At 72.1% G+C, this 45545-nt stretch carries 47 protein-coding genes and 1 pseudogene (1 of these 48 only partly in view); 21 read left to right on the top strand and 27 right to left on the bottom strand.

Going from position 1 to position 45545, the window contains the following annotated elements; all coding sequences use genetic code 11:
- Window positions 1–233: 233 nt before the first annotated feature.
- The 3 genes from AACH11_RS07440 (at window position 234) to AACH11_RS07430 (ending at window position 3571) form a co-directional block, all read left to right on the top strand.
- Window positions 234–1259: an SMP-30/gluconolactonase/LRE family protein gene (locus AACH11_RS07440; protein WP_341373560.1), complete on the top strand. Its 1026-nt coding sequence runs from the start codon at window positions 234–236 to the stop codon at window positions 1257–1259.
- A 56-nt stretch (window positions 1260–1315) separates the two neighbouring features.
- The gene (locus tag AACH11_RS07435) at window positions 1316–2080 is read left to right on the top strand and encodes a sulfurtransferase (RefSeq protein ID WP_423228704.1); all 765 of its coding nucleotides are present in this window, start codon (window positions 1316–1318) and stop codon (window positions 2078–2080) included.
- 72 nt (window positions 2081–2152) lie between these two features.
- The gene (locus tag AACH11_RS07430; RefSeq protein ID WP_341373559.1) at window positions 2153–3571 is read left to right on the top strand and encodes an alpha/beta fold hydrolase; all 1419 of its coding nucleotides are present in this window, start codon (window positions 2153–2155) and stop codon (window positions 3569–3571) included.
- Window positions 3572–3598: 27 nt separating this feature from the next.
- Here the strand turns inward: AACH11_RS07430 and AACH11_RS07425 are convergent, their stop codons facing one another.
- From AACH11_RS07425 to AACH11_RS07415, 3 genes are all read right to left on the bottom strand, one after another.
- Window positions 3599–4324, bottom strand: a complete 726-nt coding sequence (locus AACH11_RS07425; RefSeq protein ID WP_341373558.1) for a DUF599 domain-containing protein — start codon at window positions 4322–4324, stop codon at window positions 3599–3601.
- Window positions 4325–4477: 153 nt separating this feature from the next.
- Window positions 4478–5866, bottom strand: coding sequence for an MFS transporter (locus AACH11_RS07420; protein WP_341373557.1), 1389 nt, complete (start codon window positions 5864–5866; stop codon window positions 4478–4480).
- A gap of 306 nt (window positions 5867–6172) precedes the next feature.
- The gene (locus AACH11_RS07415) at window positions 6173–6874 is read right to left on the bottom strand and encodes a pirin family protein (protein WP_341373556.1); all 702 of its coding nucleotides are present in this window, start codon (window positions 6872–6874) and stop codon (window positions 6173–6175) included.
- A 75-nt stretch (window positions 6875–6949) separates the two neighbouring features.
- Between AACH11_RS07415 and AACH11_RS07410 the strand changes: the two genes are divergently transcribed.
- The 4 genes and pseudogenes from AACH11_RS07410 (at window position 6950) to AACH11_RS07395 (ending at window position 10174) form a co-directional block, all read left to right on the top strand.
- On the top strand, window positions 6950–7945 hold the full coding sequence (locus tag AACH11_RS07410) for a LysR substrate-binding domain-containing protein (protein ID WP_341373555.1): 996 nt from the start codon (window positions 6950–6952) through the stop codon (window positions 7943–7945).
- Window positions 7946–8079: 134 nt separating this feature from the next.
- Window positions 8080–9027, top strand: coding sequence for a tRNA glutamyl-Q(34) synthetase GluQRS (gene gluQRS, locus AACH11_RS07405; RefSeq protein ID WP_341373554.1), 948 nt, complete (start codon window positions 8080–8082; stop codon window positions 9025–9027).
- A 442-nt stretch (window positions 9028–9469) separates the two neighbouring features.
- Window positions 9470–9820 (top strand): annotated as a pseudogene (locus tag AACH11_RS07400) (FKBP-type peptidyl-prolyl cis-trans isomerase); the annotation flags it as partial.
- Window positions 9821–9844: 24 nt separating this feature from the next.
- A complete protein-coding gene (locus tag AACH11_RS07395) occupies window positions 9845–10174 on the top strand; it encodes an FKBP-type peptidyl-prolyl cis-trans isomerase (protein WP_341373575.1) in 330 nt (109 codons plus the stop codon).
- A gap of 95 nt (window positions 10175–10269) precedes the next feature.
- Here AACH11_RS07395 and orn read toward each other — a convergent pair whose 3' ends face one another.
- Window positions 10270–10860 (bottom strand): oligoribonuclease, encoded by a 591-nt coding sequence (orn, locus tag AACH11_RS07390; RefSeq protein WP_341373553.1) that lies wholly within the window; start codon window positions 10858–10860, stop codon window positions 10270–10272.
- A 37-nt stretch (window positions 10861–10897) separates the two neighbouring features.
- Here orn and AACH11_RS07385 point away from each other — a divergent pair, with 37 nt between their 5' ends.
- Together AACH11_RS07385 and rsgA are read left to right on the top strand one after the other, a co-directional pair.
- Window positions 10898–12175 (top strand): M48 family metallopeptidase, encoded by a 1278-nt coding sequence (locus AACH11_RS07385; protein WP_341373552.1) that lies wholly within the window; start codon window positions 10898–10900, stop codon window positions 12173–12175.
- A 17-nt stretch (window positions 12176–12192) separates the two neighbouring features.
- On the top strand, window positions 12193–13140 hold the full coding sequence (gene rsgA / locus AACH11_RS07380; RefSeq protein ID WP_341373551.1) for a ribosome small subunit-dependent GTPase A: 948 nt from the start codon (window positions 12193–12195) through the stop codon (window positions 13138–13140).
- A gap of 49 nt (window positions 13141–13189) precedes the next feature.
- On the opposite strand, the gene AACH11_RS07375 is transcribed toward rsgA, so the two are convergent.
- The 6 genes from AACH11_RS07375 to rpsP all read right to left on the bottom strand — a co-directional run bounded on the left by AACH11_RS07375 (window position 13190) and on the right by rpsP (window position 17546).
- Window positions 13190–14182, bottom strand: coding sequence for a CobD/CbiB family protein (locus tag AACH11_RS07375; protein ID WP_341373550.1), 993 nt, complete (start codon window positions 14180–14182; stop codon window positions 13190–13192).
- Window positions 14179–15084, bottom strand: coding sequence for a CoA pyrophosphatase (locus AACH11_RS07370; protein WP_341373549.1), 906 nt, complete (start codon window positions 15082–15084; stop codon window positions 14179–14181). Before AACH11_RS07370 ends, AACH11_RS07375 begins: the two co-directional genes overlap by 4 nt.
- A 143-nt stretch (window positions 15085–15227) precedes the next feature.
- On the bottom strand, window positions 15228–15581 hold the full coding sequence (rplS, locus tag AACH11_RS07365; protein WP_341373548.1) for a 50S ribosomal protein L19: 354 nt from the start codon (window positions 15579–15581) through the stop codon (window positions 15228–15230).
- Between the two features lie 205 nt (window positions 15582–15786).
- On the bottom strand, window positions 15787–16572 hold the full coding sequence (gene trmD, locus AACH11_RS07360; protein WP_341373547.1) for a tRNA (guanosine(37)-N1)-methyltransferase TrmD: 786 nt from the start codon (window positions 16570–16572) through the stop codon (window positions 15787–15789).
- A 73-nt stretch (window positions 16573–16645) separates the two neighbouring features.
- Window positions 16646–17260: a ribosome maturation factor RimM gene (gene rimM / locus AACH11_RS07355; RefSeq protein WP_423228703.1), complete on the bottom strand. Its 615-nt coding sequence runs from the start codon at window positions 17258–17260 to the stop codon at window positions 16646–16648.
- Window positions 17261–17276: 16 nt separating this feature from the next.
- Window positions 17277–17546, bottom strand: coding sequence for a 30S ribosomal protein S16 (gene rpsP / locus AACH11_RS07350; RefSeq protein WP_341373545.1), 270 nt, complete (start codon window positions 17544–17546; stop codon window positions 17277–17279).
- Window positions 17547–17970: 424 nt separating this feature from the next.
- Between rpsP and AACH11_RS07345 the strand changes: the two genes are divergently transcribed.
- A complete protein-coding gene (locus tag AACH11_RS07345) occupies window positions 17971–18513 on the top strand; it encodes a hypothetical protein (protein WP_341373544.1) in 543 nt (180 codons plus the stop codon).
- On the opposite strand, the gene AACH11_RS07340 is transcribed toward AACH11_RS07345, so the two are convergent.
- The 10 genes from AACH11_RS07340 to murJ form a co-directional block, all read right to left on the bottom strand.
- The gene (locus tag AACH11_RS07340) at window positions 18486–19496 is read right to left on the bottom strand and encodes an inorganic phosphate transporter (RefSeq protein ID WP_341373543.1); all 1011 of its coding nucleotides are present in this window, start codon (window positions 19494–19496) and stop codon (window positions 18486–18488) included. The genes AACH11_RS07345 and AACH11_RS07340 overlap by 28 nt on opposite strands.
- 1 nt (window position 19497) lies before the next feature.
- A complete protein-coding gene (locus tag AACH11_RS07335) occupies window positions 19498–20145 on the bottom strand; it encodes a DUF47 domain-containing protein (protein WP_341373542.1) in 648 nt (215 codons plus the stop codon).
- 140 nt (window positions 20146–20285) lie between these two features.
- Window positions 20286–20672, bottom strand: a complete 387-nt coding sequence (locus AACH11_RS07330) for a DMT family protein (RefSeq protein ID WP_341373541.1) — start codon at window positions 20670–20672, stop codon at window positions 20286–20288.
- A gap of 1 nt (window position 20673) precedes the next feature.
- Entirely contained in the window at window positions 20674–21180 is a 507-nt protein-coding gene (gene folK / locus AACH11_RS07325) for a 2-amino-4-hydroxy-6-hydroxymethyldihydropteridine diphosphokinase (RefSeq protein ID WP_341373574.1), read from the bottom strand.
- Window positions 21181–21227: 47 nt separating this feature from the next.
- A complete protein-coding gene (gene pcnB / locus AACH11_RS07320; protein WP_341373540.1) occupies window positions 21228–22961 on the bottom strand; it encodes a polynucleotide adenylyltransferase PcnB in 1734 nt (577 codons plus the stop codon).
- On the bottom strand, window positions 22958–23674 hold the full coding sequence (locus tag AACH11_RS07315) for an HAD family hydrolase (RefSeq protein ID WP_341373539.1): 717 nt from the start codon (window positions 23672–23674) through the stop codon (window positions 22958–22960). The genes pcnB and AACH11_RS07315 overlap by 4 nt, the downstream gene beginning before the upstream one ends.
- Window positions 23671–24381, bottom strand: a complete 711-nt coding sequence (locus tag AACH11_RS07310; protein ID WP_341373538.1) for an HdaA/DnaA family protein — start codon at window positions 24379–24381, stop codon at window positions 23671–23673. The genes AACH11_RS07315 and AACH11_RS07310 overlap by 4 nt, the downstream gene beginning before the upstream one ends.
- The gene (locus tag AACH11_RS07305; protein ID WP_341373537.1) at window positions 24378–25511 is read right to left on the bottom strand and encodes an AI-2E family transporter; all 1134 of its coding nucleotides are present in this window, start codon (window positions 25509–25511) and stop codon (window positions 24378–24380) included. Before AACH11_RS07305 ends, AACH11_RS07310 begins: the two co-directional genes overlap by 4 nt.
- A 186-nt stretch (window positions 25512–25697) precedes the next feature.
- Complete coding sequence (locus AACH11_RS07300; RefSeq protein ID WP_341373536.1) at window positions 25698–26564, bottom strand: SirB1 family protein; 867 nt, start codon at window positions 26562–26564, stop codon at window positions 25698–25700.
- A gap of 29 nt (window positions 26565–26593) precedes the next feature.
- Entirely contained in the window at window positions 26594–28159 is a 1566-nt protein-coding gene (murJ, locus tag AACH11_RS07295; protein ID WP_341373535.1) for a murein biosynthesis integral membrane protein MurJ, read from the bottom strand.
- Window positions 28160–28376: 217 nt separating this feature from the next.
- On the opposite strand from murJ, the gene rpsT reads away from it, so the two are divergent.
- On the top strand, window positions 28377–28691 hold the full coding sequence (rpsT, locus tag AACH11_RS07290) for a 30S ribosomal protein S20 (protein ID WP_341373534.1): 315 nt from the start codon (window positions 28377–28379) through the stop codon (window positions 28689–28691).
- A 171-nt stretch (window positions 28692–28862) separates the two neighbouring features.
- Here the strand turns inward: rpsT and AACH11_RS07285 are convergent, their stop codons facing one another.
- Window positions 28863–29201: a DUF3579 domain-containing protein gene (locus tag AACH11_RS07285; protein WP_341373533.1), complete on the bottom strand. Its 339-nt coding sequence runs from the start codon at window positions 29199–29201 to the stop codon at window positions 28863–28865.
- A 366-nt stretch (window positions 29202–29567) separates the two neighbouring features.
- Between AACH11_RS07285 and AACH11_RS07280 the strand changes: the two genes are divergently transcribed.
- The 5 genes from AACH11_RS07280 to AACH11_RS07260 all read left to right on the top strand — a co-directional run bounded on the left by AACH11_RS07280 (window position 29568) and on the right by AACH11_RS07260 (window position 34720).
- Window positions 29568–30752, top strand: coding sequence for an aspartate aminotransferase family protein (locus tag AACH11_RS07280; protein WP_341373532.1), 1185 nt, complete (start codon window positions 29568–29570; stop codon window positions 30750–30752).
- Between the two features lie 20 nt (window positions 30753–30772).
- Window positions 30773–31747 (top strand): ornithine carbamoyltransferase, encoded by a 975-nt coding sequence (gene argF, locus AACH11_RS07275; RefSeq protein WP_341373531.1) that lies wholly within the window; start codon window positions 30773–30775, stop codon window positions 31745–31747.
- Between the two features lie 139 nt (window positions 31748–31886).
- Window positions 31887–32630 (top strand): metallophosphoesterase family protein, encoded by a 744-nt coding sequence (locus AACH11_RS07270; protein WP_341373530.1) that lies wholly within the window; start codon window positions 31887–31889, stop codon window positions 32628–32630.
- 41 nt (window positions 32631–32671) lie between these two features.
- The gene (locus tag AACH11_RS07265) at window positions 32672–34318 is read left to right on the top strand and encodes a protein kinase domain-containing protein (RefSeq protein WP_341373529.1); all 1647 of its coding nucleotides are present in this window, start codon (window positions 32672–32674) and stop codon (window positions 34316–34318) included.
- Window positions 34319–34375: 57 nt separating this feature from the next.
- Window positions 34376–34720 carry a YkgJ family cysteine cluster protein gene (locus tag AACH11_RS07260; protein ID WP_341373528.1) on the top strand — a complete coding sequence of 115 codons (345 nt, stop codon included), beginning with the start codon at window positions 34376–34378 and terminating at the stop codon, window positions 34718–34720.
- Between the two features lie 12 nt (window positions 34721–34732).
- Here the strand turns inward: AACH11_RS07260 and AACH11_RS07255 are convergent, their stop codons facing one another.
- Together AACH11_RS07255 and AACH11_RS07250 are read right to left on the bottom strand one after the other, a co-directional pair.
- A complete protein-coding gene (locus AACH11_RS07255; protein ID WP_341373527.1) occupies window positions 34733–35557 on the bottom strand; it encodes a response regulator in 825 nt (274 codons plus the stop codon).
- A 66-nt stretch (window positions 35558–35623) separates the two neighbouring features.
- Window positions 35624–36379, bottom strand: a complete 756-nt coding sequence (locus tag AACH11_RS07250; RefSeq protein ID WP_341373526.1) for a sulfite exporter TauE/SafE family protein — start codon at window positions 36377–36379, stop codon at window positions 35624–35626.
- Between the two features lie 189 nt (window positions 36380–36568).
- On the opposite strand from AACH11_RS07250, the gene AACH11_RS07245 reads away from it, so the two are divergent.
- A complete protein-coding gene (locus AACH11_RS07245) occupies window positions 36569–37000 on the top strand; it encodes a DUF1841 family protein (RefSeq protein ID WP_341373525.1) in 432 nt (143 codons plus the stop codon).
- 34 nt (window positions 37001–37034) lie between these two features.
- Here the strand turns inward: AACH11_RS07245 and AACH11_RS07240 are convergent, their stop codons facing one another.
- From AACH11_RS07240 to AACH11_RS07230, 3 genes are all read right to left on the bottom strand, one after another.
- Window positions 37035–37244: a heavy-metal-associated domain-containing protein gene (locus tag AACH11_RS07240; RefSeq protein ID WP_341373524.1), complete on the bottom strand. Its 210-nt coding sequence runs from the start codon at window positions 37242–37244 to the stop codon at window positions 37035–37037.
- Window positions 37245–37383: 139 nt separating this feature from the next.
- A complete protein-coding gene (locus AACH11_RS07235) occupies window positions 37384–38772 on the bottom strand; it encodes a cyclic di-GMP phosphodiesterase (RefSeq protein ID WP_341373523.1) in 1389 nt (462 codons plus the stop codon).
- A 114-nt stretch (window positions 38773–38886) separates the two neighbouring features.
- On the bottom strand, window positions 38887–39573 hold the full coding sequence (locus tag AACH11_RS07230) for a c-type cytochrome (RefSeq protein ID WP_341373522.1): 687 nt from the start codon (window positions 39571–39573) through the stop codon (window positions 38887–38889).
- A 231-nt stretch (window positions 39574–39804) separates the two neighbouring features.
- Here AACH11_RS07230 and AACH11_RS07225 point away from each other — a divergent pair, with 231 nt between their 5' ends.
- Both AACH11_RS07225 and AACH11_RS07220 read left to right on the top strand, forming a co-directional pair.
- Window positions 39805–40647, top strand: a complete 843-nt coding sequence (locus AACH11_RS07225) for an AAA family ATPase (RefSeq protein WP_341373521.1) — start codon at window positions 39805–39807, stop codon at window positions 40645–40647.
- A gap of 69 nt (window positions 40648–40716) precedes the next feature.
- The gene (locus AACH11_RS07220) at window positions 40717–41319 is read left to right on the top strand and encodes a GNAT family N-acetyltransferase (RefSeq protein ID WP_341373520.1); all 603 of its coding nucleotides are present in this window, start codon (window positions 40717–40719) and stop codon (window positions 41317–41319) included.
- Window positions 41320–41356: 37 nt separating this feature from the next.
- Here the strand turns inward: AACH11_RS07220 and AACH11_RS07215 are convergent, their stop codons facing one another.
- Window positions 41357–42595 carry a GGDEF domain-containing protein gene (locus AACH11_RS07215; protein ID WP_341373519.1) on the bottom strand — a complete coding sequence of 413 codons (1239 nt, stop codon included), beginning with the start codon at window positions 42593–42595 and terminating at the stop codon, window positions 41357–41359.
- A gap of 176 nt (window positions 42596–42771) precedes the next feature.
- Here AACH11_RS07215 and AACH11_RS07210 point away from each other — a divergent pair, with 176 nt between their 5' ends.
- Both AACH11_RS07210 and AACH11_RS07205 read left to right on the top strand, forming a co-directional pair.
- Window positions 42772–43947 carry a vWA domain-containing protein gene (locus tag AACH11_RS07210; RefSeq protein WP_341373518.1) on the top strand — a complete coding sequence of 392 codons (1176 nt, stop codon included), beginning with the start codon at window positions 42772–42774 and terminating at the stop codon, window positions 43945–43947.
- A gap of 8 nt (window positions 43948–43955) precedes the next feature.
- Window positions 43956–45545 carry the 5' portion of an autotransporter assembly complex protein TamA gene (locus tag AACH11_RS07205; protein ID WP_341373517.1) on the top strand. Its footprint extends 309 nt past the window's final position, so only the first 1590 of its 1899 coding nucleotides appear in the window; it begins with the start codon at window positions 43956–43958; the stop codon falls past the right edge of the window.

The raw sequence follows: 45545 nt of genomic DNA, 5'->3' as shown, positions 1-45545 counted from the left end.
GGCATCTCCGTCGGCCAGGTCATGCGATCGATCTGGCCCTTCTACACCGCCCTCGGCGTCTGCCTGCTGCTCGTCACCTACGTGCCCGCCTTCTCCACCTGGCTGCCCAGGCTGGTGATGGGCCACTGAGGGGCCACTGAAGGGCCGTTGAGAAGCCACCCAACCCGCCCGCCGCGGCCGCTGCGGGCGGGGCCCGATCGCCGCGGCGGCCGCATCACCTCACAATCGACCTCATGAGCCTGCTGCTGGGCACGACGCCCGACCCCACCGCCTGCACCCTGCCCGGTGACGGGCCCCGCGTGCCGTTCACGGTCCACCCCCGCTACCCGGAGCCGGCGGTCGAGATCCTGCATCCGTCGTTCGCACCGCTGCGGGTCTACAGCGCCTCGGTCGAGCAGCTGCACACCGGCTGCCGCTGGGCCGAGGGGCCGGTATGGTTCGGCGACCACCGCTGCCTGCTGTGGAGCGACATCCCGGCCGACCGCATCCTGCGCTGGGACGCGGCCAGCGGCCGCACCAGCGTGTTCCGCGCCCCGGCCGGCCATGCCAACGGCCATGTGCGCGACGCCCAGGGCCGGCTGGTCAGCTGCGAGCACCTGGGCCGGCGCGTGACCCGCACCGAACAGGACGGCCGCATCACCGTGCTGGCCGATGCCTTCGAGGGCCGGCGCCTGAACTCGCCCAACGACATCGTCTGCCAGCGCGAGACCGGCGACCTCTGGTTCACCGACCCGACCTTCGGCATCCACGGCTGGTGGGAAGGCGAGCCGGCACCGGCCGAGCGCCCGGCCGCCGTCTACCGCATCCGCGCGGCCGACGGCGCGCTGGAGTGCCCGATCGACGACCTGGCCGGCCCCAACGGCCTGGCCTTCAGCCCCGACGGCCGCACGCTCTACGTCGTCGACAGCCGCGCCCGGCCGTCGCGCCAGGTGCTGGCCTGGGACATCGACGCCCAGGGCCGGCTGACGAACCGCCGCGTCCACATCGATGCCGACGGGCCCGGCGCGCTCGACGGCATCACCGTCGATGTCGACGGCCGGCTGTGGTGCGGCTGGGGCAGTGACGGCCGCGACGGCGCCGATGCGGCCGCCCTCGACGGCGTGCGCTGCTTCGACCGCGACGGGCGGCCGATCGGCCACATCCACCTGCCCGAGCGCTGCGCGAACCTGACGTTCGGCGGCGACCGGCGCAACCGCCTGTTCATGGCCGCCAGCCATTCGCTCTACGCGATCCATGTCAACACACAGGGACTGCCGTGAGCGCACGGCGCTGATCGGCGGCTGAAGGCACCGGGCGGCTGCCTAGAATCCGCCCCGTGTCCGCCGAACTGCCCATCCTGAACATCGCCGCCTACCGCTTCGTCGCCCTCGACGAGGCCGGTCTGCCCGCCTTCCGTGACCGCCTGCTGCAACGGGCCGAGGGCCTCGGCCTGAAAGGCACGGTGCTGCTGGCACCCGAAGGCATCAACCTCTTCCTCGCCGGTGACGCGGACGGCGTGCGCGGCTGGCTGCAGGCGCTGCGCGACGACGATCCGGCGCGCTTCGGCCCGCTGCACGCCAAGGAAAGCTGGAGCGAGGCCCAGCCCTTCCAGAAGCTGAAGGTGCGGCTCAAGCGCGAGATCGTGCGCATGGACCTGCCGACGCTGCGCCCGGCCACCGCCCGCCCGCCGGCCGTCGCGCCGGCCACGCTGGCGCGCTGGATCGCCGCCGGCCACTGCGACGCGGGCCGGCCGCTGAAGCTGCTGGACACGCGCAACGACTGGGAGGTCGACGCCGGCACCTTCGCCGGCGCCATCGACTGGCGGCTGCGCAAGTTCACCGAGTTCCCGGCCGCGCTCGCCGCCCACCGCGCCGAGCTGGCGGGCGCCACCGTGGTCAGCTTCTGCACCGGCGGCATCCGCTGCGAGAAGGCCTCGCTGGCGATGGAGGACCTGGGGCTGGACCACGCCTACCAGCTCGACGGCGGCATCCTGCAGTACTTCGAGGACACCGCCGGCCAGGCGCCGGGCTGGGTCGGCCGCTGCGTGGTGTTCGACGAGCGCGGCTCGCTGGACGCCGCGCTGCAGGCGCCGCAGGCCTGAAGGCCACCGCGACACACGCGGACCGCAGGCCGTCCCGCTCGCCGCTGCACCGCCGTCGCCCCACCGCCCCGCATGCGCGCACCCCGCCCCCCGGATGCCCCGGCCGATGCCGACGCCGGTGCCGACGACACGGCACCGCCCCGACCGCATCCGCTGCCGGTGATCGGCACCTCACCGTCCGACGCGGACGGCACGGACGGCACGGACGGCAGCGGCCATGGTGGCGATGACGAGCGCCCGGCCTGGCTGCGGGACGCCCGCCTGATCGACCCCGGCGCAGCGGGCATGGCCGGCGCCGCCAGCGGCAGTTCGGCGGCCGACGGCTGGGCCCATGGCCCGGACGGCCGCCGGCTGCCGCCCGGCCTGGCGCGCCGCCGTCAGGCCGAGGCCGCCCGCAGCCGGCCCTGGCACGCCCCGGCGCTGAAGCTGGCCGGCATGGCCCTGATCGGCGCCTCGCTGGCCCTGCCGCTGACCCTGCGCCAGCCCGACGTGCCGGTCGAGGCCCTGGTCGACCGTTGGGCCCTGCCACCGTCGAGCTTCATCGACCTGGACGGCCAGTTGATCCACTGGCGCGAGGAAGGGCCGGTGCAGGCCGCGGGCGCCCCGCTGCTGCTGCTGCACGACCTGGGCGCCCACCTGCAGGTCTGGGACGACTGGAGCCGTGCGCTGCGCCCGCAGCGCCGGGTGCTGCGCATGGATCTGCCCGGCCACGGCCTGACCGGCCCCTGGAGCGTGCCGCCACCGGGCCTGCCGGCCGCCCTGCCGCCGGCCGATCCACAGGCCCGGCGCGCGCTGCCCGGCGAGCAGGCCGACGGCAGCGCCGATGCGCGCGCCTACCGGGCCGATGTGCTGGCCCGTGCCGTGCTGGCCGTCATCGAGCGGCAGCAGCTGCCGCCGGTGGTGCTGGTGGGCCACGGCCTGGGCGGCGAGGTGGCCTGGCATCTGGCCGCGCTGGCGCCGCAGCGCGTGCGGGCGCTGGTGCTGCTGGCACCCAGTGGCGGCGCCCTGCCCGGTGGCGGGCCGCGCCTGAGCGCGACACCGCCGCACAGCCCGCTGGCCTGGCAGCTGCTGGGCCTGCCCGCGGTGGGCCTGCATGGCGAGGACACCGTGCCGCGCTGGCTGGTCGCGCAGACGCTGCACCAGCTGGCCGGTGACCCGACCCGCGTGACGGACGCGCAGATCGACCGTTACCGGGACCTGCTGCGCCGGCGTGGCGACCGCGCCGTGCTGCACGCGCTGGCACGGGCCGAGGCCGGCGGCACGCAGCCCCCCGCGCTGCCGGCGCTCGGCGCGGCGGCAGACCGGCCGACCCTGCTGCTGTGGGGCGGCCGCGATCGCTGGCAGCCGCCCTCGCAGGCCACGCCGCTGCGGGCGGCGCTGCCGCAGGCCCGGCTGGCGGTGTTGCCGGACCTCGGCCACCTGCTGCCCGAGGAGAGCGGCGCCGCCGGGGCCGCCGTGCTGCAGGACTTCCTGCGCACGCACGGGCTCTGAGCCACCGCGGGCCGCGGCCCGCGGCGCTCAGGGCGCCGGATCCAGCCCCTCGCGCAGCACCTCCAGCACCTCGCTGTGGAACTCGCGGCGGAACAGGATCCACACCACCGTCACGGTGCCGGCGATCATCGCCCACGGCGAGACGAACCAGGCCACCGCCGCGAAGGCCATGTAGCAGGCCCGCAGCCCGTCGTTGAAGCTCTCGGCGGCCAGGCCCATCACGCGGCCGGCGCGGTCGGCGAAGGCGGCGCGCTGCGCCTCGTCCACATAACGCTTCGAATCAGGCGCCGCACCCACCATCACGACGCCGAAGCTGTACTGCCGCAGGCTCCAGGTGAAGCGGAAGAAGGCGAAGATGAAGATCGCCAGCAGCAGCACCAGCTTGAGGTCGAACACCAGCACGCTGGTGCGCGCGGCGAAGGGCAGGTCATGCACCAGCTCGCTGGCGCGGTCCGAGCCGAGGGCGGCCAGCAGACCGCCGATGATGAAGATGCTGGTGCTGGCGAAGAACGACGGGCTGGCCGACAGGCTCTGCGCGACGGCCGAATCGACGATGCGGTTGTCGCGCCAGGTGGTCTGCAGCATCCACTGGCGGCGCCAGCGGTTGGTCGTCGCCAGGATCGAGGGCTTGCGGCTGGCGCGGTGGCGGGCGAAGCGGACATAGCCGCTCCAGCCGGCGACGAAGAGGCCCAGCGCGGCCCAGTCGAGGAGCGGCAGCAGGGCCGGCAGGCGCATCCAGGTGGCGTCGTTCATGGCGGGCCGCACTCTAACGCGTCGTCTGCCGATGCCGATGAGGGATCGCCACAGCCGGCGAGGAGTCCAGCGTGGATGCCGGGTACAGCGCCCGGCGGCCGTTGGAGGGTGCGCCGCGTGTCGATGCGCTGCGCCCGCGCGGCGCCCCGTCGCTCAATCACCGGCCACGCGCACCCGCGGCAGCGTGCGCCGCGCCAGCGCCCAGGCCAGCAGCAGCGCGGCGGCCACGCCGCCGAAGGCCACCGCGTCCGACCAGCGCTCGGCCACCGCGCCGAGGGCCAGCGGCGTGGGCATGCGCACCAGACCGGCCACCAGGGCGGTGGCCGACAACGCGGCCGCGCCGCCGGCACTCGCCGTGCCACCGTGGCGCGCCGCCAGCGCGAAGCCGCAGGGCACGACACAGGCCGTGCCGACGCCCACCAGCGCGAACCCCGCCAGCGCACCGCCGAAGCCCGGCGCCAGCGCGACCACCCCGTAGCCGAAGGCCGCCAGACCGAGCGAGCCCAGCATCAGCCGCCGGTCGCCCAGCCGCGTGCGCAGGCGGTCACCGAACACCCGCAGCACCGCCTGGCTGCCGGCGAACAGCGCACCGCCGGCCCCGGCCAGCCAGGCCAGATCGGCCGCCTGCGCGGCCAGGAAACGGGCCGACCACTGCACGGCCGTGCTCTCGGCCGCGATGCTCACGCCCAGCACCAGGCCCAGCGGCGCGATGCGCCGCAGCAGCTCGCCATGGCCGGGGATGCGGCCGGAGACGACGGGCGGCGCGGCGCCGGCGTCCGCCCGCGCCCCCACGCCCGCACGCGCCGCGATGTCCGTGTCCTGGCGGCCCGGATCCGCGACCGGCGCCGTGGCCACCGCGGCCCGGCGTGGCGCCGGCCCCAGACGGCGCAGCGCCAGCACCGCGCCCAGGCTCAGCACCAGCGCCGGCAGCGCACACCACGCCGCCCCGGCCAGCACCGAGACCAATCCCCCGATCAGCGCCCCGCAGGCCCCGCCGGCCGAGGCCGCCGCATGCATGCCGGTGAGCACCGGCCGGCCCAGGCCACGCTCGACGGCCACGCCCTCGGCATTCATCGTCAGGTCCAGCAGGCCGCTGGCCGCGCCCAGCAGCAACATGGCCAGGCCCAGCGCCCAGGCCGGCGCCAGCAGGTAGACGGCGATCGCCGCGGCCAGTTGCAGCAGCAGCAGCCGGCCCATCAACGGCCGTGGATCGAAGCGCCGCGCCAGACCGCCGCCCAGCGTGGCCGCCGCGATGTAGGCCCCGGTGTGCAGCGTCAGCAGCAGACCGAGCCCGGCCGCGCCCAGCCCGGCCCGCGCGAGCAGCACCGGCATCGCCCCGCCCATCATGCCCAGCGGCAGCGCGAAGGCGAGGAAGACGGCGATGACCACCGGCCGCGCACGCCGCGCATCGGCCTGGCGCAGCGCCTCCAGCGTGGGCGCAGGGATCGGCGCCCGCACGCCGGCCGTCGCGCCCGCGGTGGTCAGCGCATCCGGGACGGGCGTGGCGGCGGATCCGCGCGGGAGATCGGCGGTGCCAGGCACCGGGCAGGCTTCAGACACGGCGGACGGTTCCCGGGGGCTGGGGCGGCGGACGCGCGATCGGTCCGGACCCGGGCAGCGTAGCCGTTACCGTGGGGTTACGGCCACGCCCCGGGCATCGGCGAGCCGGCAGCCGCGCCGCGCACCGCGGCGGCGCTGCAGCGGAACATGCGCGGCACGGCGGTATCGGGGGGCGGGTGCCGGCGCACCGCTCGGCGCATCCACCCGGCCCCTCTCGACGCGGCCCGTCCGCCCGTCCGGCCGGCCGGACGCACGCCGCCGCGCCCCGCCGGTCGATCCCCGCCGTCTTCAACCGGCCAGATCGAACACCAGCACCTCGGCGCCCTGCCCCGCGCCCAGTCGCACCGCTGGCTCGTCGACCAGGCCCAGCCCGTCACCGGCGGCCAGCTCCTGGCCGTTGACCTGCACGCGGCCGCGCACCACCTGCACCCAGGCCCGGCGGCCGGGCGCCAGCGCCAGCTCGGCGGCTTCGTCACCGTCGAAGCGGCCGGCGTGGATGGCGGCGTCCGCATGCACGGTCACCGAGCCGTCGCGGCCGTCCTCGCTGGCGACCAGGCGCAGCCGGCCGCGCTGGTCGGCCGGCGCGAAGGCCTGCTGCTCGTAGCCCGGCGCGATGCCGGCGACGCGCGGCAGCAGCCAGATCTGCAGGAAATGCGTCGGCGCATCGGCCTGGTGGTTGAACTCGCTGTGGCGCACGCCGGTGCCCGCGCTCATGCGCTGCAGCTCGCCTGGCACGATGGTCGCGCCATGGCCCAGGCTGTCGCGGTGGGCCAGCGCGCCCTCGATCACATAACTGACGATCTCCATGTCACGGTGACCGTGGGTGCCGAAGCCGGTGCCGGCGGCGATGCGGTCCTCGTTGATCACCCGCAGATTACCGAAGCCCGGCCAGGCCGGATCGACATAGTCGGCGAAGGAGAAGGTGTGGGCACTGCGCAACCAGCCGTGGTCGGCATGGCCGCGTTCGATGGAGCGACGCAGGATCAGCATGGCGTCATGGTCGCACCGGGGCCGCGCCGGCGGCCGCCCCCGCGCTTGAAGCGCCCGTTCAAATAAGATGAAGCCATGCCCCAGACCCCCCGACGCCAGGCGCTGACCCCCGAGGCGCTGCAGATGATGGACACCATCGCGCGCAGCGGCAGCTTCGCGGCGGCCGCGCGCGAACTCGGCCGCGTGCCCTCGGCCCTGACCTACAGCGTGCGCCAGCTGGAGGACGCCCTCGACGTGCTGCTGTTCGACCGCCGCAGCGGCCAGGCGAAGCTGACGGCCGCCGGCGAGGAACTGCTCAACGAGGGCCGCCGCCTGCTGGCCGAGATGGACGCGGTGGCCAACCGCGTGCGCCGCGTGGCCACCGGCTGGGAGAGCGAGCTGACGCTGGCGCTCGACACCGCCCTGTCGCGCGTGACCACCTTCGAGCTGATCGAGGCCTTCTACGCCCAGCGCGGCCCCGACGGCGAGCCGCCCGGCACCCGGCTGCGCGTGCGCGGCGAGGTGATGACCGGGCTGTGGGAGACGCTGCTCGACGGCCGCGCCGATCTGGCCATCGGCGTGTCGATGCAGCACGCCGGCAGCCATCCCGACATCCAGGTGCGGCCGATCGGCGACATCGAGTTCATCTTCGCCTGCGCGCCGCATCACCCGCTGGCGCAGGCCGAGCTGCCGCTGGCCGACCAGGACATCCAGCGCCACCGCGCGGTGGCGGTGGCCGATTCGGCCCAGCGCCTGACGCCGTCGACGGTCAACCTGCTGTCGGGCCAGGACGTGCTGACCGTGCCCAGCATGGCGGCCAAGATCGAGGCCCTGCTGCGCTGCCTGGGCTGCGGCTTCGTGCCCGAGCCGATGGCGCGCGAGCACGTGGCCGCCGGCCGCCTGCTGGCGCTGCCGGTGCAGCGCGCGCGCGTGCCGGCCAGCTTCGGCTACGCCTGGCGCCAGATCGGCGGCGACAAGCAGGCCGCCCGCCAGGGCCTGGCCCTGCAGTGGTGGCTGGGCCAGCTGGAGCGCGAGGCCACCCGCCACGCATTGATCGAGCGCCACGGCGCGCAGTGGCTGACGATGGAATGAGCGGCGGGGCGACACCGCAGCAGCCTGCGACCGGCCGACCCGAGGCCGCGGCCACGGCGGGTGCAGGCGGGTGGGCCGATGCACAGGCCGATGCCCGGGCCGACACGCGGACCGCCGGGCCGCTCGATGTGCAGGTGGACGAGGCTGCCGCCAGCGACCACCGCCCCGTCACGGCCGGCCCAGGCTACATCGGCCGCTTCGCCCCCTCGCCGACCGGGCCGCTGCATGCCGGCAGCCTGGTCGCCGCGCTGGCCAGCTGGCTGGATGCGCGGGCGCACGGCGGCCGCTGGCTGCTGCGCATCGAGGACGTGGACGGCCCGCGCTGCATCCCTGGCACCGACCGTCTGATCCTGCAGCAGCTGGCCGACTGCGGCCTGCATGCCGACGCGCCAGTGGTCTGGCAGTCGACGCGCGAGGCGGCCTACGCGCAGGCGCTGGCGCAACTGGGTGCGGCCGGCCACACCTACCCCTGCGGCTGCACGCGCAAGGACATCGCCCAGGCCCTGGCGGCGCAGGGCCACGGCCGCGAGCGCTTCGGCGAGACGGTCTATCCCGGCACCTGCCGCGCCGGCCTGCACGGCAAGCCGGCACGCGCCTGGCGCCTGCGCAGCGATGACAGCGACGGCTCCGATCTGCACATCGCCTGGCACGACCGCTGGCGGGGCCCGCAGCGGCAGAACCTGACGCAGGAGGTGGGCGACTTCGTGCTCCGGCGTGCCGACGGGCTGTGGGCCTACCAGCTGGCGGTGGTGGTCGACGATGCCTGGCAGGGCGTGACCGACGTGGTGCGGGGCGCCGATCTGGCCGACAACACGCCGCGCCAGCGGCATCTGCAGACACTGCTGGGCCTGCCGCAGCCCCGCCATCTGCACACGCCGCTGGTGCTGGCGGCCGACGGCCACAAGCTGAGCAAGCAGAACGGCGCGGCCGCGCTCGACCTGGCCGATCCCCAGGCCGCGCTGCGCGCCGCCGGCCGGGCGCTGGGCCTGGACGCGGCCGACCAGCGCCGGGACTGGCCGACCGTCGACGACTGGCTGCGGGCGGCGGTGCCGGGCTGGGCCGCGCGCTTCGGCTCGGGCTGAGCGCGGGGCTTGTTGCGGGTTGCGACACCGCGCTCCGGTTGCCGGTTGCCGGTTGCCGGTTGCCGGTTGCCGGTTGCGGGTTGCGGGTTGCGGGTTGCGGGTTGCAGTCTGGCGGCGGATGGCGCGCGCGAAGGACCGGGGATGGGCCGCGGGCCTCATGCGTCCCGAAATCGGCCCGCGGCCCATCCCCGATCCTTCGCCGGAGACACCGCGCACCGCGCAGCGCCCGCCGATCCACGTCCGCGCACGCGCCACCGCCCCCCTGCCGCCGGGGTCGGGCAGGGGGACCGGCCGATTTCGGAACGCATGAGGCCGGGCCCCCTGCCCGACCCCGGCGGCGCGCACCACCCGCCCCACGTCCTCGCCCCCGGAGCTGCCGAGCTGCCGAGCTGCCGATGGCATCATCTCGCCCCTGATTCCACAGCAGCAGGACTACGACACCATGACCACCCTTCCCTCCGGCCTGCAGGTCGACGACATCATTGCCGGTACCGGCGCTCAGGCCCAGGTCGGCCAGGCGGTCCTGGTCCACTACACCGGCTGGTTGCACGACCCGGCCGCCCCGCAGGGCCGCGGCGCCAAGTTCGACTCCAGCAAGGACCGCGGCGAACCCTTCGAATTCCAGCTCGGTGCCGGCATGGTCATCCGCGGCTGGGACGAAGGCGTGGCCGGCATGCTCGAAGGCGGCACCCGCATCCTGACCATCCCGCCCGAGCTCGGCTACGGCGCCCGCGGCGCCGGCGGCGTGATCCCGCCCAACGCCACCCTCGTCTTCGAGGTCGAACTGCTCCAGCAGCCCGAGCGCCAGCCGCTGCAGATGACCGACACCGTCGTCGGCGAAGGCGAGGAAGCCCGCGCCGGCCAGCGCGTCACCGTCCACTACACCGGCTGGCTGTACGACGAGGCCGCCGCCGACCACCGCGGCCGCAAGTTCGACTCCAGCAAGGACCGCAACGACCCCTTCCGCTTCCAGCTGGGCGCCGGCATGGTCATCCGCGGCTGGGACGAGGGCGTGCAGGGCATGAAGGTCGGCGGCACCCGCGTGCTGGTGATCCCGCCCGAGCTGGGCTACGGCCGCCGCGGCGCCGGCGGCGTGATCCCGCCGAACGCCACCCTGGTCTTCGAGGTCGAGCTGCTGGGCGTCTGAGCCCCGCGCGCGACCGCGCAGGCACGATGACGAAGGGGCGCCGCGGCGCCCCTTTTCATGCCGGCCACCGCGCGGCGCGCGGTCCGCGGCGCGGCTCAGACCGCCAGCAGATGCGTGCGGTAGTACAGCAGCTCGTCGATCGACTCGTGGATGTCGGCCAGCGCCGTGTGCGCCTGGGCCTTCTTGAAGCCGTCGAGCACCGCCGGCTTCCAGCGCTTGGCCAGCTCCTTGAGCGTCGAGACGTCGAGGTTGCGGTAGTGGAAGAAGGCCTCCAGCTGCGGCATGTCCTTGGCCATGAAGCGGCGGTCCTGGCAGATCGAGTTGCCGCACATCGGGCTCTTGCCCTTGGGCACGTACTGCTTGAGCCACTCGATCAGCTGCGCCTCGGCCATCGCCTCGGTCACCGTGCTGGCCTTGACGCGGTCGATCAGGCCGCTCTTGCCGTGCGTGCCCTTGTTCCAGGCATCCATGCCGTCGAGCACCGCGTCGCTCTGGTGGATGGCCAGCACCGGCCCCTCGACCCGCACCGACAGCTGCGCATCGGTGACCACGACGGCCACCTCGATGATGCGGTCGGTGAACGGCGACAGGCCGGTCATCTCCATGTCCAGCCAGATCAGGTTGTGCTCGCTGCAGCGCAGCGCGGGGGTCTCGGCAGGGGTGGCGGGTGCGGTGTCGGTGCTCATGGCCGGGATTCTCTCAGGCCCTACACTGCGCGCCATCATGAACACGCCCCTGGTCATCACCGTTCTCTTCGCCATCGCGCTGCTGGCCGCTCTCGGCCTGAAGCTGTGGCTGGCCGGACGGCAGATGGCCCACGTGGCCCGTCACCGCGGGCAGGTACCGACGCCGTTCGCCGAGCGCGTGCCGCTGGCCGCCCACCAGCGCGCGGCCGACTACACGGTGGCCAAGGGCCGGCTGGGCCTGCTGTCGACGGCCTGGGCGTCGGCCGTGCTGCTGGGCTGGACGCTGCTGGGCGGGCTGGATGCGCTCAACACCGTCGTGCGCGAGGTGGTGCAGCCGGCCTGGGGCGATCTGGCCTACCAGCTGGTGCTGGTCGGTGCGTTCTCGGTCATCGGCGGCCTGCTGGAGCTGCCCTTCGAGCTGTTCCACATCTTCCGCATCGAGCAGCGCTTCGGCTTCAACCGCGTCACGCTGCGGCTGTGGCTGGCCGACCAGCTCAAGGGCCTGCTGGTCGGGCTGCTGATCGGTGCGCCCATCCTGGCGCTGATCCTGTGGATCATGGGCACCACAGGCGGCCTGTGGTGGTTCTGGGCCTGGCTGACCTGGACCGGCTTCCAGCTGCTGGCCATGGTGCTGTATCCGACGCTGATCGCGCCGCTGTTCAACACGTTCACGCCGCTGGCCGACGAGGCGCTGCGCGAGCGCGTGCAGGCGCTGATGCAGCGCTGCGGCTTCGCCGCCCAGGGCCTGTACGTGATGGACGGCAGCCGCCGCTCGGCCCATGGCAACGCCTACTTCACCGGCCTGGGTGCGGCCAAGCGCGTGGTCTTCTTCGACACGCTGCTGAACAAGCTGGCCCCGGGCGAGGTCGAGGCCGTGCTGGCGCACGAACTCGGCCACTACCGCCACGGCCATATCCGCAAGCGCCTGCTGCTGATGTGCGGCCTGAGCCTGGCGGCACTGGCGCTGCTGGGCTGGCTGGCCCAGCTGCCGGCCTTCTACGTGGGTCTGGGCGTGCGGCCGAACATGGGCGCCCCCAACGACGCGCTGGCGCTGCTGCTGTTCCTGCAGGTGGTGCCGCTGACCGGCGTGTTCCTGCAGCCGGCGATGGCCGCGCTGTCGCGCCGCGACGAATTCGAGGCCGACGCCTATGCCTGCGCCCAGGCCGACGGCCGCGATCTGGCCCGTGCGCTGCTGAAGCTGCACGAGGACAACGCCAGCACGCTGACGCCCGACCCGCTGTACGCGCGCTTCTACTACAGCCACCCACCCGCGGCCGAGCGCCTGGCCGCCCTGCCGCGGCCGGCCGGCGCCTGATCCGCGTGGCCTCCCGCATGCCTGCGCCGCGTGGCGCCCGTCCCGGCCGACGTGAACCGGCCGCCGCCCGCGAACCCAACGGCCTGGTCATCGGCGCCCACGGCCGCCACTACGTGGTCGAGGACCGCGAGACCGGCGCCGTGGTGCTCTGCCATCCGCGCGGCAAACGCAGCGACTGCGTGGTCGGCGACCACGTGCACTGGGAGACCAGCGGCGATGGCGGCGTGATCGAGCAGGTGGCCGAACGGCGCAACCTGCTCTACCGCCAGGACGAGTGGAAGACCAAGTCCTTCGCCGCCAACATCGACCAGCTGCTGGTGCTGCTGGCGGTCGAGCCCATGTATGCCGAGACCCAGGCCGCGCGGGCGCTGATCGCCGCCGCCCACGCCGGCGTGCAGGCGCTGCTGGTGCTCAACAAGATCGACCTGCTCGGTGTCGACGCCGCGCGCGCCCGGCTGCAGCCCTACCGCGACATGGGCGTCGAGGTGCTGGAGTGCGCGATCAAGGGCCGGCCGGACGAGGCCCACGCGCTGCTCGCGCCGCGCCTGGCCGGCCAGGTCACGCTGGTGCTCGGACCCAGCGGCATGGGCAAGAGCACGCTGATCAACCGCATGATCCCGGATGCCCAGGCCCAGGTCGGCGAGATCTCGCAGGCGCTCAACAGCGGCCGCCACACGACGACGACGACGCGCTGGTACTGGATGGACGAGCACCACCGCGAGGCGGCGCTGATCGACTCACCGGGCTTCCAGGAATTCGGCCTGCGCCAGGTGCCGGCGGCCGATCTGGCGCGCTGGATGCCGGACTTCGCGGCCCATGCCGGCGAGTGCCGCTTCCACAACTGCAGCCATCTGCACGAGCCGGGCTGCGCGGTGCGCGCAGCCTTCGAGCGCGGCCTGATCAGCGCCCCGCGCTACCGCATCTACCAGGAACTGCACGCGGAGCTGTCGGCCACGCGCTGGTGAGCCGGACGGCGGCCACCGGCGCAGCGGGCGCCGCCCGGGCGCTGCCGGCTCAGCCGATCAGGTTGGCCAGCGTCAGCAGCGCCAGCAGCAGCAGCCACAGCACGACCGAACGCCAGACCAGGCCGACCACGCTGCGCAGGTGGCCGAGTTGCGGCGGATCGCCCTCGGCGGTCGAGCCGTCGGCCACCGCGTCGTCGCTGGCCGCCGGATCGTCGAAGCCACGGCTGCGCTCAGGGCCGCCGGGAGCGGCCGTGCGGCCCCCGAGCTGCACGCCGACCGCACCCGCCGCCGAGGCCAGGATCACCCCTTCGTTCGGATGCTTCCACAGGCCGGCATCGCGCCGCCAGGCATGGATCGCCTCCTCGAAGTTGCCGACCACGGCGAAGCCGAAGGCCGTCAGCCGCGCCGGCACATGGTCGATCAGCGCCAGCATGCGCTGGGAGACCGCCAGCAGGCCCTGGTTGGCCGGCACCCCCAGGTGCTTGCTCGGGTAGCTCCAGTAGCGGGCCGAGAACTCGGCCATCCGGTAGAGCACCGCGCCCAGCGGCCCCAGGCCGACGGTCGACATCAGCACGAAGCAGAAGAACACGCCGAAGACGTGGCGGTGGGCGGCCAGCAGCGCATGCTCGATCACGTGGCGCAGCAGCTCGGTGCGCGGCAGCTCGCTGACGTCCAGGTTCAGCCACTGGGCCAGCAGGCGGCGGGCGGTCAGCTCGTCACCGCGCTCCAGCGCCTCGCGGATGTCGGTGTAGTAGTGGCTGAACTGGCGGAAGCCCTGCGTCAGCCACAGCACGATGACGTCGAAGGCCAGCGCCAGCAGCAGGCTGAAACGCAGCACCAGCAGGTACAGCAGGCCGACCAGCAGCGCCGGCGCCAGCACCGAGACCCCCCAGACCACCCAGGCGTGCTGCGGCGCACCGGCATCGAAGTTGCGGCCGGTCCAGCGCACCCAGGCCACCAAGGCATGGTGGATGCGGTTGTCGCGCGGCAGAGGACGGAACTGCTCCAGCACCAGGGCCAGCAGCACGGCAAAGAAGCTCATCGCCGCGCATCATAACCAGCCGCCTGACCGCCACCCTGGTCGGCCGCGGTGGGCTCGCCTTCCGGCATGGCCCGCGGTGCGTCACGGCCCGCGACGGCGACGGCCGTGGCCTCGGGCGCGGCCTGCGACAACCACTGCAGGCGATGCAGCAGACCCCAGAAATTGCGCAGCATGGCGGCGGTCGCGCCCCAGATCCAGCGCTCGCGCCCGCCCGACGGATCGGTCCAGGGCATGGACAGGAAGCGCCGGAGCTGACCGTCGACCTCGATCTCGTGGTGCCGGTGGTGGGCCGGATCCATCAGGAAGGCCAGCGGCACCTCGAAGACCTCGGCCACCTCGCCGGGCTCGGGCCGCCACACCGCCTCCGGCGCGATCAGGCCGATGACCGGCGTCACCCGGTAGCCGGTGACGGTCACGTAGACCGGCAGACAGCCGATCACCTCGACCGCCGACGGCGCGAGGCCGACCTCCTCGTGGGCCTCGCGCAATGCGGTGGCCCGTGCGTCGGCATCCTGCGGATCCTGGCGGCCGCCCGGAAAGGCGATCTGGCCGGCATGCTGGCGCAGATGGGCCGTACGCTCGGTCAGCAGCACCTGCAGGCCGCCCTGGCCGTCGAGGGCCGGCCGCAGGCCCAGCAGCACCGCGGCCTCGCGGTCATCCGGGGCGCCGGCCCGCTGGCCATCGCCACGCAGCTCCGGCGGCCACAACGCTGCCTCGGGACGCGCCAGCAACGTGCGCAGCGCATCGGCACACAGCAGGGACCGCGGCAGGGCCGGCAGGTGCCGGTCGACGGCGACGACGGAGGCCGCCCGCGGGTCGCGCACGCGAGGGGGGCGGGACGGCAGCGGCGCGGCGTCAGCGGCCGCCTGCCGTGGCGCCGGACAGGGACTGTTCACACTCATGATGAGCGGACAGCATACGCGCGCCCAGGCACGGCACGCGGACGAAAAAAAACCGCCCCGGAGGGCGGTTTCCTGGCGGCGGCACTCCGGGGTCACCCCCGGCGCACCGGACGCTGCGGTGGCCGTCAGGCCACCTGCAGGCATCAGGACAGCTTTTCCTTGATGCGGGCCGACTTGCCGCTGCGCTGGCGCAGGTAGTACAGCTTGGCGCGACGGACGTCACCACGGCGCTTGACCTCGATCGAGGCGATCAGCGGGCTGTACAGCTGGAACGTACGCTCCACGCCTTCGCCGCTGGAGATCTTGCGGACGATGAAGCTGCTGTTCAGGCCGCGGTTGCGCTTGGCGATGACGACGCCCTCGTAGGCCTGCACGCGCTTGCGGGTGCCTTCGACGACGTTCACGCTGACGATCACGGTGTCGCCAGGGGCGAAGGCCGGGATGGTCTTGCCCAGGCGGGCGATTTCTTCTTGCTCAAGGGTGCGGATCAGGTCCACAGCGTTCTCCGTTGATCATGCCGGCACCGAGGTTGAGGAAACGGCGGACACGCGACCGACGGTGGACGGACCCGACCGGGCCCGGCACACCGCCGCATGGTCGCCCCGGGAGCCGGCCGGATCGGCTGGCGCCCGCAGGCATCATGCGGGATTCGGCTCTTGCGTGGCCTTGGGTGGGCCCGGCAGAGGATCGAAAAGCCTTCGATTATAGCTGAGCTTCGCGCTGCAGTGCAGCCAGGAAGCGTTCATCGGCCGCGTCGAGGCATCCGGCCGCGCGGGCGGCGACGATCAACGCCGGCCGCCGGGTGGCCGTCAGACGCAGCGACTGCTCGCGGCGCCAGCGGGCGATCTGGCCATGGTGGCCGGACAGCAGCACCGGCGGCACCGCGCGCACCGCGCCATCGGCGTCGATCAGCTGTTCAGGGCGGCTGTAGTGCGGGCAGTCCAGCAGGCCGTCACCGGAGAAGCTGTCCTGCTCGTGTGAATCGGCCGTCAGCACACCGGGCTGCAGGCGCGCGACGGCATCGAGCAGCGCCAGCGCCGGCAGCTCGCCACCGGACAGCACGAAGTCGCCCAGGCTGAGCTCATCGGTCACGTGGCGGTCGAGCACACGCTGGTCGATGCCCTCGTAGCGACCACACAGCAGGACGGCACCGCCCGGCGCGTCCGCCCAGCGGCGCACCTCCGCCTGATCCAGCACGCGGCCGGTCGGGGTGAAATGGATGACGCGCGGCGCCTCGCTCAGGGCGGCGGCCGCACGGGCGGCCTGCACGGCCGCCAACGCACGTTCGAGCGGCTCGGCCAGCATCACCATGCCGGGGCCACCGCCGTACGGGCGGTCGTCGACCCGGCGATAGGCGTCGTCGGCATGGTCGCGCAGGGGCCACAGGTGCACGTCCACCAGGCCCTGCGTGTAGGCACGGCGGTTGATGCCCACCGTCAGATGGGCGGTGAACAGCTCCGGGAACAGCGTCAGGACGTCGAAGCGCATGCGGGCGGCTCTCGGTGCGGCCGGCGGACGGCGGCCATCGAGCAGACGGACTGTCGCGGCGACCGTCGTCCGGTCAGTAGTCCAGGCCCCAGTCGGCGACGATGCGGCGCGCCGCCAGATCGACGTCGTCGATGTAGGCCCCGACGAAGGGGATCAGGCGCTCGGACTCCGATGGCGACGCCCCTTCGGGCGCATCGGGACGGCGCAGGCGCAGCACGCTGTGGGCGCCGGTGTCGAGCAGATCGATCACCTCGCCGAGGGCCTCACCCTCGCGATTGACCACCTGCAGGCCGACCAGATCGACCCAGTAGTACTCGCCGGAGGCCGGTGTCGGGAAACTGGAGCGCGCGATGAACACGCGCAGGCCCTTCATCGCCTCGGCCGCATTGCGATCGGGGATTTCCTGGGCGGCAGCGACCACCCCGTCACCCTGCTGCTTGCTGTGCGTGATGCGCAGCAGGCCCGGCAGCGGAGCGGCCACGCCCGGAGCGGCCGGACGCGGCGACTCGGACGGACGCAGGAACCAGCGCCGGGAGGAGAACAGGGCCTTGGGGTCGGCCGAGAAAGGCTGGACACGGATCCAGCCCTGGATCCCCCAGGCCCCGATGATGCGACCGACCTCGATCGCGTCTTCCGGGAACGGGGGATCGTCCATGCCGGACATCGCCGTGGTGGGCAGGCCGCTCATGGACATCGGGCGATGATCAGGCCGCGGCCTGTTCGCCGGCCTGGGCCTTCTTGGCCTGGGCGACCAGACGCTCGGCGGTCGGGGTCAGCTGGGCGCCGACACCGGTCCAGTAGCTGACGCGGTCGAGTGCGACGCGCAGGGGCTGCTCGGCACCCGAGGCCATCGGGTTGTAGAAGCCGACGCGCTCCAGGAAGCGGCCGTCGCGACGCTCACGCGAGTCGGAGACGACGAGGTTGTAGAACGGGCGCTTCTTGGCGCCGCCACGGGCCAGACGGATCACGACCATGATGGTGTCCTGTAGTGAGTACGAGCGCGAGACCTGATGCGGATGACGTGCACCGGGCCTCTCGGGGGTGTGAGTGATAGAGCCGGCCGAGGAGACACTCAAGGCGGATCCATCCGGACCGGATGCCGGTCTTGCGACCGGATCCGGCGGGAATTCCGGCCCCGTAGATACGCCGTGCGCACCGCGCACCCGCATCACAGCTCGCCAGCAGGCCCACCAGGGGCCCCCTCTACGCTGCCGTGCGGGCGCTCGAAAGCGCTGGCCGTGGCCGAAAATCGAACATTATAAACTGGGCTTCGCCATCACGCACGGTCTCCGACGTGAGAGCGCTCACACCGACCGACCGGTCGTCCGGCGCGGCCCCGTGGACCACGGGCCTGCCGGCTCCGCCACTCCTTTGCCGCCGCATCCGCGGCCGACCGCGATGAGCCCTGAGCCCCGTCCCCCGATCCGCCATCGTGGCAAGACATGGGCCGCCTGGCTGGCCCTGACCGGCGGCAGCCTGGGTCTGCACCGCTTCTACCTGCACGGGTTCGGCGATGTGCTGGCCTGGCTACATCCGCTGCCCACCCTGGCGGGCTGGATCGGCGTGCTGCGCCTGCGCACGCTGGGCCAGGATGACCCCGCAGCCTGGCTGCTGATCCCGCTGCTCGGGCTGATGCTGACGCAGGCCATGCTCTGCGCGATCGTCATCGGACTGACGCCCGACGAGCGCTGGGCGGCCCGCTGGGGCACGCCCCGCCGTCCTTCAGGCTGGGCCGCGGTGCTGGCGGTCGTCCTGGCCCTGCTGCTGGGCGGCGGCGTGCTGATGGGCACCCTGGCCTACGGTGGCCAGAAGTACTTCGAGTACGAGGCCGAACAGGCGGCAGCCGGGCGCACCGCCGGCCCGGGGCCCGACGGCCTGGAGGCCGGCGCCCGTGGCACCGGCCCGGTCGTCGTTCAGAACAGCCAGAAGCCGGCCCAGTAACCGACGGCAGCGACGAAGGCCGAGGCCGGGATCGTCAGGATCCAGGCCCAGACGATGTTGCCCGCCACGCCCCAGCGCACGGCCGAGGCGTTGCGCACCGAGCCCACACCGACGATGGCGCCGGTGATGGTGTGGGTGGTCGACACCGGCACGCCCATCGCGGTGGCGATGAACAGCGTCATCGCACCGCCGGTCTCGGCGGCGAAACCACCGACCGGCTTGAGCTTGGTGATCTTCTGACCCATCGTCTTGACGATGCGCCAGCCACCGAACATCGTGCCCATGCCGATGGCCAGATAGCAGCTCCAGATGACCCAGCTCGGCGGCATCGCGTCACCCTTGTGGGCAAAGCCGGTGGCCAGCAGCAGCATCCAGATGATGCCGATGGTCTTCTGCGCGTCATTGCCACCGTGGCCCAGCGAGTACAGACCGGCCGAGACCAGCTGCAGACGGCGGAACCAGCGATCGACCTTCAACGGCGGCGTGCGGCGGCAGATCCAGGCCACCAGCACCATCATCAGCGAGCCGAGGATGAAGCCCAAGGTCGGCGAGATGAAGATGAAGAGCACCGTCTTCAGGATGCCCCCGCCCAGCAGCGCGCCTGCGCCGGACTTGGCGATGACCGCACCGACGATGCCGCCGATCAGGGCATGCGAGCTCGACGACGGGATGCCGTACCACCAGGTGATGATGTTCCAGCTGATCGCACCGATCAGCGCCCCGAACACCACGTGCACGTCGATGATCGAGGGATCGGCGATGCCCTTGCCCACGGTGGCGGCCACCTTGAGCTGGAACACGGCGATGGCCACCACGTTGAAGAAGGCGGCGAACAGCACCGCGTGCTGCGGCTTGAGCACGCCGGTCGAGACGACGGTGGCGATGGAGTTCGCCGCGTCATGGAAGCCGTTCATGAAGTCGAACAGCAGGGCCAGCACGACGAGCATCGCGACGACCCAGAAACTGGCCTGGACGACGTCCATGTCAGCTGTTCTCCAGCACGATGCCTTCGACGATGTTGGCGACGTCTTCGCAGCGGTCGGAGATCGACTCCAGGTGCTCGTAGACGGCCTTGAGCTTGATGAGCTCGCGCACGTCGATGTTGTCGCGGAACAGCTTGCTCATGGCCGAGCGCATCACGCGGTCGGCGTCGCTCTCGAGGCGGTCGATCTCCTCGCAGGTCTTGACGGCGGCATCGGCCACCTGCGCCTGGCTCAGCTTGGGCAGCAGGCTGACCACGTGCTGCACGCGCTCGCAGCACTTGACCGAGATCTCGCCCAGGCGCAGCACGTCCTCGCTGACCTGCTTCAGGTCATAGAGCTGCATCACCTCGGCCGAGTCCTGCAGCAGGTCGAGCACGTCGTCCATCGCGTTGATCAGACCGTGGATCTGTTCGCGGTCGATCGGCGTGATGAAGGTCTTGTGCAGCAGCCGGTTGACCTCGCCGGTGATGCGGTCGGCATTTTTCTCGGCGCTGTCGACGTCGGCGGCGTATTTCTCGCGCAGACCGGGGTCGCTGTAGTACTGGACCATCGACATGAAGGCGCGCGCACCCTCCGCGATGTACTTGCCGTGTTCGTTGAACAGTTCGAAGAAGTTGCCTTCACGAGGCAGCAGCTTGCCGAACAGCATGGGGAGTTCTCCAGACGCAAAACGGCCGCGGACGGATGCCGCGGCCGGGTTGTCACCGGGCTGTCATGAGCCCGTCATCCGGGGATTGTAGGCGAGATGCCGGACATCCCCTGAAGGCCGGGCGCATGGCGCCTGAGCCGTCAACTGCGAAAAATGAAATACACCGCGCCCATCAGGCACAGACCCGCCCAAAGGTAGTCGAGCTTGAGCGGCTGCCCCATCACCAGCACCGAGAACGGCACGAAGACTGCCAGCGTGATCACCTCCTGCGAGATCTTCAGCTGCGCCAGGCTGTAGCCGGCCGCGAATCCGATGCGGTTGGCCGGCACCTGCAGCAGGTACTCGGCCAGGGCCCAGCACCAGCTGACGAGCGCGGCGACGTACCAGGGGCTGTGGGCATGGGCCCGCAGATGGCCGTACCAGGCCCAGGTCATGAAGAGGTTGCTCAGCAGCAGCAGGCCGCCGGTCTGCACGGCGACCGGCCACTGCGCCAAGGCCTGGAACCAGCCGGAAAGCAAGGTGGGCATGTCAGGCGAGCGGCATCCAGTCGGCACCGGCCGTGCGCGTGATGCGCTGATCGGCCACGTCGACCAGGGCATCGGCGACGGCACGGCCGTCGTCCAGTGCCCAGGATGGGTCGAGCTCCAGCAGCGGCCGCAGCACGAAGGCGCGCTGGTGCAGACGCGGATGCGGCAGGATCAGCCGCGGGCTGTCCAGACGCACGGCGCCGCCGTGCCACAGCAGATCCAGGTCCAGCGTGCGCGGTGCGTTGCGGTACGGCCGCTCGCGCCCGTGCTCGGCCTCGATGGCCTGCAACAGGTCCAGCAGGTCCAGCGGCGCCAGCGCCGTGTCGAGCACCAGCACGGCGTTGTGGAAATCGGGACCGCCAGCGTCGACCGGGGCGCTGCGCCACAGGCCGGAACTGGCCGGCACCCGGCCGTCGGACGCCGCCCGCTCGGCCAGCGCGGCCCGCGCCCGCCGCAGCGTGGCCGGCGCGTCCCCCAGATTGGCGCCCAGCGCGATCCAGGCCACCATCCGGCCGTCACCCGGCGCCGCGGGCACGCCCTCGGTCCCGCGCGGACTCACGCGTCGGCAGCCGGGCCGGAGGCCACGACGCCTTCACCACCGCTCTCGCCACCGCCCTCGCCTGCGGCACCACCCGCGCGCGGCTTGCGCCGACGGCGACGGCGCTTGCGGGCCGGGTTGCCGGACTCGGCCGGGGCGTCGAAGTCAGCGCCCTCGTCGGCCGCGTCCTCGGCGGCGTCGTCCGGACCCTCCGCAAGGTCCGGCGCATCGGCCGCGTCGAGCGCGTCGGCCGGCCCGGGCACACCGCCATCGGCGGCCACACGGGTGGGCTGGGCCGCACGGCCCGGCGCCCGGCGCTGGCCGGCCCGCTGGGCCTCGCGCGCCGCCTGCAGCATGGCCTCACGGTCATCCGGACTGCCCAGCGAGAAGTCCTCCCACCACTCGGCCAGCTCGGCCGGCGCCTCGCCGACGTCGGCACGCAGGCGCAGGAAATCGAAACCGGCGCGGAACCGCGCCTGCTCGACCAGGGTGTAGGCCGGGCCGGACTGCCGACGCTCGAAGCGCGGCTGCATCATCCAGATCTCGCGCATGTCGGCGCCCAGCTTGCCGCGGCCGGAGATGTCGCCCACCCGCGCGTCGAAGACGGCGTCGATGGCCGCCTGCAGCGCCGGCACCAGGTGCTCGCCGGCGCGGGTGCGTTCGCGCCAGCCGGCCAGCACCTCGTGCCACAGCAGCGCGGCCAGCAGGAAGCTGGGCGCCACCGGCTTGCCCTCGCCGACGCGGCGGTCGGTGTCGGCCAGCGCCAGGCGGATGAAGTCCTGCTGCTCGGGCGAGGTGCGCGCCTCGTCGTAGACGGCGTCGAGGATGGGAAACACGCCGCGCAGCAGACCGTGCGTGCGCAAGGTCTCGATGCTGTCCAGCGCATGGCCGGTCTGCAGCAGCTTGATCATCTCGTCGAACAGGCGCGAGGTCGGCACGTTGGCCAGCAGCGGCGCCACTTCGGCGAAGGGCGCGGCGGTGGCCGGCTCGAAGCCGAAGCCCAGCTTGGCCGCGAAGCGCATCGCGCGGATCACGCGCACGGGGTCCTCGCGGTAGCGCGTCAGCGGGTCGCCGATCAGGCGCAGCAGGCCGGCACGCAGATCGGTCAGGCCACCGTGGTAGTCGACGACGACCTGGGTCTGCGGGTCGTAGTACATCGCGTTGACGGTGAAGTCGCGGCGGGCGGCATCCTCGATCTGCGGACCCCAGACGTTGTCGCGCAGCACGCGGCCGCTGGCGTCGACCGCATGGGCGGAGTCGGCCAGCGCGGCCTTGTGCGTCTTCTCGTTGCCGGCGATCGGCAGCGCCTCGCTGTTGTCGAGGTAGGCCCGGAAGGTCGAGACCTCGATCACCTCGTGCTCGCGGCCGCGGCCGTGGACGACGTGGACGATGCGGAAGCGCCGGCCGATGATGAAGGCGCGCCGGAACAGGCCCTTGACCTGCTCGGGCGTGGCGTTGGTGGCGACGTCGAAGTCCTTCGGACGACGGCCGACCAGCAGGTCGCGCACGGCGCCGCCGACGACGTAGGCCTCGTAGCCCGCCTCCTGCAGGGTGCGCACGACCTTGACCGCGCGGTCATCGACCAGGCGGGCATCGATGCCGTGCTCGGAGGCCGGGATCTCGACGCGGCGACCCAACGGGATGCGGGCACGGCTGACGGGAGCGTCGGCGGCGAACGCGGCAGCCGCCACGGCGGTGGCGCGCGGTGCGCCACCCTGGCCCAGCAGGCGCTTGATGAGGTTCTTGATCATCGGTCGAACAGACGGAGGATGCGCCAGCCGCGCTCGCGCGCGATGGCTTCGAGGCCGGGGCCCGGGTTGGTGGCCACCGGCTCCTGCACGCGCTCGAGCAGCGGCAGGTCGTTGGTGGAATCGCTGTAGAACACGCTGTGGCCGAGCTGGTCCCAGCGCAGACCGCGCGCGGCCAGCCAAGCCTCCACACGCGCGATCTTGCCTTCACGGAAGGACGGTGTGCCGTCGATCAGACCCGTGTAGCGGCCCTGCGCGTCGCGCTGGACCTCGATGCCGATCAGCTCGGGCACGCCGAAGGCGTCGGCGATCGGCCGCGTCACCACCACGTTGGTGGCGGTGACGATCAGCACCCGATCGCCGGCGTCCTGATGACGGCGCACCAGCGCGCGCGCCTGCGGCGTGAGCTGCGGCGCGATGATCTCGGCCATGAAGCGCTGCTGCGCCCAGGCCAGTTCCTCGGCCGTGCGCTCGCGCCAGGCGCTGGTGGAGAAGGCGACGTACTCGTCGATGTCGAGCACGCCGTCCAGGTACTGCTGGTAGAACGCGTTGTTGCGCGCCCGGTGCGTGGTCGCATCGGCCCAGCCGAGAGTGACCATGAACTCGCCGAAGGCCTGGTCGGAATCGCCGGGGATCAGCGTGCCGTCGAGGTCGAACAGCGCGATGCGCGGGCCGGCCGGGTCGACGGCGTGCGGCACGAAAGCGGGGGGGCTCATGCGCCCTCCTCGGCCAGCATCTTGCGCAGCAAGGGGATGGTGACGGCGCGCTGTTCAGCCAGCGCGTAGCCGTCGAGACGGTCCAGCAGGTTCATCAGGTGGCTCATGTCGCGCCGCAGGCGCGTCAGCAGGTAGTCGATCACTTCGTCGCCGAGCTCGATGCCGCGGCGGGCGGCCTCGCGCCGCAGCGCGCTGCGGGTGTCGGACTCGGTCAGCGGCTGCAGGGCGTGGATGTCGCCCCAGCCGAGGCGGCTGCGCAGGTCCTCGCGCAGCGGCAGGTCCACCGGCGGCAGGCTGCCGGCCGCCGCCCACTGCACGCCGTGCGTGCCGGCGTCGATGAACAGCGAGAAGGCCGCGTGCTGGCGGCCGGCGTCCAGGTCCTGCACATCGTCGAGCACGACCAGGCTCCAGACAGGGTCCAAGGTCCAGGGCAGCGGGCTGCCCGGCTGGAACCAGCCGACGCGCTGGCCGTCGGCCTGGTGCTGGTTGGCCAGCGCCCGCAGCAGCCGCGTCTTGCCGGTGCCCGGCGGACCCCAGAGGTACAGCGGGGTCGGCTGGGCCGACCAGAGCGCACGGCCGGCGCGCAGACGGCGCAGATGCTCGATCGTCGCCTCGTTGGGGCCGATCTCGATCGCCTCGAAATCATCATCGAGCGGCGGCGCGATCGGCAGCGCCAGCTGCTTCATCGGGGCGTAGCTCGTCGTCATCGGCCCTCCTCCGCCGGACCGGGCACGTCGGCCGCCGCACTCGGGAGCACCAGCTCGGCACGCGGCGCGGCGCTGGTGTAGAGCACGCTGCTGCGGTAACGGGCCTCGAGATGGCGCAAGGCGACGGCCGTCACGGCGGCGGCCGGCAGGGCCAGCAGCACGCCGAGGAAGCCGAACAGCTGACCGAAGGCCATCAACGCGAAGATCACGGCCAGCGGGCCCAGGCCGATGCGCTCACCCACCAGCCGCGGCGTGAGGATGAAGCTCTCCAGCAACTGGCCGATGGCATAGGCCAGCAGCACCGCCGCCACCGGCCCGAAAGCGGCGAACTGCAGCAGCGCGGTCAGCAGCGCCAGCAACAGCCCCAGGCCGTAGCCGAGGTAGGGCACGGCCATGGCCAGACCGGTGAACAAGCCGACGGGCAGCGCCAGATCGAGGCCGACGACGGCCAGCGCCACCGCGTAGTACAGCGCCATCGCCAGCATCACGAGCAACTGGCCGCGCAGGTACTGGCCGAGCAGCGCGTCGCACTCGCCGAGAAAGCCCTGCACCGCGACCCGCAAGCGCGGCGGCACCAGATCGTGCAGCCGCCCGACCAGTCGCGGCCAGTCCAGCAGCAGGTAGAACACGACCACCGGCACCAGGATCAGGTGGCCGAGCAGCGCCATCAGCGCACTGCCGCCCAGGCGGGCCGAATCCAGCAGCGTGCCGGCCCAGTCCTCGTTGGACTCCAGCAGGCCGACCAGCCAGGCCTTGAGCGTGGCCACGTCCAGCTTCAGCGTGATGCCGAACGGGCCCAGCAAGGGCCCGAGGGCGGCCTCGGCCCGGTCCAGCAGCAGCGGCAGCTGGCTCTTGATCAGCGGCAGCTCACGGGCCAGCACCGGCACCATCAGCAGCAGCACGAGCGCCAGCGCCAGCAGGGCCAGCCCCTCGACCAGCACCGCGGCCAGCGCCCGCGGCAGCCCGCGCCGGTGCAAGGCCTGCAGAGCGGGATGCAGCGCATAGGCCAGCATGGCCGCCAGCGCGAACGGCAGCAGGACCGCCTTCAGCGCCCAGGCGCACACCGCCGCGACGAGCAGCGGCACGCTCCACAGCAGCAGCAGACGGTTTCGGGAAATACGCGGGATCATCGTCGGTGGGGCGGCCGGCCGGGGTCGCCGTCACGCGGGCGGACCGCCGGTGCCGACCAGCGCCGCACCGGCGACGGCCCGCACAGGGAGGCGGTCACGCCGGCGCGCATTCTAGGTGGCGGCGCCGCAGCACCCGTCGCACAGGCGGGCAGCGGCAGCGGCCACCCCTGTGGCGTGACCAGGGCCTCAGTGCAGCGGCGGATGGTCGTCGCGCTCCAGGTCGGCCAGCCGCAGGCGCATGGCCCGCGCGTCCTCGGCTTCGGGTTCGGCCTGCAGATAGGCCTGCAGGTCCGCCATGGCCTCGACCGGACGACCGAGCTCGGCCCAGGTCAGACCGCGATCGCGTCGTTCCTGCATGGCCTGCGGCAGCAGCAGCACCAGGCGCTGCTGGACCGCCAGCAGGCGCGGCCAGTCCTCGGCACCGAGGTGGATCTCCTTGAGGTTGCGCAGCAGACGGGCCAGCACGTCGCGCGGTTCGGCCGTCTGGAGGAACAGCCCGAGCGGCGTGTCGTACTCCCCCTCCAGACCGTGGCGCTGGCGGAAGGGCTGCAGACGCTCGTCGAGCTCGTCGCGCGACAGGGAACGGCCGCTGAACGGGTCGATCACGACCTCGCCGGCCGGCAAGCGCAGCTTGACCAGGAAGTGGCCGGGGAAGGACACGCCGCGGGCGGTCAGGCCGACCGCCTGGGCCAGTTCGATGTAGACCAGGGCCAGCGTGATCGGGATGCCGCGCCGGCTGGTCAGCACCTGGTCGAGGTAGCTGTTGTGCGGGTCGTAGTAGTCGTTGACGTTGCCGGAAAAACCCAGCTCGTCGAAGAAATAGCGGTTCAGCGCCCTCAGCCGCTGCAACGGCGCCGAATCGGCGGGCAGCCGGCGCCGCAGCGCCCCGCCGAGCCGGTCAATCTCGGACAAGACACCCTGGACATCCAGCCGCGGATTGTCGTCCTGGCCGACGCTGATCGCCGCCTCGAGCAGCGCGAAGCCCGCATCCTCCGCCACCAGGGCGGCGAAGTACTTCAGGGTGTCGGGCGGGCGCAGCCAGTCGGGCGTCATGGATGGAAGTCTACGCCGAGGGCAGGCGCTCAACCCTTGCGCAGCAGCGCGCGCCAGCGCAGACCGCAGACCGTGGCGGTACCGAAGTAGGCCACGGCGGCCGCAGCCAGCACCGCCGCCAGGGTGGCCGCGCGACGCCCTTCGTGCGCGCCCAGGGCCAGCCAGTCGACGGCGCCGGCGGCCCAATGCAGCCACCAACCCATCGGCAGCAAGGCCGCCAGGACACGCAGCAGAAACGGCCACCAGCCGGACAGCGGACGGTAGCTGCCACGGCGCAGCAGCCCGAACAGCAAGGCCAGCATGTTGACGTTGGCCGCCACGCCGATCGACAGCGCCAACGCACCCACGCCCCAGCCCAGGCCACCGATGAACAGGGCATTCAGCACCTGGGTCAGCACCAGCGCGCCGATGGCCACCCGCATCGGGGTGCGCGTGTCCTGTTGTGCGTAGTACGCACCGGCCACCACCTTCAGCCCGACGAGCCCGAGCACTCCCGCGCCGTAGCCCGCGACGGCCCAGGTGGTGGCAGCCACGGCCGACGGATCGAAGGCCCCACGATGGAACAGCACCGCCACCATCGGCTGACCGAAGACCAGCAGCGCCAACGCGCACGGCAGCGCCAGCAGCACCACCAAGCGCAGCCCCCAGTCGAGCAGACCGGAGTAGGCCTCGGCATCGCCGGCGGCCCGGGCGGCCGACAGCTGTGGCGTCAGCACCACGCCGAGCGCCACGCCCAGCAGGGCGGTCGGCAATTCCATCAAGCGGTCGGCGTAGACCAGGGTCGAGACCGCACCCACCGCCAGATGGCTGGCGATCTGCGAATTGATCATCAACGAGATCTGGGCCACCGAGACCCCGATCAGCGCAGGCCCCATCTTGGCCAGGATCTGGCGCACGCCCGGGTGCCGCCACGCCGCGCGCAGCGCCGCCAGGCCGCCCAGCCGCGGCAGCATGCCGATGGCCCGCAGCGCCGGCACCTGCACGGCCAGCTGCAGCACACCGCCGATCATCGTGCCCACGGCCAGTGCATAGACCGGCTCGACGCCGTGCTCGCGCAGCAACGGCACGCCCAGCAGCGCCGCGGCGATCACCGACAGGTTCAGCAGCACCGGCGTGGCCGCCGGCACGGCGAAGCGCTTCCAGGTGTTGAGCACGCCGGCCGACAGCGCGACCAAGGACATGCAGCCGATGTAGGGAAACATCCAGCGCGTCATGCGCACCGCCGCGTCCTCGGTGGCGGCGTCGAAGCCCGAGGCCAGCAGCCAGACGAGCGCCGGCGCGATCACCACGCCGGCCACGCAGGTGCCCAGCAGCGCCCAGGCCAGCACGGTGGCCACCGCATCGACCAGGTCGCGGGTGGCGGCATCGCCCTCGGTGGCGCGCGTGGCCGCCAGCAACGGCACGAAGGCCTGCGAGAAGGCGCCCTCGGCGAACAGCCGGCGCAGCAGATTGGGAATGCGGAAGGCGATCTGGAACGCGTCCATCACCGCCGAGGTGCCGAAGTAGGCGGCACCGATCTGCTCGCGCACGAGGCCGGTGATGCGCGACACCAGGGTCAGCGCGGAGACCGAAAAGACGGCCTTGAACAGATTCATGTCGCAGCGGCGCGCCCGGCGCAGCCGCCACACGCCCGGGCGGACCGGGCGGCAGCGCGCCCGGCGGGCCACGGAAAGGGCAATGGTGGACGGATTATAGGAAGCCGGGTCTGCTTCAGCGGGGCGGCTGTTCAAGCGCTGAAGGAAGTGCTATAGTCTTCGTCTTTGCCCGATTCACCACCTGCATCCAAAGCAGGCAGCCGGAGAGCTCAAAACCATGGCCACCTCCTCCAAAGCCAAGAAGAAGACCGTGCGTCTGGCCTCGGGCCGCAAGCGCGCACGCCAGGACGTCAAGCTGAACGCCGCGAACACCTCGCTGCGCTCGCACTTCCGCACCGTCATCAAGAACGTGCAGAAGGCCATCGACAAGGCGCAAGCCGGTGGCGACAAGGCCGCCCCCGCCGAACTGTTCAAGCACGCCCAGACCGTGATCGACAAGATCGCCGACAAGGGCATGTTCCACAAGAACAAGGCCGCTCGCCACAAGAGCCGCCTGTCCGCCAAGATCAAGGCGCTGTCCATCGCCGCCTGATCGCTCCGATCCGGCTTTCGGGCAAACGAAAGGCCTGCGCAAGCAGGCCTTTTGTCTTTTGGCGATCCCTACTCGCCTCACGGACCGTCCGATCCAGATTCAGAACCCTGTCAGGACGGGTCCGCCCGGGTGCCCAGTGCTCCCGCGCACGGGACGACCCGCAGCCACCACTCAGGTCGCCCCGCCTCCGGATGCCGGCGGCGGGATGTCCGGCAGCAGGCAGGCCTCGACGATCTGCAGTTCGTTGTCGCGGGCGAAGTTCATCGCGAACTCCCAGGCCATCGGCTCGACGTCGCGCAGCGCCTCGTTGACGATCACGCACTTCACGCCATCGATCACCCGCGGCACGCAATACGGCGAGTAGCCGATGTGGGCGCCGATGCCGCTGCCCTTGGGTCGGAACACCGACAAGGCGCCGGCCAGGCGCTCGGCCCAGTCACTGGGGCGGAAGGTACGGCCACCACGGGTGATGCCCTGAATGAAGATTTCGCGTGGTTTCGGGGCCGTCATGCCTGGTCTGCAGCGGACCGGCGTACGCGCCCGGGCCGCGGGGTCACCGTCCGGCCCGGCCGATCGCCGGTCGGTGATCGGTGTAAAAAACTGGAGCGCGATTGTGCCGCGGTTTTCCTGCAGTGCAGCATGGCCCCACGACCGCCCGAGCGAATGGCCCGGACACAGCTTTTTGACAGCTTCGGCCGCTAGGCACCGCACTTGAGTGCCATGCCGCCGGCCGCACACCCGCCCCGTGAAGGATACGCGGCAGAGACGGGCGATGACAGGGACCGCCCCGTAGAATCCGCCGCTTTCCCGGCACCCGGGCCACCGCGGCCCGATGCCACGATCCTGAACATCCCCGCGATTTACCGGAGCCCCGCGATGAGCACCCACGTGATGAACACCTACGGCCGACTGCCCTTCGCGCTGTCGCACGGCCGAGGCTGCCGCGTGTGGGACACCGAGGGCAAGGCCTACCTCGACGGCCTGGCCGGCATCGCCGTCAACACCCTCGGCCACGCCCACCCCAAGCTGGTGCCGGCGCTGCAGGAGCAGGTGGCCACGCTGATGCACGTCAGCAACTACTACCAGGCGCCGCTGCAGGAGCAGCTGGCCGAGCGGCTGTGCGCACTGTCCGGCCTGGACAAGGTGTTCTTCTGCAACTCCGGCCTGGAGGCCAACGAGGCCGCGCTCAAGCTGGCGCGCAAGTTCGGCCACGGCAAGGGCATCGCCCGGCCCGAGGTCATCGTCTACGACAAGGCCTTCCACGGCCGCTCGATCGCCACGCTGAGCGCCACCGGCAACCCCAAGGTGCAGGCCGGCTTCGAGCCGCTGGTCGAGGGCTTCGTGCGCCTGCCGATCAATGACCTGGAGGCGGTGCGCGCGGCCGTCGCGTCCAACCCGAACATCGTCGCCATCTTCCTGGAGACCATCCAGGGCGAAGGCGGCATCAACCCGACCCGCATCGAGGTGCTGCAGGGCCTGCGCCGGATCTGCGACGAGCACGATCTGCTGCTGATGCTCGACGAGGTGCAGTGCGGCATCGGCCGTACCGGCAAGTGGTTCGCCCACCAGTGGGCCGGCATCCAGCCCGACGTGATGCCGCTGGCCAAGGGCCTGGGCTCGGGCCTGCCGATCGGCGCGGTGGTCACCGGGCCGCGCGCCTCGGAGATCTTCCAGCCGGGCAACCACGGCACCACCTTCGGCGGCAACCCGCTGGCCATGCGCGCGGGCATCGAGACGCTGCGCATCATGGAGGAGGACGGCCTGCTGGCCCATGCCGCGGCGATGGGCGAGCGCATCCGCGCCGGCCTGGCCGCCGGGCTGGACGGGCTGACCGGTGTGCGCGAGATCCGCGGTCACGGCCTGATGATCGGCGTCGAGCTCGACCGGCCCTGCGGCGTGCTGCTGACGCGCGCGGCCGACGCCGGCCTGCTGATCTCGGTGACGGCCGATTCGGTCGTGCGCCTGCTGCCGCCGCTGGTCATCAGCGCGGCCGAGGTCGACGAGCTGCTGTCCATCCTGCTGCCGCTGATGCGCGACTTCCTGGCCGCACCGGCCGCCTGAGACGACCGAGCCCTGCCGCGATGAAACCGGGAATGAGCCTGATGAAGCACTATCTGCAGTTCAAGGACCTGCGGGCCGAGGAGTACGCCTACCTCTTCGAGCGCACGGCGCTGATCAAGACCCGCTTCAAGAACTACGAGAAGTACACGCCGCTGATCGACCGCACGCTGGCGATGATCTTCGAGAAGGCCTCGACACGCACCCGCGTGAGCTTCGAGGCCGGCATGTACCAGCTCGGCGGCAGCGTGGTGCACCTGACCACCGGCGACAGCCAGCTCGGCCGCAGCGAGCCGATCGAGGACTCGGCCCGCGTGATCAGCCGCATGGTCGACATCGTGATGATCCGCACCTACGAGCAGGACAAGCTGCGCCGCTTCGCCGCGCACAGCCGGGTGCCGGTGATCAACGGGCTGACCAACGAGTACCACCCGTGCCAGATCCTGGCCGACCTCTACACCTACGTCGAGCACCGCGGCCCGAAGTCCGCGCTCGGCACCACGGGGCAGGCGCTGGTCGACAGCCTCAAGGGCAAGGTCGTGGCCTGGGTCGGGGACGGCAACAACATGGCCAACACCTGGCTGCAGGCCGCCGAGATCCTCGGTTTCACCGTGCACGTCAGCACCCCGGGCGGCTACGAAATCAATCCCGAAGTCGCCGGCGTGTCCGATGCGGGCTGCTGGAAGGTCTTCGCCGACCCGGTCGAGGCCTGCCGCGGGGCCGATCTGGTGACCACCGACGTGTGGACCAGCATGGGCTACGAGGCCGAGAACGAGGCCCGCAAGCAGGCCTTCGCCGACTGGTGCGTGGACGCCGAGATGATGGCCGTCGCCAAGCCGGACGCCCTGTTCATGCACTGCCTGCCCGCCCACCGCGGCGAGGAGGTCACGGCCGAGGTCATCGACGGCCCGCAGAGCGTGGTCTGGGACGAGGCCGAGAACCGCATGCACGTGCAGAAGGCGCTGATGGAGTACCTGTTGCTCGGCCGCATCGGCTGAGCCCACCACGGGGCATCGCGGCACGGGCGGCCGCCGGGCGCTACCATGCGCGGCACCGACCCGGCTCCACCGAGGTCCCGAGGAGACGAGGGGCCCGCTTCATCGATCGCGCCCCGACGCAGGGCGTGCCCCCTGCCCCATGAAGATCGCCCTCATTGCCGACCTGCACGCCAACCGCGAGGCGGTCGAGGCCGTGCTCGACCACGCCCGCGCCCAGCAGGTGGACCGTTACGTGCTGCTCGGCGACTTCGTCGGCTATGGCGCCGATCCGGGCTGGGTGGTCGACACCGTGCGCGAGCTGGTCGCACAAGGCGCGCTGGCGGTGATGGGCAACCATGACCAGGCGGTGGTGCGCGGCAGCTCGCCGGGCATGCGCGAGGAGGCCCGCTACGTCATCGACTGGACGCGCGGCCAGCTCGACGCCGACCAGATCGACTGGCTGGCGCGGCTGCCGATGCAGCAGGAACGCGACAACCACCTCTACGTGCATGCCAACGCCTGGGCGCCTGCCGGCTGGGAGTACGTGCACAGCCGCAGCGAGGCGGTGCGCAGCCTGCACGCCACCGACTGCCGCTACACCTTCTGCGGCCACATGCACGAGCCCAAGCTGTTCCACCTGTCGGGCACCGGCAAGGCCGGCGACTTCACGCCGACGGCCGGCGTGCCGATCCCGGTGCCGGCCCACCGCCAGTGGCTGATCATCCCCGGCTCGGCCGGCCAGCCGCGCGACGGCAATCCGGCGGCCTGCTACGGCATCTTCAACACCGCCGTCAGCACCATCACCTACCAGCGCGTGCCCTACGACTACGAGGCTGCCGGCTACAAGATCCGCGCCGCCCAGCTGCCCCAGCGCCTGGCCGCCCGCCTGGAGGACGGCCACTGATGGACACCACCGCGCACCGGGCCTGATCCGCAAGACCGACGATGACCGACGACAGCTCGCGCCTGGCCAACTCGCTGGGCTATGCCGCCGAATCGACCCCGCTGCCGAGTGCGCTGCAGGTCGGCCAGGTGATCGACGGCTTCCGGCTGGAGGAAAAGCTGCACCTGGGCGGCATGGCCCAGATATGGCGGGTGGTGGAGGTCAACCACCAGGGCGACTCGCGCCTGCCGCTGATCATGAAGGTGCCGCGGATCAAGGGCGGCGAGGACCCTGCCACCATCGTCGGCTTCGAGGTCGAGATGATGATCATGCCGATGCTCGGCGGCCCGCACGTGCCGAAGTTCATCGCCAAGGGCGACTTCACGCGCCAGCCCTACATCGTGATGGAGCGCATCGAGGGCAGCAGCCTGAAAGGCCGGCTCGACGAGGCGCCGCTGCCGCTCGACGAGGTCATCGAGATCGGCTCGCGCGTGGCCACCGCCCTGCACGACCTGCACCGCCAGCACCTGGTGCACCTGGACATCAAGCCCAGCAACATCCTGCTGCGCCCCGACGGCACCGCCGTGCTCGCGGACTTCGGCCTGTCCCGCCACGATCACCTGCCGGATCTGCTGGACGAGGAGTTCACGCTGCCGATGGGCACCGGGCCCTACATGTCACCCGAACAGGTGCAGTTCGTGCGCAGCGATCCGCGCTCGGACCTGTTCGCGCTCGGCGTGATGCTCTACCACTTCACCACCGGCGAGCGGCCCTTCGGCCAGCCCGACTCGGTGCGCGGCCTGCGCCGGCGGCTCTACATGGAGCCGGTACCGCCGCGCGCGCTGCGGCCCGACTGCCCGCCCTGGCTGCAGGAGGTGATCCTGAAGTGCCTGGAGGTGCGGGCCGAGAAGCGCTACCAGACCGCCGCCCAGCTCGCGCTGGAACTGCAGAACCCGGGCGAGGTGGTGCTGACCCGCCGGGCCGAGAAGCTGCAGAAGAGCGGCCTGGTCAAGACCTTCAAGCGCTGGTTCTTCTCGATCGGTGCCGAGCCCACCGTCAGCCCGACGCAGACCACCGAGCAGATCGACCGCAGCCCGATCATCGCGGTGGCCATCGACGTCGACAACGGCACCCGCGCCCTGCTCGAACGCCTGCGTGAGACGACGCGCCGCCTGGTGCAGACCGAGCCCGGCGCGCGCCTGGCCTGCATCAGCGTGATGCGCACCGCGCGCATCGGCATGGACGACCTGGTCGATGCCGACGGCCGCAGCCGCCACGTCAAGCAGATGGTCAGCATCAAGCACTGGGCGCGGCCGATCAGCAAGTCGCTCGGCCTGGCCGAGGGTCGCCTGACGGTGCACGTGCTGGAGGCACCGGACGTGGCCGACGCCATCCTCGAGTTCTGCCAGCGCAACCAGGTGGACCATCTGGTGATGGGTGCGCGCGCGGCCTCGATGCTGCGCCGTTACCTGGGCAGCGTCTCGGCCGAGGTGGTGGCCAACGCGACCTGCACCGTCACCGTCGTGCGGGCACCGGACGTCGGCGCCGAATCGAGCGATGCCCCGGCCATGGCGGGGCCGGCCGCGTCCCCGCTGCCGGCCAGGGCCAACGGCCTGCCCGCCCCCCCGCAGCCACCGCTGCCGGCACCGGCCCCCCACGAGATGCCGCCCGAGGCCGACCTGCACGCCGACATGCGCGACGACCACTGACGCCGCACAGTCGCTGGCCCGCCCCCCATTGACCGACCTTCCGGCACCGCCATCGCCATGCCCACGGATGACCGCAATCCCTGCCTGAGCTGCGGCGCCTGCTGCGCGAGCTTCCGGGTCGATTTCCACGCGGACGAGCTCCTCAGCGAGGGCGGCACCGTCCCGGATGGCCTGGCCGACCGGCTGGGCGACACCCTGTGCCGCATGCGGGGCACCGACCATGCCCGGCCGCGCTGCGCGGCGCTGGTCGGCCAGATCGGCGAGCGGGCCAGCTGTGGCATCCACGAGTGGCGACCCTCGCCATGCCGCGAGTTCGGACTGCGCGCCAACAGCGGCCTCGGCGACGAGGCCTGCGACCGCGCCCGGGCCCGCCACGGCCTGCCACCGCTGCAGCTCCTGTAGACGACCGGCCGTTCAGCGCAGGCGCGACGCGCCCGTGGCCACGGCCGCCGGCAGCCCGTGCCCCTGACGCGAGACGACCAGCACCGCCTGCGTGCGCGACGACACGCCGAGCGCCCGCAGCACGGCCGCGACATGGTCCTTGACCGTCTCCACCGACAGCCCGAGCTCGCGCGCGATCAGCTTGTTGGACAGGCCTTGCAGCAACAGATTGAGCACCTCGGCCTGGCGCGGCGTCAGGCCATGGGGGCTGCCGGACTCGCCGGACGCCGGCCCGCCGGACCAGGCCCCGAGCCGGACATCGGCCGCAGGCGGCACGGGCGCGACCGGTTGGGCGCCCTGGAAGCCGCCCTGCCCGGCCGGCGGCTCGCCGACCCGGGACGCGCCATCCGCCTCGTCCGCCAGGGCCCTGGCCGCACGGGCGGCCGCCACCTGCAGACCGTGCATCAGCGCGGCGGGAATGTAGACACCACCGCCCATCACGATGGCCAGCGCGCGCTGCAGCTCCTCGGGTCCCGTGCGCTTGGAGATATAGCCCATGGCGCCGAGATCGACCGCCGCGACCACATCCGGCAGGTCATCGTGGGTCGACAGGACGACGACCGGCAGTTCCGGCGCCGCGGCCCGCAAGGCGGCCAGGCCCTGCATGCCCGGGGCCTCATCCAGCGTCAGATCCAGCAGCACCAGATCGATGCCGGACTCGGTGGACAACAGGGTGAGTGCCTCGCCGATGCCGGAGGCCGAACACCAGACGACCTCTGGGTCCAGCGTCCGGACCAGGGCTTGCAGGGCCGAAGCCACCAGCGGATGGTCGTCGACCACCAGCATCTTGCGGACCATCTTCGTGACTCCCTCATGACCGCTCGGGAATGAAGGTAGCACAGACGGCGCAGGCCCGCGCCCCGCTCAAGCCCTGAGGAAACCGTCCCAGACCAGCTTGGTGCCGGTCAGCGCCATGCCCGCGACGAAGATGCGGTAGTACAGCCATGCCGGCAGGCGGTCGAGCAGGCGCAGGCCCACCCAGACGCCGGCCACGGCCACCGGCGCCAGCAGCGCCGACGTCGCCAGCTGGCGCAGGTCGATCAGGCCGAGCGCGGCATAAGGCACCCACTTCGACATGTTGATGACCGCGAACAGCACGCCGGTGGTGGCACTGAAGGTCAGCGGCGCCAGCTTGCGGGGCAGCAGGTAGAAGGCCACCGGTGGCGCACCGGCATGGGCCAGGAAGCTGGTCCAGCCCGAAAGCACCGACATCGCCACGCCGAAACGGGTCGACGGCGGAGGGGCATCGGCCTTCGGCGGGCGCAGCACACGCACGGCCAGGAACGCCAGCGTCACCAGGCCCACCAGACCGGCCACGTGGCGGGGGCTCAGCCAGCCGAAGCTCAACCAGCCCAGCGCGATGCCGGCCAGCGCCGCCGGCAGCATCGGCCGCAGCAGCGACCAGTCACAGACGCGCCAGAACGCGCGCAGGCCGCTGATGTCGGAGACCACCAGCAGCGGCAGCACCAGCGCGGCGGCCTGCGGCACCGGCACGGCCAGCGACAGCAGCGGCACGGCCAGCGCGCCGAAGCCGGCCCCCACGCCGCTCTTGCTGAAACCCACGAGCAGCGCCGCCGGAACGGCCAGCGCATAGAACCAGAGATCGGTGATCGGAACCATCGTTGCCACGAGCCCCTGCGAGGCCTGGGCCACGAGGAAAAAACCGCCGGAGACAGACGGCCGGACCCTCCCCGGCCGACCGCCACGCGCATGCCGCCAGCGGAGCAGATCCGGGCCGCGCCCCACGCCGATCGCGGACACCGGGGACGCACCGCCCTGCAAGGGCGGGACTGTGGCGACAATTGTCGGATGTTCCAGCCCTCACAGCACGACGTCCGCCGCTTCTTCTGCGAGGTGTACCGCAAGCACCGCGCCGGTCTGCCACTCGACGCGATGGAGGCCACGGCCGCCCCCTGGGTCGCCGAGCATCCCGAATATGCGGACGATCTGGCGGATGTGGAGGCCGCCCTGCAGGCCGCCTACACGGTCGAGGACGGCCGCACCAACCCCTTCCTGCACCTGTCGATGCACCTGAGCATCGCCGAACAGTGCAGCATCGACCAGCCCACGGGAATCCGCCAGGCGGTACAGCTGCTGGCCAGCCGACGCAGCTCGCTGCACGAGGCCCACCACGAGGTGATGGAGTGCCTGGGCGAGATGATCTGGGCCAGCCAGCGCAGCGGTCTGCCGCCCGACGGCGTGGCCTACATCGACGCGGTGCGGCGGCGCGCGACCCGCTGAGCGCCGGGCCGCGGACCGGCGCGGAATCGCGGGATCAGGCTGCCGGCGCGGCCGCAGCCGGTGGATAGCCCTCCTCGGTCAGCGCGGCGATGAAGGCATCGGCCGGCTGCGCCGAGGCGATGCGCACGCGGCGCGCGGGCAGGTCGATGTCCAGCGTGGCCGTGGCATCGATCTGCTGGACGGTCTGGGTGACGGTGCGCACACAGTGGCCACAGCTCATGTCGGGCAGGGTGAATTCGATCAAGGTCGGGACTCCGTCGGCGTCAGGCGACCGGCCGTTCCGGTCGCATCGACGCCAGTATCGGACGGACCACCGGCCTGCGGTGGCCTCCCGGCCTTGATCGGCCTCATCTTCAGCGGCGGTCGACGGCCGTCGAAGTCCGTCAGCGCCCGCGCAGACCCTCGGGCACGTGCTCGCCTGCCCACATCGCGTCGAGGTGGGGGAAATTCCACTGCGCGGGCGATTCGCGGTCCACGATGCGGTCGCCCCCGTCGGCGGCCAGATCCAGCACCTGCGGGGTCAGGGCCTGACGCCGCTGTGCGTCGTAGAACACGCGCACCACCGGCGCGATCAGGGACTGGGGGTTCTGCGCCAACACCACCGCCAGCCGGCCCGAGGCCAGCCGCACCAGCGCGCCGACCGGGTAGATGCCCAGGCTGCGCACGAAGTGGCGGAAGATCTGCTCGTCGAACTGGCCCTGTGTCGACCAGGTCGCCATCTGCGACAGCGAGGACGCCGGATCCCAGCCCTTCTTGTAGGGCCGGTTGGAGGTGATCGCGTCGTAGACATCGCACACCGCGCCCATGCGCGCCAGCAGCGTGAGGTCGTCGCCGGCCAGCGCGTGCGGGTAGCCACGGCCGTCCGGCCGCTCATGGTGGTGCAGACAGACGTCCATCGCCGCCTCGTCGGTGCCGCGGGCCTCCTGCAGCATCTCCCAGCCGCGCAGCGGATGGGTGCGCATCAGCGAATACTCACGCTCATCGAGCCGACCGGGCTTGTTCAGCACCTCGAGCGGAATCGCCGCCTTGCCCAGGTCGTGCAACAGGCCGGCCAGGCCCGCCTGGCGGCAGCGCAGCTCGTCGAGTCCGAGCTGGCGGCCGAGCGCCACCATCAGCGCGCACACCGCCACCGAATGCATGTACGAGTAGTCGTCGGCGGTCTTGAGCCGGACCAGACTGACCATCGCCCCCGGGTTGTGGAGCACCGATCGGGTGATGTCCTCGACCAGCGGCAGGCACTGCTCGGCATCGACCGCACGGCCCAGGCGGGCCTCCTTGAACATGCCGGTCATCACCTCGCGCGACCGCTCACGCAGGCGGGAGGCCTCGTGCAGCGCCTCGGCCATGGCCTGGGCCATGGCGGGCATCGGCGGGACCGGGCTGCGGTCCGGCGGCAGGGCCGCGGGCATCGGGGCGGAAGGCTGGACCGGGGCAGCCATCGGCGCACCACCGGTGGCCGCCTCGACCGGCCGATCGGCCGCGGCCGGCGCGATGGCCTCGACCACGGCCGGCGCCTCGGCCATCACGACCTCGACCTCCACCGCCGGTGGCGGAGCCGCCTGGACATCACAGCCGCGGCGCAGATCGATCAGCAGCGACGGCACGGCACTGGCCTGCAGCCGCTGCAGATCGGCATCGTCACGCAGCAGGAAACGCGTCTTCCAGAACGGGTGGCTGAGCCAGTCGCCCTCGAGCGCATGCACGTACATGCCCAGCCGGAGCTGGGCGACGCCGATGCGGCGGAAGTGGGGAGGAAGCTCGGATGCACCCATGATCGGTATGGCCTGGGTGACTATCGGCCGGGTGCGACGGATTCTGAAGCGGAGAAATCGACGGATGGCGGCACCGGACACGCCGCAGCGTGCGGTGCTGCGGGAGCGGCACGCTCAGCGCAGGCGCGGCTGAGGCACCACCTGCAGCTGGCCGGGCAGACCGGCCAGGTAGGCCGCGATCTGGCGCAGCTCGGTGGGGCTGAAGACCGCCTTCTTCTGCCCCTCGCTCTCCTGCACGACCTGGCCGCGCATCATCGCGTTGGACCGGCCGACCAGCGCACGGCCGTCGGTGCCGTAGGCCCGCAGCGCGGCATACAGGTAATCGGCGTGCTGGCCGGCCAGACGGGGATAGCTGCCATCGATCGGGGCGCTGAAGTTCGCCCCGTGGCAGGCGGTGCAGGCGGCCATGCGGTCCTTCAGCGCATCGGGCAGCGGCTGGGCGAGCGTGGCCGGCACCGACGCGGACCCGGCCCCACCGAGCTGCTCGTAGTAGGCGCCGAGGTCGGCCATGTCCTGTTCGCTGAGGCTCGCGGCGATGCTGCGCATCGTCGGGTGCTTCCGGTCGCCCTTGGCATACGCCTGCAGCGCGCTGCCGACGTACTTGGCGGACTGGCCGGCGATCATCGGGACCTTGTAGACCTCGGGAAAGCTGGCCTGGTAGCCGACGATGCCGTGGCAGCCGATGCACATCGCCGCCTTGCCGGCCCCGCGGACGGCATCACCCTGGGCCAGGGTGGAAGTGGAGGCCAGGGCCAGGACCGGGACGAGAGCCAGGGCCTGCAGGGTGCGCGCGAGCGTCATGGGTGGCGGGTCTTGTGGGAAGAGTGGGCGGGACGCGCCGCGACCGCCCCGTACGGACCCGGGCGGCACCCACGGCGCACGGATGCAGGCCGTGACCGGCATCAAGGAGTGCTCGAAAGGGTATCAAGCCCCCCCCTATACTGGTTTCGGGGTTTGCGCGGGGAACGGGACAGCCGGCCACGCGCGCCCGACCGACCGCCGATCGTCCCGCCCGCCACGAGACCGACACCGATGCGCTTTGCCGGCACCGACCAGTACATCGCCACCCCCGAACTGCAGCTGGCCGTCAACGCCGCGCTGACCCTGCAGCGACCGCTGCTGGTCAAGGGCGAGCCGGGCACCGGCAAGACGCTGCTGGCCGAGGAGGTCGCCCGCGCCCTCGGCCGGCCGCTGCTGCAGTGGCACGTCAAGAGCACGACCAAGGCCCAGCAGGGCCTCTACGAGTACGACGCGGTCAGCCGCCTGCGCGACAGCCAGCTCGGCGATCCGCGGGTCACCGACATCCGCCACTACATCGTGCAGGGCGTGCTTTGGCAGGCCTTCACCGCCGAGACGCCGCAGGTGCTGCTGATCGACGAGGTCGACAAGGCCGACATCGAGTTCCCGAACGACCTGCTGCGGGAACTCGACCGCATGGAGTTCCACTGCTACGAGACGCGCGAGACCATCCGCGCGCGCCACCGGCCGCTGGTCATCATCACCAGCAACAACGAGAAGGAGCTGCCCGACGCCTTCCTGCGCCGCTGCTTCTTCCACTACATCCGGTTCCCCGATGCGGCCACGCTGCAGCGCATCGTCGAGCTGCACTTCCCCGGCCTGAAGCCGGCGCTGCTGGCCGCGGCCTTGAAGTCCTTCCACGACGTGCGCCAGCTGCCGGGGCTCAAGAAGAAGCCCTCGACCTCGGAGCTGCTGGACTGGATCCGCCTGCTGGTGTCCGAGGACATCCCGGTCGAGGTGCTGCACACGCCGGCCGAGCAGGTGGCCGTGCCGCCGCTGGTCGGTGCGCTGCTGAAGAACGAACAGGATCTCAACCTGTTCGAGAAGCTGGTGCAGATGCAGCGCCAGCACCGCTGAGACCCCCGCCGGGCGGCCCGCCCACCGCGCCCGCTGCCCCATCCCGTCCTGCCACCGCCCCGCCGCACGATGTCCGCCCTGCCCCCGATCTGCACCCCGGTCACGCTGACCGGCCCCCATGTGCACCTGCTGCCGCTGGCGCGCGAACATGCCGGCGCGCTGGCCGAGGCCGCACGCGACGGCGCGCTGTGGCAGCTCTGGTACACCGCCGTGCCGCAGCCCGAGGGCATGGCCGCCGAGATCGAGCGCCGGCTGGGCCTGCTCGAACGCGGCGCGATGCTGCCCTTCACCGTCTGCGACGCCGACGGTGTGCCGGTCGGCATGACCAGCTACATGAACGTCGATGCGGCGAACCAGCGCGTGGAGATCGGCTCGACCTGGTACGCGCAGCGGGTGCAGCGCAGCGGCCTGAACACCAATGCCAAGCGCCTGCTGCTGGGCCACGCCTTCGAGCAGCTCGACTGCATCGCGGTCGAGTTCCGCACCCACCGGCTGAACACCCAGAGCCGGCGTGCGATCGAGCGCCTGGGCGCCCAGCTCGACGGCATGCTGCGGGCCCACCAGCGCAGCCCCAACGGCACGCTGCGCGACACCGCCGTCTACAGCATCACCGCGGCCGAGTGGCCGGTGGTGCGCGCCCATCTGGACCACCAGCTGGCACGGCCGCGCTGAACGGCCCCGTCAGCGCGTCACGGCGCCCCGCAGGGGCTCAGGCCGCGACCGGATCCGCCAGGACCTGACGGGCGGCACAGGCCCGGTCACGACCGGCGCGCTTGGCGGCATACATGGCCTGGTCGGCCCGTTCGAGCACGCGGGCCAGGTCGTCGTGCCGACGGTTCCATTCCGCCACGCCGATGCTGACCGCCAGCGCCACCGGGCGGTCGTTCCACCGCAACGGCGCCTCACGCAGGGCGGCACAGCAGGACTCGGCCCGCCCCAGCGCCTGGGGCTCGGACTGGGCCGGCAGCAGCGCCAGCAGTTCCTCACCGCCCCAACGGGCCAGCATCACGGACGGATCCAGCACCGCGCGCAGCCGCTCGGCGGCATGGCGCAAGGCGGCGTCACCGGCCCGATGGCCGAAGCTGTCGTTGATGCGCTTGAAGTGATCGAGGTCGATCAGCAGGATCGCCCCCAACGGCGCCTCGCCTGGCGATGCGGCGGCGCAGGCCTCGGCCCAGGCCTCCAGACGGGCCTGGGCACCGTGGCGGTTCAGCAGGCCGGTCAGGCTGTCCTGTTCGGCCTGCCGCTCCAGGCGACCGGCCATGCGGCCGACCAGCAGACCGACCAGCCCGATCTGCAGCATCACATTGACGACCAGAACCACGCCGCCCAGGACGAAGTTCATCCAGGCCAGGGGCGGTGTCTCGACGCCGGCCCCTGCCGGCGCCATCACCACCGTCACGACCCGGCCGATCAGCGTCGCCACGAACAGGACCTGCGCGATCACCAGGGCCCGGATGGCCCGGCGCCCGACGCCCGCACCGCCGACACGCCAGACCTGGATCGAGCACAGGATGAACATGACGGCCATCAGCACGGAATTCGCACCGATGCGCAGACGGACCGAGGACAGGCTTTCCGCCAGCACGCCGACCGCCAGCGTCAAGCCCACGGGGACCAGCACCGACCCGCGCTCCGGCACCCGGCCCGCGAACCGGATCAATCCGGAGCGCAGCTGGCAGATGCCGCACATCAGGAACACGTTGCACGCGATCGGGATGGCGGCCTCGACCGGCGACGCCACGGCGAAGCCGATCCACAGCTGCGTGAAGAACCCGGCCGCCAGACAGATGGAGAGCAGCGACCAGTGTTTCAGTGCGGCACGGTCCGGCTGCGATGGCCTGGCCACCGCAGCCCAGCCCGCACCGCACAGCAGGAACGTCAGGCTGATGACCGACCAGAACAGCTGGATGCTGTGCAGGCTCGGCGATTGAGTCAGAAATTGCATGGTCCGTGGCCGGCTGACCGGGACGTCATCGTCACCGGGCGCTGGCTCATCCTCCCGGCTGACACTGTATCAAGGCCGATGACAAGGATGTCCGCGGGCAGACTCGCGGCCCGCACCCTGCGGCAGACGCCCGTTGGGCGAGAATCGAGCGCATCCGCGCCGAAGCCGCACGCCCCATGCTGATCGACTTCCTTCTCACGCTGCGCCAGGCCCGCCTGCCGGTGTCGGTGCGCGAGTACCTGACCCTGCTCGACGGCCTGCGCCAGGGCGTGGTGCCGCTGGATGTCGACGGCTTCTACCAGTGGGGCCGGCTGGCCCTGGTCAAGGACGAGGCGCTGTACGACCGCTACGACCAGGCCTTCGGACAGTGGTGGCGCGGCGTGCAGGCGGCCACCGATCCGGCGCGGCCCGGCCTGCCCGAGGACTGGCTGCGCCGCGGCCTGGAACGCCTGCTCAGCGCCGAGGAACGCGCGCAGCTGCAGGCCCTCGACTGGGACACGCTGATGCGCACGCTGGCCGAACGCCTGGCCGAGCAGCGCGAGCGCCACGAGGGCGGCAGCAAATGGATCGGCACCGGCGGCAGCAGCCCCTTCGGCGCCTTCGGCGAGAACCCGCGCGGCATCCGCATCGGCCAGCCCACCGGCCGCAAACGCAGCGCGGTCAAGGTCTGGGACGAGCGCGCGTTCCAGGACTATGCCGACGACGTCGAGCTCGACACGCGGCAGATCAAGGTCGCGCTGCGGCGGCTGCGGCGCTTCGCCCGCCAGGGCGAGGCCACCGAACTCGACCTCGACGGCACCTTGCACGCCACCGCGGCCAATGCCGGCCTGCTCGACCTGCGGCTGCGGCCCGAGCGCCGCAACCAGGTCAAGGTGCTGCTGCTGATGGACGTCGGCGGCACGATGGACGACCACGTGCAGCGGGTGCAGGAGCTGTTCTCGGCCGCGCGCAGCGAGTTCAAGCACCTGGAATTCTTCTACTTTCACAACTGCGTCTACGAGCGGGTCTGGAAGGACAACCGGCGCCGGCGCACCGAGACCACGCCGACGGCCGACCTGCTGCACCGCTACAACCGCGACTGGCGGCTGGTCTTCGTCGGCGATGCGACGATGAGCCCGTACGAGATCCTGCAGCCCGGCGGCAGCGTCGAACACCACAACCCCGAGCCCGGCGCGCGCTGGATCGAGCGACTGACCGAGACCTTCCCGAGACACGTGTGGATCAATCCCGAGCCACAGGCCCTGTGGGCCTACCGCCAGAGCGTGACGCTGGTGCGCCAGATGGTGCACGAGCGCATGGTGCCGCTGACGCTGTCCGGACTGGACCAGGCGATGCGGCTGCTGGGGCGGTGAGCCGCACCGTGGACGCTGCCTGCGCACACCGACGGCCGGACGGGCCGGCCACGCCACCGGCGCTCGCGGGTCTGGCGCTGATCCTGAGCCTGGCCCTGGGTGGCTGCGCCGCCTGGCCCGGGCGTCCGGCGGCCACGGCGGCCACCGGCGCGCAGGACAGCGCCGCGTCGGACGCATCGCAGGGCCCGGCGGCCCTCGCCGTCGAGCTGGTGGTCGATGCGCCGGACGAGGCCGCGCGCACCCTGCTGGCCCGTCATCTGGATCTGGCCCGGCTGCAGCGCCTGCGTGCCGACGAGCTGCCCGACGACAACGAGTGGTCGCGCCTGATCGGCGCCGCACCGGACCAGGCCCGCGAGCTGCTGCAGACCGAGGGCTACTTCGACGCCGAGGTGCGGGTCCGGCGGGAAACCGGCGTACCGCCGCGGGTGCGGGTGACGGTCGAGCCCGGTGCCCGCACCCGCATCGCCGCGTTCGATCTCGACTGGAGCGGCGCGCTGGCCAGCGCCATCGCGCGCGGCGATCCACAGGCCCTGGCCGTGCGCGACGCACTGCAGGCCCAGGCCCGCGCGCTGATCGGCGAGCCGCTGGTCAACGCCCGCTGGGCGACGGCCAAGCAGCTGCTGCTGGCCCGTCTGCGTGCGGAAGGCTATGCCTCGACCCGCATCGAGGACAGCCTGGCCGATGTCGACACCACCGCCCACGAGGCCCGCCTGAGCGTGCGCCTCGACAGCGGCCCGCTGTACCTGGCCGGGGCGCTGCGCATCCAGGGCCTGCAGGCGCATGACGAGGAGACGGTGCGCCACCTCGCCGGCTTCGGCCCCGGCGCCGCGCTGACCGAGGCCCGGCTGCTCGACTACCAGGAGCGGCTGCAGAAGGCCGGCCTGTTCGACCGCGCCACCGTCAGCTTCGAGCCGGATCCGGCACGGGCCGACGACACGCCGGTGCTGGTGAGCGTCGGCGAATCGGCACTGCGCCAGCTGACGCTGGGCCTGGGCTACAGCAGCGGCAGTGGTGCCCGCACCTCGGCCGAGCTGACCCACCGCCGACCGTTCGGCTGGGCCGTGACCGCCTACAACAAGCTGCAGTGGGGCGTCGACAGCCAAGCCTGGAGCGGCGACTTCTACACCCATCCGGGCGAGGACTTCTACCGCGAGCTGATCGGCGTGCAGATCGCCCGCGAGCGCTCGGACAGCGACGTCGTGCTGTCGCAGCGCCTGCGGCTGGGCCGCACCCAGGACACCCAGCGCTGGGAACGGTTGTACTTCCTCGAATGGCTGCGCTCGCGGCAATCCGACGCGCTGTCGGTGGAGACCGCGACCGCCGTCAGCGGCAACTACCACCTGGTCTGGCGTGAGCTCGACAGCGTGCTGCTGCCCACGCGCGGCATCGCGCTGTCGCTGCAGGGCGGCGCCGGCCTGGCCTTCAGCCGTGACGGCGGCAACGGCCCCTTCACCCGCCTGTATGCCCGGGCGATCGGCTACCTGCCGCTGGGGGCCAGCTGGTACGGCCAGGCCCGGCTGGAGGCCGGCGAGGTGATCAAGCGCGGCGACGTGGTGGTGCCCGATGCGCTGGGCTTTCGCGCCGGCGGCGACGAATCG

The organism is Pseudaquabacterium rugosum, assembly GCF_038066575.1.
GTDB classification, from domain to species: Bacteria; Pseudomonadota; Gammaproteobacteria; order Burkholderiales; family Burkholderiaceae_C; genus Pseudaquabacterium; species Pseudaquabacterium rugosum.
This window is presented reverse-complemented; position numbering and strand designations above follow the sequence as displayed.

What these genes read in the sequence shown, in the direction of transcription:
- AACH11_RS07440 (WP_341373560.1), top strand. Translation starts at nt 234, where the DNA reads ATGAGCCTGCTGCTGGGCACGACGCCCGACCCCACCGCCTGCACCCTG.
- AACH11_RS07430 (WP_341373559.1), top strand. Translation starts at nt 2,153, where the DNA reads ATGCGCGCACCCCGCCCCCCGGATGCCCCGGCCGATGCCGACGCCGGT.
- AACH11_RS07425 (WP_341373558.1), bottom strand. Translation starts at nt 4,324, where the DNA reads ATGAACGACGCCACCTGGATGCGCCTGCCGGCCCTGCTGCCGCTCCTC.
- AACH11_RS07415 (WP_341373556.1), bottom strand. Translation starts at nt 6,874, where the DNA reads ATGCTGATCCTGCGTCGCTCCATCGAACGCGGCCATGCCGACCACGGC.
- AACH11_RS07410 (WP_341373555.1), top strand. Translation starts at nt 6,950, where the DNA reads ATGCCCCAGACCCCCCGACGCCAGGCGCTGACCCCCGAGGCGCTGCAG.
- AACH11_RS07395 (WP_341373575.1), top strand. Translation starts at nt 9,845, where the DNA reads ATGACCGACACCGTCGTCGGCGAAGGCGAGGAAGCCCGCGCCGGCCAG.
- orn (WP_341373553.1), bottom strand. Translation starts at nt 10,860, where the DNA reads ATGAGCACCGACACCGCACCCGCCACCCCTGCCGAGACCCCCGCGCTG.
- AACH11_RS07385 (WP_341373552.1), top strand. Translation starts at nt 10,898, where the DNA reads ATGAACACGCCCCTGGTCATCACCGTTCTCTTCGCCATCGCGCTGCTG.
- rsgA (WP_341373551.1), top strand. Translation starts at nt 12,193, where the DNA reads ATGCCTGCGCCGCGTGGCGCCCGTCCCGGCCGACGTGAACCGGCCGCC.
- AACH11_RS07375 (WP_341373550.1), bottom strand. Translation starts at nt 14,182, where the DNA reads ATGAGCTTCTTTGCCGTGCTGCTGGCCCTGGTGCTGGAGCAGTTCCGT.
- AACH11_RS07370 (WP_341373549.1), bottom strand. Translation starts at nt 15,084, where the DNA reads ATGAGTGTGAACAGTCCCTGTCCGGCGCCACGGCAGGCGGCCGCTGAC.
- trmD (WP_341373547.1), bottom strand. Translation starts at nt 16,572, where the DNA reads ATGCGCTTCGACGTCCTGACGCTGTTCCCGGAGCTGTTCACCGCCCAT.
- rimM (WP_423228703.1), bottom strand. Translation starts at nt 17,260, where the DNA reads ATGAGCGGCCTGCCCACCACGGCGATGTCCGGCATGGACGATCCCCCG.
- rpsP (WP_341373545.1), bottom strand. Translation starts at nt 17,546, where the DNA reads ATGGTCGTGATCCGTCTGGCCCGTGGCGGCGCCAAGAAGCGCCCGTTC.
- AACH11_RS07345 (WP_341373544.1), top strand. Translation starts at nt 17,971, where the DNA reads ATGAGCCCTGAGCCCCGTCCCCCGATCCGCCATCGTGGCAAGACATGG.
- AACH11_RS07340 (WP_341373543.1), bottom strand. Translation starts at nt 19,496, where the DNA reads ATGGACGTCGTCCAGGCCAGTTTCTGGGTCGTCGCGATGCTCGTCGTG.
- AACH11_RS07335 (WP_341373542.1), bottom strand. Translation starts at nt 20,145, where the DNA reads ATGCTGTTCGGCAAGCTGCTGCCTCGTGAAGGCAACTTCTTCGAACTG.
- AACH11_RS07330 (WP_341373541.1), bottom strand. Translation starts at nt 20,672, where the DNA reads ATGCCCACCTTGCTTTCCGGCTGGTTCCAGGCCTTGGCGCAGTGGCCG.
- folK (WP_341373574.1), bottom strand. Translation starts at nt 21,180, where the DNA reads ATGGTGGCCTGGATCGCGCTGGGCGCCAATCTGGGGGACGCGCCGGCC.
- pcnB (WP_341373540.1), bottom strand. Translation starts at nt 22,961, where the DNA reads ATGATCAAGAACCTCATCAAGCGCCTGCTGGGCCAGGGTGGCGCACCG.
- AACH11_RS07315 (WP_341373539.1), bottom strand. Translation starts at nt 23,674, where the DNA reads ATGAGCCCCCCCGCTTTCGTGCCGCACGCCGTCGACCCGGCCGGCCCG.
- AACH11_RS07310 (WP_341373538.1), bottom strand. Translation starts at nt 24,381, where the DNA reads ATGACGACGAGCTACGCCCCGATGAAGCAGCTGGCGCTGCCGATCGCG.
- AACH11_RS07305 (WP_341373537.1), bottom strand. Translation starts at nt 25,511, where the DNA reads ATGATCCCGCGTATTTCCCGAAACCGTCTGCTGCTGCTGTGGAGCGTG.
- AACH11_RS07300 (WP_341373536.1), bottom strand. Translation starts at nt 26,564, where the DNA reads ATGACGCCCGACTGGCTGCGCCCGCCCGACACCCTGAAGTACTTCGCC.
- murJ (WP_341373535.1), bottom strand. Translation starts at nt 28,159, where the DNA reads ATGAATCTGTTCAAGGCCGTCTTTTCGGTCTCCGCGCTGACCCTGGTG.
- rpsT (WP_341373534.1), top strand. Translation starts at nt 28,377, where the DNA reads ATGGCCACCTCCTCCAAAGCCAAGAAGAAGACCGTGCGTCTGGCCTCG.
- AACH11_RS07285 (WP_341373533.1), bottom strand. Translation starts at nt 29,201, where the DNA reads ATGACGGCCCCGAAACCACGCGAAATCTTCATTCAGGGCATCACCCGT.
- AACH11_RS07280 (WP_341373532.1), top strand. Translation starts at nt 29,568, where the DNA reads ATGAGCACCCACGTGATGAACACCTACGGCCGACTGCCCTTCGCGCTG.
- argF (WP_341373531.1), top strand. Translation starts at nt 30,773, where the DNA reads ATGAAACCGGGAATGAGCCTGATGAAGCACTATCTGCAGTTCAAGGAC.
- AACH11_RS07270 (WP_341373530.1), top strand. Translation starts at nt 31,887, where the DNA reads ATGAAGATCGCCCTCATTGCCGACCTGCACGCCAACCGCGAGGCGGTC.
- AACH11_RS07265 (WP_341373529.1), top strand. Translation starts at nt 32,672, where the DNA reads ATGACCGACGACAGCTCGCGCCTGGCCAACTCGCTGGGCTATGCCGCC.
- AACH11_RS07260 (WP_341373528.1), top strand. Translation starts at nt 34,376, where the DNA reads ATGCCCACGGATGACCGCAATCCCTGCCTGAGCTGCGGCGCCTGCTGC.
- AACH11_RS07255 (WP_341373527.1), bottom strand. Translation starts at nt 35,557, where the DNA reads ATGGTCCGCAAGATGCTGGTGGTCGACGACCATCCGCTGGTGGCTTCG.
- AACH11_RS07250 (WP_341373526.1), bottom strand. Translation starts at nt 36,379, where the DNA reads ATGGTTCCGATCACCGATCTCTGGTTCTATGCGCTGGCCGTTCCGGCG.
- AACH11_RS07245 (WP_341373525.1), top strand. Translation starts at nt 36,569, where the DNA reads ATGTTCCAGCCCTCACAGCACGACGTCCGCCGCTTCTTCTGCGAGGTG.
- AACH11_RS07235 (WP_341373523.1), bottom strand. Translation starts at nt 38,772, where the DNA reads ATGGGTGCATCCGAGCTTCCTCCCCACTTCCGCCGCATCGGCGTCGCC.
- AACH11_RS07230 (WP_341373522.1), bottom strand. Translation starts at nt 39,573, where the DNA reads ATGACGCTCGCGCGCACCCTGCAGGCCCTGGCTCTCGTCCCGGTCCTG.
- AACH11_RS07225 (WP_341373521.1), top strand. Translation starts at nt 39,805, where the DNA reads ATGCGCTTTGCCGGCACCGACCAGTACATCGCCACCCCCGAACTGCAG.
- AACH11_RS07220 (WP_341373520.1), top strand. Translation starts at nt 40,717, where the DNA reads ATGTCCGCCCTGCCCCCGATCTGCACCCCGGTCACGCTGACCGGCCCC.
- AACH11_RS07215 (WP_341373519.1), bottom strand. Translation starts at nt 42,595, where the DNA reads ATGCAATTTCTGACTCAATCGCCGAGCCTGCACAGCATCCAGCTGTTC.
- AACH11_RS07210 (WP_341373518.1), top strand. Translation starts at nt 42,772, where the DNA reads ATGCTGATCGACTTCCTTCTCACGCTGCGCCAGGCCCGCCTGCCGGTG.